Genomic DNA, 55,910 nt, shown 5'->3' with positions numbered 1-55,910 from the left:
GTTGGGGCCGTAGCTGAACAGGAACGGCGAAGAGTAGGCTACGGCGTAGTCCTCGCCGACCTGGGTGAGGAGCTCCTCGAGATCCTCGGCCCCCGCGGTCCCCGCCGCGCCGACCCACAGCGCGGTCAGCGCCATCATGGCCACGAGCGCGCCCCCACGCCTGCGGCTCGTCCCTTGCAATCGCATCATCGGACCCTCCGGGGTTTGCAATTTGGAGATTGGCGGCTGAAAGGGTATCATATCCCCCCATACGCCGATTCTAACACCAAACACGTGATTGGGGAATCGTGCAACCGGGACGGGCGCCGCCGCGCGGGTCCATCCCAGCCAGTGGCGTGCCAACCGACGGGAACCCGAGGAATGTCGGCGGAGATCAGCAGATTCATCATGTGGGACATGGCGGGAACCCTGATCCCGTTCGACACGGTCACCGGGCGCCCCCGGGGTCTGCCCGAATGCGGCGATTTCCTCCCCGAACTGGCCCGCGACTACCGGATGATCTGCACGACGGGCGATTCGACCGCGGGCGCCCGCGGCCTGCTGGCCAATTTCGAGATCCTGCCCCACCTCGAGACGGTCTTCGGCGACCTGAACCAGCCCGTGGGCAAGCCCTACGGCGAGATCCTGCGCCAGCTCGAGGGCGAGCCCCCGCGCAGCCTGGCCATCGGCGACCGCCTGCGGGCCGACATCCCGTCGGACACCCCCGAGGTGCTGACGGTGCTGATCAACCAGGACGGCCAGATCAACAGTGCCGGCATGGTTTCCTACCTGCTGCACATCCTGAACCGCCAGGACGCCGCCGACCTGCCCACCGCCTTCCGCCACCTGACGATCACCGCCGCCATCGACAAGGAGGCCGTCGGCCCCCGCGCCGGCGGGCGCGTCACCTCGGCCTGGCGGCGCAACGACGGCTTCGACTACTGCCTGTGGGTGTACGAGCACGACGCCCTCGACGGCGAGCGCCTGGTCATCCGGCTGGGCGGCTGCCTCGAAGACGACTGATTCCCCGAGGGGCGACCATGAACGACACGATCCGTCTCTTCGTCACCGGCGGCACCTTCGACAAGGAGTACGACGAGCGCAACGGCACGCTGTACTTCAAGGACACCCACCTGCGCGACATCCTCAAGCTCGGCCGCTCCCAGCTCGACGTCGAGGTGCGCACCCTGATGCTCATCGACTCCCTGGACATGGACGACGAGGACCGCGAGGTCATTCTCAGCCAGTGCCGCAAGTGCGACAACCGGCGCATCGTCATCACCCACGGCACCGACACCATGGAGCAGACGGCGCGGCTGCTGGGCGAGCACCTCGGCGACCCGGAGCTGCAGGGCAAGACCATCGTCCTGACCGGCGCCATGATCCCCTACGCCTTCGGCTCGAGCGACGGCCTGTTCAACCTGGGCAGCTCGCTGGCCTTCGCCCAGTCCCTGTCGCCGGGGGTGTACGTGGCCATGAACGGGCGCTGCTTCACCTGGGACAACGTGCGCAAGAACCGCGACGCGGGCGTGTTCGAGGAGATCGACTGATCCGGATTTCGGGGATGCGGGCCGGGGGCCCCGCGGTATATTGTGGCGCGAGGACGTCCACCCATCACCGTTTTCCCGGAGTGCCCGCGATGCTGAAGTTCCCCGCCCCCTTCCCCAACGCGATCTTCGTCTGCACCCACGTGCGCCCCGAGGGGCACCCGAAGCCCTGCTGCGGCGCCCGCGGCAGCGCCGCGCTGCGCGACGAACTGAAGGAGATGGTGCGCGGTCAGGGTCTGGACATGCAGATCCGCGTCTTCCAGAGCGGCTGCCTCGGCGGCTGCGAGCGCGGCCCCATGGCGCTGCGCTACCCGGACGGCGAACTGATGATGGGTGTCACGCGGGAAGACCTGGAGCAGATCATCGCGGACGCGAAGGGTGAGTAGGTTCGTCCCGGGCGCGGCGCTGCTGGCCGTGGCGCTGTCGGGCGCCCTGGCCGGCTGCGCCGCCTACCGCGGTCCGCAGGACGCCTCGCCCGCGTCGGGACAGGCCACCCTCGTCGACACCTACTGGAAGCTGGTCCGCATCGACGAGGCCGAGATCACCACCGCGGCCGACGCCCGCGAGGCCCACCTGATCCTGCGCCCCGACCACCGCGTCACCGGCTTCGCCGGCTGCAACACCTTCACCGGCAGCTGGCAGGACGAGGACGGCAGGATCTCCCTGGGTCCCCTCGTCTCCACCCGCATGGCCTGCGCCGACCTCGGCAGCGAGCAGCGCATGCTCGGCGCCCTCGACGGCGACATCCTCGCCGAGCTCGACGGCACGACCCTCATCGTGACCGGCGCCGACGGCACCGAACTCCTCTTCGAGGCGCGCTACGCCCGCTAGCCCTACCTGACCAGCGCCATCGCCCGCGTCCGCACCGGCCCGTCGCCGGTCCGCAGGCGCGCGAAGTAGGTGCCCGAAGCCACCGCCCGGCCCCGGTCGTCCGTGCCGTCCCACACCACCGTCCGCGCCCCGGCATCCACCCGGCCGGCCAGCAGCCGCCGCACGCGGCTGCCGCGGGCGTCGTACACGTCGAGGGTCACGGCCCCGGCCCGGTCGAGCTCGAGCGGGATCGCCACCCGCGGGTTGAACGGGTTGGGGAACGGCCGGCCCAGGCCGACACGCGCCGGGAGCTCCCCGTCGCCCGGCACCGCCGAGACCGGCGAGTAGGGCTCGAGCAGGAAGTCGGACAGGATCGTCTCGACGTTGGCGCTCAGGCCCGCCGCGTTCAGGCGGTAGGGCCGCCCGCCGACCAGGGCGAAGCGCCCGCCGTCGGCGCGGAAGGTGCCGCCGCCGGGCGGCACGGCCAGGGCGCCGCTGATCCGCGCCGGGTAGTTGAGCGCGTCCTTGTAGAGCGCGGTGGTGTTGGGGCCCACCGAAGCCAGGAAAAGGTCGACGAAGCTCTGCGTGCCCGTGATCGCGATGCTCGTCAGCTCGGGAACGAGCGCGGTGACCGACCCGATGGTGACGTTCACCTCGGCGAAGTCCACGCCGAGATAGGCGTCGAGCCCGCCGGTGAGGAAGGCCTGGCTCCACCGCGTCAGCAGCAGCACGTTCCCGCCCGCCTCGAGGTACGACTTGATGGGCGTCTCGTCCCAGCGCGCCAGGTCGCCGTTGTAGTTGTTCCCCACCCAGATCACCGTCGAGTAGTCGCCGATCACGTCGGGCGGCACCGGGCCGTGGCCGAGGGGCGCGGGCAGGGTCGAGGGGTAGCCGCCCGGATCGCCGAAGCAGTCCCAGAAGGTGATGGGCGTATCGCCCCAGAACGCCTTGTTCTCGTAGGCGGTGGTGATCTCGGTGCCGTAGGTGGCCCAGTCGACGCCGTTGACCAGCAGGACGCCCTGGTCCAGCGACGCGTTCGGCACCGTGAGCACGAGTTTGCGCAGGATCCAGCGGTCCGGATCCACGGCCACCGACTCGACCGTGCCCGGCGCGTCCACCACGAACTGCTGGCTGAGCTGGTCGTTCTCCACGGTGACGTCGTACACGCCCTGGTCGGTGGTGATGCGCAGCGGCACCGGCATGGTGAACAGCCCGCCCTGGGTCTGCACCTGGTCCAGGGTGACGGTCACCTCGCCCGCGCCGGGGCCCGCGGCCCAGCCCGCCTCGTACACCGGGTAGTACTCGCCGTAGATCCACTGCTGGAAGAACGCCGCCAGGTCGCGCCCGCTGACCGCCTCCATGGCGGCCTGCAGGTCCTCGGTCGTGGCCGAGCCGTAGAGGTGGTTCGCCCGGTAGAGGGCCAGACCGGCGAAGAAGTCGGCATCGCCCAGCACCCCGCGCAGCATGTGCACGACCCAGCTGCCCTTGTTGTAGCTCAGGTTCGAGTCGAAGATGCTCTCGGTGAGGGGGTCCTCGACGAAGATCGTGCCCGCGCCGTAGTAGCCCGCGATGGCCATGTAGTCCTGGTAGGTGGCGAAGCCGTACTGCTGCTCGGCCCAGTAGGCCTCGCTCCAGGTGGCGAAGCCCTCGTTCAGCCAGATGTGGCCGAAGTCGGCGCAGGTGACCATGTCGCCCCACCACTGGTGGCCCAGCTCGTGGCTGATGAGATCCTCGCTGGCGCCGCCCAGGCTGGTCAGCGTCTGGTGCTCCATGCCGCCGCCCCAGACGAACTCGGCGTGGCCGTACTTCTCGTCCACGAACGGGTACTCGCCGTAGGCCTGGGCGAAGGTACCGATCATGGGCACCGTCAGGGCGTACAGGGGCTGCACCGAGGCGTAGTGCTCGGGATAGACGTAGAACTGCACCTCCATGGGGTCGCCGCCGCCCAGGGGCGCGTACCAGTCCGAGTAGCGCTGATAGGGGTAGATGGCCAGCGAGACGAGGTACGTGGCGATGGGGTAGTTCGTCTTCCAGTGGAAGGTGCGCCAGGTGCCGTCGGTGGTCTCGGACACCAGCAGGCCGTTGCTCGCCGCGGTCTCGTTGTCGAGTACCGTGACGACGATGTCGGCCGAGTCGGGCTTGTCGGTGTTCAGGTCCTTGCACGGCCACCAGGCGCGCGCCCCGTAGGGCTCGCTCAGGGTCCAGGTCATGTTGCGGCCGAAGGCAGTGCTCCAGCCGAAGTACTCCCCGGCCGGATTCCCGCTGTAGCTCACCGTCACGACCACCGTCTCGTCCGTGGTGTAGGTGCGATCGAGGCTGACGGTCAGCACGTCGCCGCTGCGGCTCCAGCCCGCGGCGGCGCCTCCCGCGGTGGCGGCGGTGACGGTCATGTTGGCCTTGAGGTCGAGGTCGAGGGTCGCCAGCGAGGCGCCCGTCACCGTGGCCGTGGTCGTGACCGCGCCCAGCAGGTTGTGGGTCGACGAGTTCACCGTCAGGTCGAGGCCGTAGTGGGTCACGTCGTACAGGCCCTGGTTGGCGGTCTGGGCCGCCTTGGCCGCCAGCAGGCCGCGCGCCCAGCGCTCCTTGGACGCGGCTTCGTCGCGGCGGTGCTCCAGGAGCTCCTGGCGGCGGACGTCCGGGTCGTCGTTCACGGCCGACGGCGCGGCACCCCATGCCTGGGCGGAGCCGATGAAGAGGCAGGTCAGAAACAGGAAGCAGGCGAACGGACGCAACGGACGAGACCGCATGACGGGTTCCTCTGGTTGAAAGCGAATGCCCCGGGACGATTCCCGGCAGGTCCCCCGTCCGCCGGCGCTCCACGATTATACAGGATATCGGGGGGAGAGATCAAATCGGCCCCGAAAGACGCCGTGGCTGGCGCTTCCGGGGTCCCGGCGGGACCCTACTCCGGCCAGGTGAACGTCTCGCGCAGGCAGGCCACGGCCGCGTCGCGCACGTGGGTGTCGACCACGGCGGAGATGCTGTTCACCGACGAGGCGACCGTGTGGGGCTCGAGGCCGCCGCTGCAGAGGGCGCCGAAGACCTGGCACGCGAGGGAGGTCCGCTCGAGGAAGTGCGGCCCGTAGAGGGTGAGGATGACGACCGGCGCCGTCGCCGTCACCGTGCGCGGGTCGTAGCGCCGGCGCACCTCGTCCAGGATCAGGCGGTGCCGGGCCAGCTCGTCGGTGCGCACGCAGAACGACATGCCGGTCAGCCCGCCGGCGTCGCGCCCCACGCTCAGGTACGACAGCGCGATCCCCGCCCGCCCGAACAGCTCGAGGATGCCGCAGGGGCGCCCGGGCTTGGGCACGAAGCCCAGCACCTCGACCAGGGCGTGGTCGCCCTTCTCCACCAGCCCGCCGCACGGGATGCGCTCGCTCACGATGCCCCTCCTCCCGCGCGGGGCCACGCCGCCCGGAACACCGAGCCGACCCCCAACTGGCTCTCCACCGTCACCCGCCCGCCCATGCGCGCCATGAAGCGCCGCACGATGGCCAGGCCCAGCCCCGTGCCCAGCCGCGACGTCTCCCGAGCCGAGGCGGTGCGGTAGAACTCGTCGAAGATGCGCTCCTGCTCCGCCGGCGCGATGCCCGGCCCGCGATCGGCCACCGACACCGCCACCTCGGCGGGCCCGTCCACGACCGCCACGGTGACCGGTCCCGATCCGCCGTAGCGCAGGGCGTTGCCCACCAGGTTCGCCAGCACCTTGTCGATCATGTCGGGATCGCCCCGCACCGCGGCCGCCCCCGGGGCCGGACGCCACACGAGCTCCCGATCGGGACCGGCGTCGTCGCGCAGCCGCGCGCACACCGCCGCACCCGCGGCGTTCAGGTCGACCACCGTGTCGGCGGCCGGCGCCAGGCCCCCGCCGCGCGTCAGGTCGGCCAGCCCCTGCACGATCCGCGTCGCCTGGTCGAGCCGGGCCAGGGCCCGTTCGAGCAGACCGCGCGCCGGGTCCGCCAAATGGGCGCCTTCGGCCTCCAGCACCGCCTGCACCGCGCTCTGGGCCGTGCCCACCGGGCTCTTCACCTCGTGGGTCACGAAGCGGAAGAAGTCGAGCTTCTCGCGCGCCGCGACCTCGAGCTCCTCCTGCCGCCGCACCAGATCGTCCTTGATGGCCCGGTTGTGGGCCATGATCGAAGCCCCGAGATAGGCGCAGGTGAGCATCACGAGCCAGAAGGCGCCCAGGCCCGCCACCACGAAGGGCAGGCCGTGCCCCAGCTCGCCGGCGCCCGCCACGTGGCGGTGGGGCAGAACTCCGAGATACTCGCCCACGACCATGCCCGAGAAGAGCACGATGGCCAGGCCCGCGATGCGGAAGATGTCCCGGCCGCGGAAGAGCAGGCTCGCCAGGATGACGTGGATCGTGTAGAGGAAGAAGAAGGGGTTCTCGAGCCCGCCCGTGAAGTTCAGCAGCGCGGTGAGGATCAGCAGGTCGACCACCATCTGCACCTTGACGAAGCGCAGCTCGCTCGCGATGTCCCCGGCCGGCCGGCGCCGGTTGCGCAGCACGTACACCCCGTTCAGCACCGCGAGCAGCGCCGCCGCGCCGAAGAGCCCCCGCAGCGGCAGCGCGAGCCCCAGCCACGGCCCCGCCACCAGCGCCCCCGCGGCCACACCCCCCGCCGCACCCCAGCGCAGCCGGTTCAGCCAGTCCAGCCGTTCGCGCAACGACGCCGCCGAGACGAAGTGGGTCTTCGCCGGCGCCGGATCGACGGAAGCGGAGGCGACGGCCCGGCCGCCGCGCGACTCGTCCATGGCCCTCCTCAGATCGTCGTGGGCAGGTGCCGCCGCACCAGATCGACCAGCACCCGCGGGCTGATCGGCTTCTGCACGAACTCGTCCACGGGCAGGAAATCCGCGTCGCGGTCCGGATCGAACTCGAAACCGGTGCGGTCGGTCACCGCCGTCAGCATCAGCAGGGGAACCTCCGCCGTGCGCGGATCCTGGCGCAGGGCGTAGGCCGTATGGAAGCCCTCGTCCACCTGCCCCATCATCACGTCCAGCAGGATGAGGTCCGGCGGCGTCGCGCGGGCCAGGGCCAGGCCGCGCTCGCCGGTCTGGGCGTCGACCACCGCGAACCCCTCGCGCTCGAGCGTCATGCGGATGATCTCCACCAGATCGATGTCGTCGTCAATGACCAGGATGGTCTTCGCCTTCATGCGCCGCCACCTCCGCGCGGATGATGTCGATGACCGCCGGCACCGCCGCGGCCACCGTGTCGCTCAGGTCCTCGTTGATCGCGACCCGCTCCGGCTGCACCCCCACCACCAGCACCCGCCGCGGCAACCGCCCCAGCTGGGCGGCCAGTCCGAACGCGTCGGCCAGGCCGAAGCCGTGCAGGGAGAGATGATCGCCGCGGATCCGCAGCTCGACCTCCGACGGCCGGAACCCCATGGCCTCGCCGGGATCGAGACCCATGTCCGCCGCGTCGATCACGACGTTCGTCTCGCCGGGCGCCAGGGCGTCGACGAGGGCCAGGGCGTCCGTCTGCAGGTCGACCAGACGGGCGCCGGGGAAGGAATCACCCTCCCGGATCGCCTCCAGGACGGCCGCCCCGATCCCGTCGTCGCCGTAGAAGCTGTTGCCCACCGCGAAGATCCTCATGTGAAGCTCACGTCCAGCAGGTGCACCGAGCAGCTGATGCACGGGTCGTAGGCGCGCACGAGCATCTCGAGGGCGAGCGTGACGCCGTCCTGCCCGCGCCCGATCATCTGCGGCACGAGCGCCACCATGTCCGCGTCGATGTTGGCCAGGTTCTGCCCCGTCGGGATGATGCAGTTCGCCGCCGCGATGCGCCCGCGGGTGTCGTAGGTGTACTCGTGATAGAGGATCCCCCGCGGCACCTCGGTCGCGCCGACGCCGGTGCCGAAGCGCTTCGGCTCCTGGTCCGCCGGCTCGTCCTTCAGCCCGGCGGCCAGCAGCCGGTCGATGATGCGCAGGCTCTCCTCCGCGCACTCGGCCGCCTCGACCACCTGGGCGATGGTGTTCAGGAACGGGTTGCGGCAGTCCGGCGCGAGCCCCAGCGCCCGCGCCGCCGTGTGCGCCAGCTCGCCGAGCTTGTCGTGGTTGTTGTTCCACCGCGCGAGGGCGCCCACCATGTAGCTCGAGCGGTTCGCCCGGCAGTGCTTGCTCGTGCTGTGCGGCACCACGAACTCGTTGGTCATGCGCCGGTATTCGGCGTCCGGCACGCGGCCCGTGTCCGTCGAGCAGATGTCGCCGTCGTACAGGGCGTATTCGTCGTCGCAGCGCAGCGAGATGTACTCGGTGTCGCGCGTGAAGTCCGGGATCGCCCCGGCCAGCGCCTTCAGCGTCTCGATGGTCGCCAGCAGGTCGGGCATCATCTCCTCGGCCAGGCGACGGCGCAGTTCGCGCAGCTCCCCGGCCCCGGGCACCCGCGTGAAGCCCCCCGGGATCGGCGTGACCGGATGCACCGCCCGCCCCGACACCACGTCGCCGATGTCGTTGGCCAGCCGCTTCATGCGCAGGGCCCGCCTGACGACGTCCGGATGCGACGCCACCAGCGGGAACACCGAACCGACGCCGAGCAGGTCCGGGGCCGCCAGGAAGTAGGCGTGCAGGATGTTCGACTGCAGCGTCGCCCCGTGGATGCACAGCTTGCGCAGCAGCACCGTCTGCTCGCTCACCTCCAGGCCCAGCGCCGCCTCCGTCGCCTTCAGCGAGGTGATCTGGTGGCCCAGCGAGCAGATGCCGCAGATGCGCGAGGTGATGATGGCGGCCTCATGGAAGCTGCGCCCCTTGAGCATGGCCTCGAAGTAGCGCGGCGCCTCGACGATCTCGAGGCGGGCCCTCTCCAGCCGCCCCTCCTTCATGTCCACCACGATGTCGCCGTGCCCCTCGACCCGCGTCAGGTGGCGCACCCTGATCTCCAGGTCGCGTCCCGTGCCCGTGCGCGTGCCCATCACTTCACCCCCTGCATCTCGTTGGCGTTGTACAGCTGCAGACGCTTCCAGGCCTCGTCGGTGCTCAGGCCGTGGGCCACGAGGATCTCCCGCATCCCGGCCAGGTTCGGGTCCGGGACGAGACCCCGGCAGCCCGTGCAGTACTGGCCCACCGACGGGCAATGGGCGTCGCAGCCGGCGCGCGTGACGGGCCCGAGACAGATCATCCCGCGCTCGTACACGCACTCGTTCTCCTTCAGCTTGCACTCCACGCACACGGCGTGGTCGGGCTCGACCGGGATCTTGCCCATCACCAGCGAGGTGAAGACCTTCAGGAACTCGAGCTGCGTCATGGGGCAGCCCCGCACCCGGTAGTCGACCTTCACCACGTCCTCGACGGCGAGGGCGGGCAGGCTGGGAAAGAGGTAGCGGTCGTCGCCGTACACCTCGCCCCGCACCTCGTCGGCCGGGCGCGTGTTCTTCAGCCCGTTGATGCCGCCCTGCACCGCGCAGGCCCCGAGCGCCACGAGCACCTTCGTGCGCCGCCGGATGTCGTTGATGCGCCGGATGCAGTCCGGCGTCGAGAGCGAGCCCTCGACGAAGGCGATGTCGTACTCGGGCGCCCGCCCGTCCATGGCCTCGCGCCACTCGACGATGTCCACGTGGGCCAGGATGTCCAGAAGCTGGTCCTCGAAGTTGAGCTGGTTGAGCTCGCACCCCTCGCAGCCGGTGAAGTCGAAGATGCCCACGCGCGGCTTCGCCCGCGCGGCTCCGGTGTCGCTCATCACAGGGCCTCCTGCAGGTTCGCCAGCTCGGTGTACGGGTACACGGGGCCGTCCTGGCACACGTACGAGGCGTTGATCTGGCAGTGGCCGCACTTGCCCACGCCGCACTTCATGCGCCGCTCGAGGGACATCCAGATCTGGTCGTCCTTCAGCCCCTTCGAGCGCAGGGCGAGCAGCACGAAGCGGTACATGACGGGCGGGCCGCACACGCAGCACACGGTGCGGGCCAGGTCGAGCTCGAGACCGGGAATCAGGGTGGTGATCACGCCGGTGCGGCCCCGCCAGGCCTCGCCGCCCCGGTCGACCGTCACGTGGAACTCGATGTCCGGATCGGCCTCCCAGGCGGCGATCTCGTCGCGGAAGAGCAGGTCGGCGTCCGTGCGGCTGCCGTAGCAGATGATCAGCCGCCCGAACTCGTCCCGGCGATCGCGCACCGTGTTGATGAGCGAGCGCATGGGCACCAGGCCGATGCCCCCGGCCACGACGAGCACGTCCCGGCCGAGGAAGCGTTCGAGGTCGACGCCGCGGCCGAACGGACCGCGGATGCCCACCTTCGCCCCGGGCTGCAGCCGGGTCATGACGTCGGTGAGCATGCCGGCCTTGCGCACGCCCAGTTCGAAGGCGCCCTTCAGGGTGGGCGCCGACGAGACCGAGAACGGCGCCTCGCCCACGCCGAAGATCGACACCTCGACGAACTGGCCGGGCTGGTGGCCCAGGTCCGCGCCCCCCGGCAGCTCGAGGCGGTAGAAGACCTCGTGGGCCGTCAGCCGCCGGATGCCGGTGATCTCGGCCATCACCGGCGCGTAGAGCTCCTCCGGTTCGACGGCGGGCAGCAACTCGTTCAGGTTCATGGACGCATCCTCCCTCAGACCGGCGCCACGGTGACGTTCTGCTCGTGGTCGCTGATCAGGCGGTTGACCATGGCCACGATGCTGATCCCGGCCGGACACGCCGCCGTGCACCGGCCGCAGCCGACGCACCACGGCTGCCCGGTGGTGTCGCTGATGTACTTGAACTTGCGGAAGACGCGGTGCCGCTGGCGCGACGCGAGGGACTCCCGGAACACCTCGCCCCCGGCCACCTCGGTGAAGCGCCGCAGCATGCAGCCGTCCCAGTGCCGTTCCCGGTGCCCGTGCGTGACGGTCAGGTCGACGGCCTCCTCGACGTTGAAGCAGTAGCAGGTGGGGCAGACGAGGTTGCAGGAACCGCACCCGACGCAGCGGTCGGCCGACTCGCCCCACACCGGGTTGTCGTAGCTCGCTTCCATCACCTCGGACAGGCGCGACTGGGGCACGAAGATGTGCTGGTGGAACGGCGCCGGACGCGCATGGCCCGCCTCGTGGGGCAGCAGCGGAAAGCCCGCGACGAGCGCCTCGCCCGTCTCGGTCAGGACCTCGAGCACGTAGCCGTCGAACAGGCGGTCGAGGAAGATGTCGCAGCCCGTGCCGTCCTGGGGCCGGATGCCGACCGATCCGGAGAAGTGGTGGCGATCGGGCTCGAAGCTCACGCCGATGAAGACCGCCCCGCGCCGGCGCGTCAGGTAGTTCCGCTCCGGGCTGCCCACCGAGAAGTTGTAGTCGAGGCGTCCCACGGCGGCGACGTCGTAGCTGTGCACACCGAGGAAGATGGTGTCGCACGGCGCCACCGGCGTCAGTTCGTAGGAGTTCTCCGCCAGATCGAAGGTGAGCAGCTCCTCCCGCGGGGGCAGGAAGAACTTCCGGATCGACTGGGTCGTGCGGGCGTAGTCGAGCACCACCCGGTCCGGATCGGTCACCGGCGCGAAGGCGACCGAGCGCGCCCCGCGCTTCTGGGGCGCCACCACCGGGCGCTGCCCCATGAGATGGGAGACGAACGCCGGAATGCGTTCGTCCTCGAGATAGAACTGGACCATGGGCATCCTCCGGACCCCGGTGCAGGACCGGCCGTGCCGCGGGCCGCCTGGAGCGACCCGGCCGGCGCCGGCAAGTCCTCCAACTCTCTGTCTGACTACGCGTTGTGTCCGGGCGCCACAAAGAACACCCGTTTTCAATATGAAATGTTTTTCTTTTGTCAGAATATGTCAAGAAAATAACAATTAAAGACCGATGCGGTTTTCTCTGCGCCCGGCCTTGACGCGCGTTCAAGTGGCCCTCTATCTTGCCGACCCTACGGAAGCGGGGACGTGGTGTCCCCGGCCGATCCGCAGACCAGGAGTCTTTCCGACGTGAACGCGCACCCGCACGGCGACGGCACCCGCACGATGATGCGGAGAATGCCCATGAGCATGGCCATGGCCATGCCCGGGCCGGGCCGTTGTCCGTTCGCGAGGAAGAGAGACCGCTAGATCCCGCGAACATCCTGATGGAGGACAACCGCCCGGCCCCGCGCCCCGGCGGTTTTTTTGTCGCCCGGACGATCCGGACGGCGTCCCCTCCACAGAGGAGTTCGCATCATGTCGCGACCGATCGATCACGCCACCGCCTGCATCCGCGGTGGCTCCGCCCCTCGCGGGGACGACCCCGCCTGGGGAGCCCTGCTGCCCCCGATCTACCAGACCACCACCTTCCGCCACGCCGCCGTCGGCGAGGACCAGACCTACTCCTACAGCCGCGTCGGCAACCCGACCGTCGACGTGCTCGAGGCCCGTCTCGGCGCCCTCGAGGGGGCCGGCCCCGCCCTGGCCTTCGGCACCGGCCTGGCCGCCACGGCCACGCTGTGCCTGGGCCTGCTGCGGACCGGCGACCGCGTCGTCTGCTCGGACGTCGTGTACGGCGGCACCTTCCGCCTCCTGCGCGAGGTGCTGGCCGGCCTCGGCGTCGCGAGCGAGTTCGTCGACACCACCGACCCGGAGAACCTGGCCGCGGCGTTGAGGGCGCCGGCCCGGCTGGTGATCCTGGAGAGCCCCGCCAACCCGACTCTGAAGCTGACCGACATCGCGGCCTGCACCGCGGTGGCCCACGCCCGCGGCGCCCTGGTCGTGGTCGACAACACCTTCCTGACCCCGGTGCTGCAGCAGCCCCTCGACCTCGGCGCCGACCTCACCCTGTGCTCGACCACCAAGTACGTCGACGGCCACAACGCCACGGTCGGCGGCGCGGTCTGCACCCACGACCCGGAGCTGCGCGAGCGCCTGCGGTTGCTGCGCACGGCCCTCGGCACGATCCAGACCCCGCACAACGCGTGGCTCACCCTGCAGGGACTCAAGACCCTGCCGCTGCGCCTGGCGCGCCAGGGGGAATCGGCCCTCCGGATCGCTACGGTGCTGCGCGACGACCCCCGCGTCGAGCGCGTCCTGTACCCCGGTCTGCCCGATTTTCCCCAGCGCGACCTGGCGACCCGCCAGCAGCGCGGCGGCGGCGGTCTGGTCAGCTTCGAGGTCGCCGGCGGCGAGGCGGCCGCGGCCGCCGTGCTGCGGCGGCTGCGCCTGGTGACGCCGGCCGAGAACCTCGGCGCCGTCGAGTCGCTCGCGACCCACCCGGCCACCATGACCCACCGCTGCGTGCCCGCCGAGATCCGCGCCGCCCTCGGCGTGACCGACGGGCTCATCCGCCTCTCGGTCGGGCTCGAGGATCCCGACGCCATCATCGCCGATCTCGACCGGGCGCTCGGCGCCCTCGCGACGAACCCGACCACTCCCTGCCGCAAGGAGGCCCGTCATGCCTAGCCGCCAAGCTCCCGTCGTCGTCCTGAAGTTCGGCAGCTCGGTGCTGCGCGACGAGCTCTCCCTGCCCGCGGCCGTCGCGGAGATCTACCGCGAGGTGCGGCGCGGCCGTCGCGTCGTGGCCGTCGTGTCGGCCTTCGGCGTCACCACCGACACGCTCCTCCAGGACGCGCGCCGCCAATGCGACCGGCCGGATCCCCACGCCCTGGCCCGGCTCCTGGAGACGGGCGAAGCCCGCGCGGCCGCCCACCTCGGCCTCGCGCTGGCCGAGGTCGGACTCGACGCCGAGATCCTCGATCACCGGCGCCTGTCCCTGCGCACGGACGGGCCGGTCCTCGACGCCGAGCCCGTTGCCGTCGACCGCGCCGCCCTGCGGCGCTTCCTGGACGACCATCCCGTGGTCGTCGTGCCCGGGTTCTGCGGACTCGACGCCTCCGGCCGCACCACCCTGCTCGGCCGGGGCGGCTCCGACCTCACTGCGCTCTTCCTCGCACGCGAGGCCGGCGCCGTCGCATGCCGCCTGCTCAAGGACGTCGAGGGACTGCTGCGGGTCGACGACCACGGCCGCCTCGACCGCACGACCCGCTACGCCACGGCCCCCTACGAGGAGTGCCTGCGCGTGGGCGGTCCGCTCGTGCAGCCCAAGGCCGTCGAGTTCGCGGCGCGCCACGGACTCGAGTTCACGATCACCCGCTGCGGTAGCCCGCGGGGCACCGTCGCCGGGCGCCTCCCGACCGGCTTCGAACGCGTCCCGCCGCGGCCCCGCCGCCTCAAGGTGGCCCTCGCCGGACTGGGCAGCGTGGGACTCGGCGTGTGCCGCTGGCTGCAGCGTCTCGAGGAGGACTTCGAACTCACCGGCATCCTGGTGAGCGACGCGAAGACGCGCCGGGCCGTCGACGTGCCGCGCCACCTGCTCACCGAGCGCTGGCGCGACCTGCTGAACCCCCGCCCCGACCTGCTCGTCGAACTCATCGGCGGCACCGACACGGCCGCCGCTCTCGTGGCCGCCGCCCGCCTACGTGGCATCCCGGTCGTGACGGCGAACAAGCAACTGCTCGCCCTCGATCCCGACCTCCTGCGCGAGGCGGCTGCCGGGGACGGCCGCCTGCTGCGGGGTTCGGCCAGCGTCGGCGGCGGCTTGCCCGCCCTGGAGCTCGTGGCGCGACTGGCCGACGAGCTGCCGGTGCTGGCGGTGAGCGGCGTTCTCAACGGCACCTGCAACTTCGTGCTCGACCGGATGCAGGCCGGGGCCCGCTATGGCGACGCGATCCGCGAGGCCCGCGAGCGCGGCCTGGCCGAGGCCGACCCCTATCTGGACGTGAGCGGTCTCGATGCCGTGTACAAGCTGGCGCTGCTGGCGACGGCGGCCTTCGGCGTGCCGGTCACACCCGACGAGATCGTCTGCGAGGGGCTCGACCGGGTGTCGCAGACGCGGCTCGCCCGCGCTCGCGAGTCCGGCGGCGAGTTGAAGCTCGTGGCCGAGGCCCGGCGGCATCGGGGCGGCGTCACGGCGCGAGTGGGGGTGAGGTCGCTGCCGCCGGCCCACCCCCTGGCCGGCTGCCGGGAAGAGGGCAACCGGCTTCTCGTCGAGACGGCCGACGGCACGACCCACCGCCTCGACGGCCTCGGGGCGGGCCGCTGGCCGACCACGTGCGCGGTCGTGGCCGACCTGCTCGACCTGCGACGGACGCTCGTGGCCCCGACCGTACCGGCGGCCGCGGCGGAGCGCCGCAAGCGGGGCACCGGAACCTGATGCCCCGGGCCGAACGGGCAAAGCCGCCGCGGACCGGGTCCGCGGCGGCTGCCCCGCCTCGCGTCGGCGGGCGGCGGCTAGAAGAACGCCACCAGCCCGAGGTGCCCGCCCATGAGCAGGCCGAAGGGAGTGCCGTCGGTGAAGCCCGGCTTCAGGGTGAGGGATCCGGAAAGATCGAAGGCCAGGTTCTCGTCGAGCAGGAGCATGAAGCCGCCGTTGCCGGCGAGGCCGATCTTGGTCTCTGACTCGCGGTAGTCGAAAACGGTCTCCCGGAACCGGTGCTCCATTGCGGTCAGCCCGATCTCGAAGTACCCGACGCTGCGGAACTCCACGTTGTCGACCACGCGCCCGTGGCGGCCGAACATGACCAGGTACTCGTTCAGGGCCACCTCGATGGTGGCCGGCGGCAGATCGAAGTCGTATTCGACTTCGTAGCTGCCGAAGTCCTGCCGCCGGAAGAGGAAGCGCACGTAGTTCTGCGGGCCGACGTTGACCCGCAGGCCGAGCTGGAGGTTCATGCCGTCGTCGAGGCCCTGGAACCAGCCGCCGGTGTGGGTGGCGTACCCCAGCGCAGCGTCGACGGCATAACGGAAGAGCGGCGGGGACGCGAGGCCCGCGCGCGGCGGCGGGATGTCCGGCGCGGCTTCCCCCACCTCGGCGATGACCGGGTCACGGGGCGACGGCGCCGCGGGCACGGGGTGGTCCCGCCGACCGGCGGCGACCTCCGCGGTGATCTCACGGCCGTCGGCGGCGTAGACGCGGGCGATGCGGTCGGGCGCGAACGTCTGCACGGCCCCGTCCGCACGCATGAGCTCGACCTGCCCGCCGCCTTCGACCCACCGGATGGTGACGTCGCGGTACTCCCACCCGCCCACGTCGACGACCCGGACATGCTCCCAGCTCGGCGTGGCCGCCTCGTCCACCGCGACGGCGGTCGGTTCATCGGCCCGCACGACCGCCCCGCCGAACCACGCCAGCAGCACGACCAGCAACGCGATGGCTCTGGCACAACGCAACTCATCCTCCCCCCGGCGCCGCCGCCATGGCCGCGATCCGGCAGGGTCCATTCTGGTGGTTGGGTTTCAGGAAGGCAAGGGCCCGGACGAAGCCGGGCCGCACAGGTCGGCGAAGGAAGGAAAGAATGCTGCCGGATCCGGGGAAGGTCGCCAGGCCGGGGCTGATCGTCGGTGGCGGCCTTCACGCCGGAATCCGGCAGCATAGCGGTCTCGTTCAGGGGCCCTCCGGGCCTTCTCTTCAGGCGGTCGCCTGCATCAGTTCCTCGCGGGCCCGCAGGAGCACCGCCGTGCGCGGGTCATCCTGCAGCAGGGCGCGCAGGAGTTCCTCGGTGCCGACGCGACCCTCGTCGCCATCGGCCTTCCGGGACGAGATCTCGGCCGCCCGGAGCAGCAGCCGCTGCATGCGGAACCCGGGCGTGGCGCACTCGCCCCAGGCGACGGCGTCGCCCGTGGTGTGGTGCGGCAACTTGTTCAGGTCACGCTCGACGCTGAAGCGCAGCTTCGCGGCGTCGTGGTCCTTGCCTCCCTGACGGAGGACTTCCATGCCCGTGCGCCCTGCCAGGACCCACAGCAGATGCAGCGGGTGCACTTCCTTGTGGTTCAGGGCGTCGGCCTTGGCGCTTGCCTCGCGCAGCACCTCACCGGCATTCCTGGTCCAGATCAACATTCGTAGTCCTCCTTTCGGGCAATGCTGTGCGGGCCGGACCACCAGGGGCGTGGACGAGAACCAAGCCCCACCATGTTGTTGGCCCCGGTCGCCCCTGGAGAGAGGTCCGGCCCGCTTTCAGATGTCGCATCGTGTTGTCCGTCTCGGTCCCCCTCATTGCACCCGATGTGCCACCGGGACGATCTGGGATACAAATTGACCGATATCAGCACAAGTAGATGTTTTTGTGTGAGTTACGCGGATCGACAATTTGTCAGCGCCCCCAAAATACTGTATACAGCTAGGCCTGACGAGATGACCGGGAATCCTGCCAATCGTCCTATGTGATTGTTGGGTTAATAAATGAATAGGTATTCAGTATGGCACCTGCCAGGATGGCAGCCGGCGGCAGTCCTCCATTTGAGGACACGGTGACCCCAAAAGCAGTCAACAAAATTCGCAGATAAAGAATTAGCAGCAATGGCGGGCTTTTCCGTGACTCTTGTCACACACGATCCCGGATCCGGAAAGCCCGGTCCCCACCCGCGGCGACCGGATCGACCTGACAGATCCTCACGAAAAACGGCCCCGGATCAGATCCGGGGCCGTCGTGTGTCGCCTGGCGGAGACTCAACCCGTCGCCGCGACGCGAGCGGGGGACAGGACCAGCCCGTCGGCCGCCGCATCGAGGACCAGCGTCATCTCCGGACGGGCCTCCCCCGCGAGGATCAGGTCCGCCAGGCGGTCCTGCACTTCGCGCTGGATGACCCGCTTGACCGGCCGCGCCCCGAAGGCGGGATCGTAGCCCCAGCGGGCGAGCCGGGCCACGGCGGCGTCGGTCGCCTCGAGGGCCAGGTCCTGCTCGGCCAGGCTGGCGTTCACCTTGGCCAGTTCGAGCCGGACGATGTCGGCGATGAGCGCATCGCCCAGGGCATTGAAGCGGATGATCGCGTCGAGCCGGTTGACGAACTCGGGCCGGAAATGACCCTGCAGGCCGTTCAGCAGACGCGTCTCCGCGGCGCCGGGCCTGTCCTCGGCCCGGGGAGCGTACATCTCCTCCTGGCAGAGGTTGCTGGTCATGATCACCAGGGTGTTGGTGAAGTCGACCACGCGGCCCCTGCCGTCGGTCAGGCGCCCGTCGTCGAGCAGCTGCAGCAGCACGTTCATCACCTCGGGGTGGGCCTTCTCCACCTCGTCCAGCAGCACGACGCTGTAGGGGTGGCGCCGCACGGCCTCGGTGAGCTGGCCGCCCGCCTCGTGACCGACGTAGCCCGGGGGCGATCCGATCATGCGGCTGACGGCATGGCGCTCCATGTACTCGGACATGTCCAGCCGGATCAGGGCCGTCTCGTCGCCGAAGAGCTCGGCGGTGAGCGTCTTGGCCAGCTCCGTCTTGCCCACCCCGGTCGGACCGAGGAAGAGGAACGAACCGAGGGGCCGGTTCCGATCCGTCAGTCCCGCGCGGGACCGGCGGATGGTGCGCGCCACCTTCGCGACGGCTTCGTTCTGGCCGACCACGCGGGCCGAGAGTCGCGTCTCCAGCTCGCGCAGTTTGGCCATCTCGTCCTCGACCAACCGTTGGGCGGGGATTCCGGTCCACTTCGCCACCAGCAGGGCGATGTCGTTCTCGTCGACCTCCTCGCGCAGCAGCGGGTTCTCCCCCTGCACGCGGGCCAGTTCCGCGTAGGCGTCCCGGATCTCGGCCTCGACGAGGGACTGGCCGGAGTACTTCAGCTCGGAGGCGCGAGCCAGGTCGCCGGCACGCTGCGCCGCCTCCATCTCCAGCGCCACGTTCTCCTGCTTCGCCTGCAGGGTGCGGATGCGGTCGATGGCCTCCTTCTCCTGCTCCCAGCGGGCCTTCACCCGGTCCAGCTCGTCGCGCAGCTCGTCGCGGCGCGCCCGGATGGTTTCGCGCCGCGCCACCGCCGACTTGTCCTTCTCCTTCGCGAGAGCGAGCGCCTCCATCTCCAGCTGGTTGAGCTGGCGCTGCAGCACGTCGACCTCGGCCGGGACCGAATCGATCTCCATGCGCAGGCGGCTGGCGGCTTCGTCCATCAGGTCGATGGCCTTGTCGGGCAGCATGCGGTCGGCGATGTAGCGCTGGCTCAGCTTCACCGCGGCGACGAGGGCGCCGTCGGTGATGCGGATGCCGTGGTGCACCTCGTACTTCTCCTTCAGGCCGCGCAGGATGGCCACGGCCTGCTCCCAGGACGGTTCCTCCACGAGCACCGGCTGGAAGCGGCGCTCCAGCGCCGGATCCTTCTCGATGTGCTGGCGGAACTCGTCGATGGTCGTGGCGCCGACGCAGTGCAGCTCGCCGCGGGCGAGGGCCGGCTTGAGGATGTTGCTCGCGTCCATGGCCCCACCGGTCGCGCCGGCCCCGACGAGGGTATGCATCTCGTCGATGAAGAGCAGCACCTCGCCCTCGGCAGCGGTGACTTCCCGGATGACGTTCTTCAGACGGTCCTCGAACTCGCCGCGGTACTTGGTGCCGGCGATGAGCGCGCCCATGTCCAGGGCGAGCACGCGCTTGCCCTTCAGGCCCTCGGGCACGTCACCCTCGACCAGGCGGCGCGCGAGCCCCTCGACGACGGCGGTCTTGCCGACGCCGGGCAGGCCGATCAGCACCGGGTTGTTCTTGGTGCGGCGGCTGAGGATCTGCACGACCCGGCGGATCTCCTCGTCGCGGCCGATGATGGGATCGATCCTGCCCGCGCGGGCGGCGGCGCACAGGTCGCGGGCGTACTTCGCCAGGGCCGACTGCTCGCCGTCGGCCAGGCCGTCCTCGCTCTCGCCGTCGTAGCCGGCCTGGGCCGCGCCCATGTGCTCGAGGGCGCGTTCGATCTTCGGACGGGTGGCGTCGAAGGTCTTCAGCACGCTGCCCGCCCGACCCGAATCGGTGGCCAGGGCGAGCAGGATCTCGCGGGTGCCGATCATGCCGTCGGCCAGGTTCTCCGCTTCGAGGAAGACCTTCTGCAGCTCGCGGCTGGGCGCCGGGACGTCCTTGACGCTGGCGGTCGGCAGGCTGTCCAGCTCTCCGGCAGCGGTGCGGGCGATCAGACCGGGGTCCAGCTCCATCGAACGCAGCACGTTCGTGGCCAGTCCGGTCTCGCTCAGCAGGGCCCACAGCAGGTGCAGGGGCTCCAGCTGGGAATGGGGGTATTCGTAAGCCTTGGCCTGCGCCTTCTGCAGGATGTCCATGGCGTTCGTGGTCCAGTTTTTCATGGCGATGGCCTCCGTTTCTGTTGTTCAGGGAGGTCTTTGCACCGCGAATGCCAGCAGACTGACCGACCAGACGAAAATTTTCAACTCATTGTCAACAAACGAGGAAGGCTGGCTGAATATCGTATACAGGCACAACGGCACCGCTTGCGGCGGGCTTCCGACCAGCAGGCGTCATGACAAAACGACGCATATCGAATGCTGTGACATGACCTGGGCCGGCCAGGGCAAATTAAATTATTAACAACATTCTTGGGTTCTCGGGTCCCGCATACTTCATTTGCCCCGATCACCCGGATCGACCCGTCCGCCGCAGGAGGAACCCATGGCCGACATCCGCCCCTTCGCCGCCTTCCGGCCCCGTCCCGACGTGGCGGTGCGGGTCGCCAGCCCGCCCTACGACGTCCTGAATTCGGACGAGGCGCGCACCATGGCCGCCGGAAACCCCGAATGCTTCCTGCACGTGGTCAAGGCGGAGATCGACCTCGCGCCGGCGGACGCGGCCGACCCCGAGCGGGTCTATGCGCGTTCGGCCGGGAATCTGGCCGATCTCGTGTCCCGGGGCGTGCTCGTCCGGGACGCGAAGCCGGCCTTCTACATCTACCGCCTGACCATGGGCGACCACGTCCAGTTCGGCCTGGCCGTGGGCTGCGCCGTCGAGGAGTACGTGAGCGGCGCCATCAAGCGGCACGAGTTCACCCGGCGCGACAAGGAAGACGACCGGGCCCGCCACATGGAGGTCATCGGCGTCAACGCCGGGCCGGTCCTCTTCACCCACCGCACGAACGGAACGGTCCGCGACATCGTGCAGCGCCTGACGGCCGCCGCCGAGCCGGACACCGAGTTCACCGCCGCCGACGGCATCGGCCATGCGGTGTGGGTGGTCGACGACGACGCGGACATCCGGGCGATCCGGGCCGCCTTCGCCGGCATCGACGCCATCTACGTGGCCGACGGCCACCACCGCACGGCCTCGGCCCACCGCGTGCGCGACATCATGCGGGCGCAGAACCCCGGGGCCCGGGGCGAGCAGCCCTGGGACCACTTCCTGGCCGTGGTCTTCCAGGCGGACGAGCTCAAGCTGATGGGCTATCACCGGGTCGTGGCCGACCTGAACGGGCTGTCGGAGGACGCGTTCCTCGCCCGGGTCGGCGACATCTTCGACCTCGCCCCGACCGACGACCCCGCGCCGGAGGGGCACCGGCAATGGGGCATGCACCTGGGGGGCCGGTGGTACCGGCTCACCGCGCGCGACGGCACCTTCCCGGCCGACGACCCCGTGAAGGGGCTCGATGCGGCCATCCTCCAGGACCTGCTGCTCGGGCCGGTGCTGGGCATCGGCGACCCGCGCCAGGACCCGCGCATCGATTTCGTCGGCGGCAGCCGCGGCACGGTCGAACTGGAGCGCCGCTGCCGCGAGGACATGCGGGTGGCGTTCGCCTTCGCGCCGGCCAGCGTCGACCAGATCATGGCCGTCGCCGACGCCGGCGAGGTGATGCCGCCGAAGTCGACCTGGTTCGAACCGAAGCTGCGCTCGGGACTGCTGGTGCGCAGCCTGCGCGACTGATCACGGACACGGGAACCGACCCCACGAACGGGAGGCGCAAGCCATGCTGATTCTCATCTCGGATGCGTTCGATCCCTCGCTCGAGGACAAGCTGGCGAAGTACGGCCAGGTGACGACGGACAAGGAACGCCTGGCCGAGGCCGACGTCGTGCTCATCCGCAGCAAGACGCGCTGCGACCGCGAGTACATCGACCAGGCCCCGAACCTGAAGATGATCGTGCGCGGCGGCGTCGGCACCGACAACATCGACAAGGCCTACTGCGCCGAGAAGGGCATCGTGGTGCACAACACGCCCAAGGCGCCCAGCATCGCCGTGGCCGAGCTGGCTTTCGCCATGATGCTCTCGGTGCCGAACCACATCGTGAAGGCCAACGAGAGCATGCGCATGGGTCAGTGGCTGAAGAAGGAGCTCAAGCGCAGCGAGCTGCACGGCAAGACGCTGGGCCTGGTGGGGATCGGCAACATCGCCCAGGCCGTGGCGGTGCGGGCCAAGGCCTTCGGCATGCACGTCATCGCCTACGACAAGTTCGTCGAGAGTTCGCGCCTGGCGGTGCTGAAGAAGTCGCTCGCCGAGATGGTGGCCGAGGCGGACTACATCTCGCTGCACGTGCCCCTGACCGACGACACCTTCCACATGATCGACGCCGACGTGATCGCGAAGATGAAGGACGGCGCCATCGTGATCAACACGGGCCGGGGCCGCACCGTCGATTCGGCGGCCATGATCGCGGCGCTGGAGTCGGGGAAGGTGGCCGCCTACGCCACCGACGTGTGGCCGAAGGATCCGCCGGACTCGGACTACCCCCTGCTCAAGGCCCCCAACGTGTTCATGTCGCCGCACCTCGGGGCCTCGAGCAACGAGAACCTGCTGCGGATCGGCGACGAGGTGTGCGAGAGGATCGAGGACTTCCTCGGAGGTGACGCATGAACCGCATCTTCAACTTCAGCGCCGGGCCCTGCACCCTGCCCCTGACCGCCCTCGAGGAGGCCGCGGCCGAGTTCGTCGACTACGCCGGCAAGGGCATGTCCCTGATCGAGATGAGCCACCGCTCCGCCGAGTACGACGCCGTGCACGTGGAGGCCATGGCCCTGGTGAAGCGCCTGTACGGCTTGCCCGACAACTACAAGGTGCTCTTCCTGGGCGGCGGCGCGACGCTGCAGTTCTCGATGGTGCCCATGAACCTGATGGGCCGCGGCGGGCAGTGCGACTTCACGCTTTCGGGGGCGTGGGCGAAGAAGGCCTACGCCGACGCGGCGAAGATCGGCACCGTGAACGTGCTCTTCGACGGCAAGGAGCAGGACTACATGTCCCTGCCGGCCGCCGACTCCCTCGCGGTGAACCCCGACGCGGCCTACGTGCACCTGACGAGCAACGAGACCATCGGCGGCGTGCAGTGGCCGGATTTCCCGGACACGGGCGACGTGCCGCTGGTCTGCGACATGAGCTCGGACTTCGTGAGCCGGCCGGTGGACCTGTCGCGGTTCGGGCTCGTGTACGCGGGGGCGCAGAAGAACGCCGGACCGGCCGGGGCGACCGTCGTCATCATCCGCGACGACCTGGTCGAGCGCTCGCCGGCCGACCTGACGGCCTACCTGAGCTACGCGACCCACGCGCCCAAGGACTCGCTGTACAACACGCCGCCGGTGTTCCCGATCTACATGATCATGAAGACGCTGGCGTGGCTCGAGAAGGAGGGCGGCCTGGCCGCCGCCAAGGCGCGGGCCGACGAGCGGGCCGCCCTGGTGTACGGGGCCATCGAGGCCGGCGGCGGGTTCTACCGCTGCCCCGTGGACCCGGCCTGCCGCTCGAACATGAACATCGTGTTCCGGCTGCCGAGCGAGGACCTCGAGAAGGCGTTCATCGCGGAGGCCGCGGCCGCCGGCATGAGCGGCCTGAAGGGCCACCGCTCGGTGGGCGGCTGCCGCGCCTCGGTGTACAACGCCATGCCGCTGGCGGGGGCGCGGACCCTGGCCGACTTCATGGGGGAGTTCGCGCGCAGGAACGGCTGACCGGCCGCCGCGGTCGTTGCGAAGAGAAGGCGCCCGGGCCATCGGCCCGGGCGCCTTTCGTCATGTACGGTGCATTCGCCGGGTACTACTGCTTCAGCAGCGCCCGCCGCGCCTCGGCCTGCAGGTCGATGTACTGGTCCTTCTCGACGGTCACGGCGACGCCGAAGATGGTGCCGCCCTCGAACTCGCCGGGCGACTTGTAGAGCTCGCTCACCGCGTCGGCGCTGTCCCAGCCCACGCACAGGCCGTCGCCCGAGAGGGTGAACTTGGCCGGCTGGGTCTTCATGGGGCCCTCGGCGACGACCTTGTCGTCGACGTAGAGCTTCGTCCGGCCGAGGGACTCGCCGTGTTCGCCGGTGCTCTCGCGGGTGAACTCGACGCCGAAGGTGTACTTGCCCGGCTTCAGCGGCTCCGAGACGAAGACCTGTTCGGGCTTGATGCCGAGGAAGTTGTACACGTAGTGCACCTTCCGGTCCTTGATGAAGAGCGAGTGGCCGCCGAAGCGGGAGCCGTGGGCGAAGATCACGCCGGAGCAGTCCGCCTCGTCGATCTCGACGTTGGCCAGGATCTTGTACGAGCGGCCGCGGACGTTGACCGCCACGCCCTCGGGGACGGCCGCCGTGCCGGGGTAGTAGATGTAGCGCTCGCGGGGCGCCTCCTCGCTCGGGCGCTCGGTGCCCAGCACCTCGGCGGCACCGCGGTCGTCGAGCGGGAGCACGAGATTGGCCTCGGCCTCGTCGAACCAGACGTTGATCAGGTGCTGCAGCTTCTCCGGATGCTCGGCCGAGACGTCCTGCGACTCGGAGCGGTCCGCGTCGACGTGGTAGAGCTGCCACTTGTCCTGGTCGAACTCGCCCTTGCCCGTCAGGGGCGCGTGCAGGGCGACGGCCTTCCAGCCGTCCTCCCAGATGCCGCGCGTGCCGAGCATGGCGTAGTACTGGCGCTTCTTCTGCGTCGGGCCGTTCGGGTCGGCGTCGAAGGAGTAGGCCATGGAGACGCCCGAGAGGGGCCACTGGCGCACGCCCCGGTACACCTTGGGCATCTCGACACCGCACACCTCGAGGATGGTCGGCACGAGGTCGACCGAGTGGTGGTACTGGTGGCGGAACTCGCCCTTCGCCTTGATGCCCTTCGGCCACGAGATGACCATGGGATCGCAGGTGCCGCCCGCGAACTGCGAGTAGCGCTTGAACATCTGGAACGGGGTCGAGAAGGCCACGGCCCAGCCGGTGGGGAAGTGGTTGTAGGTGTCGGGGCCGCCGAGGGTCTCGAGGTACTTCATGTTCTCGGACAGCTCGTCGGGGTAGCCGTTGAAGAACTTGTTCTCGTTGACCGAGCCGTTGGGCGTGCCCTCGCCCGAGGCGCCGTTGTCGGCGGCGTAGAAGATGATCGTGTTGTCGCGCTGGCCGGTCTCCTCGAGGTAGTCGATGATGCGACCCACCTGGGCGTCGGTGTACTCGGAGAAGCCGGCGTAGACCTCGGCCATGCGCGCGAAGAGCTTCTTCTCGTCGGCGTTGAGGGAATCCCAGGGACGCACGGCGTCGGCGGGGTTCGCCACGTCCTCCGGCAGCGGGTTCAGCGGCGTCAGCTGCGTGCCCTCCGGCAGGGCGCCGCGGGCGATCATGCGCTCGAGCACCCAGCTGCGGTAGGCCTCGTAGCCGTCGTCGAAGGCGCCCTTGTACTTTTCGATGTACTCCTGCGGGCTGTGGTGCGGCGCGTGGTTGGCGCCGGGACAGAACCACATGAACCACGGCTTGGACGGGTTGCTGGCCTTCTGGTTGCGCAGCATCTCGATGGCGTGGTCGGCGAGGTCGCTCGACAGGTGGTAGCCGTCGATGTAGGGCTGCTCGACGAAGCGGTTGTCCTCGACCAGGTCGGGGAACCACTGGTTGGTCTCGCCGCCGAGGAAGCCGTAGAAGCGGTCGAAGCCCTTCTGCAGCGGCCACTCGCTGCGGCTGCCGCCGGGCGAGACGTCCTGCTCGGGCACGTTGTGGTTCTTGCCGAGCCAGAAGGTGCTCCAACCGGCGTCCTGCAGCACCTGGCCGATGGTGGCGCACTGAGCCGGCAGGCGGCCGTTGGCGCCGGGGAAGCCGTCGGCGGCCTCGGTGATGGCGGCCATGCCGTTCAGGTGGTGGTTGCGGCCGGTGAGGATCGTCGACCGGGTCGGCGAGCACAGGGCCGTCGTGTGCCACTGGGTGTAGGTGAGGCCCGTCTCGGCGAGGCGGTCGAGGGTGGGCATGTTGATGCGCCCGCCGTAGGGCGACCAGGCGGCCTGGCCGGTGTCGTCGTACAGCACGATCAGCACGTTGGGCGCGCCTTCGGGCGCCCGCTCCAGGGCGAACGGGGCCCAGTCGGCCTCGGAATTGCGGATGTCCAGGTCGATCTTGCCCTGGAAGTCGGCCGGAACGCCGGGTTTGGCCCAGCCATCGGCCGTAGCCTGTCCGGCCGCATCGGTCTTCTTCTCGACGCAGCCGGTCAGGGCCAGGCCGAGGATGATGAGGACGACGAACGTCGCCATGTGTCGGGACATCGGAATCTCCTTCCCCCTGTTCATTCCATTTCCCCCGGCCGGTGGAAGCCGGGCGTGAACTTCTCCGCCGCGAGATTCCACCCCGGAGCACGACAATGCAAGCGCAGACCGTCCGGACGGGAATGCCCGCGGCCGGGGAAACGGCCCGATTCCGGGCCCGGGCTTGCCCGTCGACCCCGACCGCCCGTACTTCATGGATCCCGCCGCCGCCGGAAATCGCCCCGGCCCGCGCCGCCGCGGAACCTCGCTCGGTCAGCACGATTGTAAACGGATGCCCCGACCCGTCCGTCCTCTGTCCATGAAGCGAGGAGGACCGCGATGCCCAGAGACCGGATACCGAAGCCCGACCGCAGCGACGAGCGGACCCTGGTGAAGGCCGCCACCGGCGGCGACGAGGCGGCGTGGCGCGCCATCTACGACGCGACCCATGCCCGCCTGTTCAACTTCCTGTGCTACCAGACCGGCGACCGGGAGGCCGCGCGGGATCTCCTGCAGGAGACCTACGTGACGGCGTTCACCCGGCTCGACACCTGGCGGGGCGAGGGCTCGCTGCTCGGCTGGTTGCGGGTCGTGGCGCTGCGCAAGTGCCTCGACTGGCGGCGGCAGGTCCGGTTGCGGGTGCGCAAGCTGGCCGTCCTGGCCCGCGAGACGGTTCCCGACACCTCGCAAGGAGCGGAGGAGGCGTTCCCCGGCCTCGGCGATGGATTCCAGGCGGCGTTGGATCGCCTGTCGTCGAGGCAACGGGCCGCGCTCCTCCTCCGCGAACTCGAAGACCAGCCCTTCGCTGCGGTGGCCGAGGCCATCGGCTGCAGCGAAGCCACGGCCAGGGTCCATCACTTCCGGGCGTGTCAGCGCCTGCAGTCATGGCTCTCCGCGGGAGACGGCCTCGTCGTCGGCGGCAACACGGGAGGACTGACATGAGATCCGGATTCAAGCACGATCGGCACCGTCTGAGTGATCACGAACGCGAAGCCCTGTGGTTCGACGTCCGCCGGGCCACCCTCGGTCCCGGCGCCGTCGACGGCACGCCGCGCGGCTCGTTCCTGCCGGCGCTGGCCACGACCGCGGCCGTGGCGGGGCTGGTGCTGCTCGCCGTGTGGCGGGCCGGACCGGAGCGGATCGATGCGGTGCGACGGGCGCCGGTGCAGGCGCCGGTCGTCGTCGAAGTGGCGCCGGTGGTGGCGCCGCCGCCGCGCGCGGAGGCCGGCCCGGCGCAAACGGTGGCCCGCACGGGTGACCAGGGTGCCGGAACCGCCGCACCGCCGCCGAGCCCCGCCGGCCTGCGCGGACGCGTCGTGGACAGCGAGACCGGCGAGGCCCTCGCCTGGGCCACGGTGCTCGTGCGCGGCACCGCCCTCTCGACGAGCACCGACGCGAACGGGGACTTCTTCTTTCCCGACCTGCCGCGCGAAGCCCATGTGGACCTGATGGTGCAGATGCTCGGCTACGACCCCGTCGACGTGGCGACCGATGTCCCGGCCGACGGCCGGCTGCCCGACGACGTGGCGCTCGTGTCACGCATCGTCGAGACGCTGCAGCCCTTCGATGTCGAGGGCGCCGAATACATGGTCGAGGTGAGGAACGCGGTGACCGAACACAAGGTCAGCAGCGAGACCTTCGAGAAGTACGCCATCGATTCGGTGGAAGCCGCCCTGTCGAAGAAGGCGGGAGTGGCGACCACGCCCGGACGGGCCTTCGTGCGCGGCGGGCGCTCGGGCGAGGTGAGCATGTCGATCGACGGTGCGGCCGAGCCGATGCCCCGGGGCAGTGCGGGCGCGGCCCCGGCCCCAGGCGAGTACCGGCTGCAGCGTCCGGGCGCCCCCGCGGGTTCGGTCACCGGCGGCACGCAGCCGCCCAACGGCGCGCAGGCCGAGCTCATGTACTTCGAGAGCGCCGGCGTGAACCCCTTCGTGGCCACCGAGGACGACGCCCTGTCGACCTTCGCCACCGACGTGGACGACGCGTCGTGGACCATGGCCCGCAACTACCTGGACCGGGGCCAGTTGCCGCCGCCGGAGGCGATCCGGGTCGAGGAGTTCGTGAACGCCTTCGACGCGGGCTGGCCCGTCCAGGACGAGGCGCCGTTCCGCATCCACGCCGACGGCTCGGCGTCGCCCTACGGCAAGGGGTACCGGCTGCTGCGCATCGGCCTGGTGGGGCAGCACATCCCCGACGAGGAGCGCAAGCCGGCCGATCTGGTCTTCGTGATCGACGTGTCGGGCTCCATGGCGCGGGAGGAGCGGCTCGGGACGGTCAAACGGGCCCTGCACGGCCTGGTGGCGCAGCTGCGCGAGGGCGACCGGGTCGGGATCGTGGTCTACGGATCGAACGGCCAGGTGCTGCTGCCCCTGACGGGCGCCGAAAACCGCGACCTGATCCTGGGCGTCATCGACGGCCTGGGCCCGGGCGGCAGCACGAACGCCGCCGAGGGCCTGGAGCTGGGCTACCGGATGGCGCGCGAGGCGCAGCAGCCGGGCGTCATCAGCCGCCTGATCCTGTGTTCGGACGGCGTGGCGAACAACGGCGTCAGCACCGAGGCCGGGGGCATTCTCGACGCGGTGCGGCGGGCCTCGGACGAGGGGATCACCCTGTCGACCGTGGGCTTCGGCATGGGCAACTACAACGACGTGCTCATGGAGAAGCTCGCCGACCAGGGCGACGGCAACTACTCCTACGTCGACTCGCAGGAGGAAGCCGACCGGGTGTTCCGCGAGAACCTGACCGGCCGTCTGCAGACCATCGCCCGCGAGGTGAAGGTGCAGGTCGAGTTCGATCCGGCCCGGGTGCGGCGCTGGCGCCTGCTGGGGTACGAGAACCGGGACGTGGCCGACGAGGACTTCCGCAACGACGCCGTCGACGCCGGCGAGGTCGGAGCCGACCATCAGGTCACGGCCCTGTACGAGGTGAAACTCGAAGACGCCGAAGCCCCCGAATGGGACGGCGTGGATCTGTCGGCACGGCGCGGTGGCGACGCCCGCGAACGGATCGGCACCATCAGGCTCCGCTGGGAGGCGCCGGCGCACGACACGGCCCATGCCGGCATGGTGACCGAGATCGAGCGCCCCCTCCGGCGGGGCGACGTCTCCGCCGACGCCGCGGACGGCAGCCTGGCCCTGCGGGTCCAGACGGTCGTGGCCGAGTTCGCGGAGATCCTGCGGGGAAGCTACTGGGCGAAGGGCCGCGACGCCGCGGCGCTGGTGCCCGAGGTGGACCGCCTGCTGCTCGAGGCGCGGAACGCCGGCGGCTACGACACGGAGAAGCTGGCGGACCTGCGCCGGCTGGTCAGGCAGGCGGCCGACCTGGCGGCCTCGCAACCGAAACGCTAGCCCGGGAGTCCCCCTTCCCGGTCGACCACCCGCGGCGCCGTCGACTCCGGTGCCGTGGGTGGCTCGCGTCCGGTCAGAGAGCCGAACCGACCACGACCGTCCAGGGCCGGATGCGCCAGGCGGTGACCAGCCCGGCAGCCACGTAGGGGTCCTGGCCCACGAACGCCTCGATCACGCCGGGGTCGTCGACCTCGAAGACGAAGGCCGCGCCGTCGGCCGGCTCGGCGAAGGCGCCGGCCAGGACGATCTCGCCGCGGGCGACGTGGCCCCGGACCAGTCCGAGGTGGCCGTCGCGGTGGGGGACGCGGCGGTCGAGGATGTTCTCGACGTAGTCGTAGAAGAGGATGTAGTGCATCTGCGGCTCCGCTGCGGATCGTGGTCGCCTGGTGCGGGGGAACGGCCCGATACTAGGGACCGCGCGCTTTCCCGTCGAGCCCGAATGGGGAGCGTCCCGGCCTCGAAAAATCCTGTCCGCGGGCACGCTGTTGCCGTATGTTTGGCCGACCACCACCCCGGCCCCTCAGCAGGATCGGTTTCCCGATGCCCGAAAACACGACCAGCCCCGTCACCGGGGTTCTCGAAGTGATGCAGAAAGGCGGCGGCTTCCTGCGCGACCCCGCCCGCTCGTTCGCGCCCGACCGCGACGATCCCTTCGTCCCGCAGGCGGTGATCCAGAAGTTCAACCTCTCGACCGGGGCGCTGGTGACGGGCCCCGTCGGCAAGGGCCGCAAGGGCCTGCGGCTCGAACGGGTCGACGCGGTGTGCGGCGTTTCGCCCCAGGAGTTCGCGCAGCGGCGGGCCCTGACCGACATGACGGCGCTCAACCCCGAGCGGCGCTTCGACCTCGGCAGGGACGGCAACCCGTCCATGCGCATCATCGACCTGATCGCACCCATCGCCCGGGGCACGCGCGGCCTCATCGTCTCGCCCCCCAAGGCCGGCAAGACGACCATCCTGGAGAACCTGGCCCACGCCATCCGCGAGGATTCGCCGGAGACCCGCGTCGTGGTGCTGCTGATCGACGAGCGGCCCGAAGAGGTCACCCACTTCCGGCGCGCCACCGATGCCGAGGTGCTCGCCAGCAGCGCCGACCAGAGCGTGGCCGACCACGTGCGCCTGGCGCAGATGGCCATCTCCCAGGCGGTGCGCGAAGTGGAGTGCCACCACGACGTGGTCGTGCTCGTGGACAGCATCACGCGCATGGGGCGGGCCTTCAACCAGAGCGGCAAGGGTTCGGGCCGGACCATGAGCGGCGGACTCGACTCGCGGGCGCTGGAGATCCCGCGCAAGTTCTTCGGCATGGCGCGGAACATCGAGGGCGGCGGTTCGCTGACGGTGATCGCGACCGCGCTCGTGGACACGGGCAGCCGCATGGACGACATGATCTTCGAGGAGTTCAAGGGCACCGGCAACTGCGAGATCGTGCTGAGCCGCATGCTGGCCGAGAACCGCATCTACCCCGCCATCGACGTGCGCCAGAGCGGCACCCGCCGCGACGACCTGCTCTTCGACGAGGACGCCTACCACGCCCTGACGCTGCTGCGGCGGCGCGCGGTGGCCGTCGACCCGAAGAGCGGCATGGAGGGCATGCTCAAGCTGCTCGACAAGTACCCCGACAACGCGGCACTGCTGAAGGGGATCGGCGGGGACTGACCGGACGCCGCGCGTCCCCGTTGACCGCCCCCTCCGCTTCGTCGACAATCACGCCGCCACTCCAGCCGAAAGGTCCGCCATGCGTCGTGCCGTCGCCTGCCTCGTTGTGCTCGCCGTTCTCCCCTTCGCCGGCTGCGGCGAGACGAACCCCGACGAAAGGTTCGCCCGCCGCGACGTCGCGGGCGCCGCCGAAGTGCTCGGCCTCGCCATGACCGAGGCCGAGGTCGATTCGATGAATTCCGATCTGGTCGAGCAGCGCGACAGCTACCGCCGTCTGCGGGAGGCGCTGCCCCCGAACGCGATGCGGCCGGCGCTGCGTTTCGATCCTGAACTCCTGACCGGACCGACCGCCGGGCTCGCTGACGGCCCCCCGCGGTGGTCGCCCGCGCCCGAAGTGGTCCGGCCGGCCGACCTGGACGAGCTGGCGTTCGCCTCGATCACGGAGCTCTCGGCGCTGGTCCATACCGGACAGGTGACGTGCCTGGAACTGACGAACCTGGCCCTGGCCCGGCTCGGGCGGTACGACCCGGAGCTGCACTGCGTGGTGACGCCGCTGCCCGATCGCGCCCGCGCCCAGGCCCGCGAGCTCGACGCGATGCTCGCCCGGGGCGAGGACCTCGGCCCGCTGCACGGCATCCCGTTCGGGGCGAAGGACCTGCTGGCGGTCGCCGGCGCGCCGACGACGTGGGGCGCCGAGCCGTACCGCCACCAGGAGTTCGACGAGGACGCCACGGTGGTGGCCCTGCTCGAGGAGCGCGGCGCGGTGCTCGTGGCCAAGCTCAGCCTCGGCGCCCTGGCCTGGGGCGACGTGTGGTTCGGCGGCATGACCCGCAATCCGTGGAATCCCGCACAGGGCAGCAGCGGCTCGTCGGCAGGGTCGGCGGCGGCGGTCTCGGCGGGGCTGGTGCCCTTCGCCATCGGGTCGGAGACGTGGGGCTCGATCGTCTCGCCGAGCACGCGCTGCGGCGTGACCGGCCTGCGCCCCACGTTCGGCCGGGTGAGTCGCCACGGCGCCATGGCCCTGAGCTGGTCCATGGACAAGCTCGGGCCCATCGCCCGCTCGGTGGAGGACTGCGCCCTGGTCTTCGACGCCATCCACGGGCGCGACCTGCTCGATCCCACGACCGTCGACCGGCCGTTCGCTTTCGACGCCCGGCGCGGGCTCGCCGGACTGCGGATCGGCTACGTGGCGAGCGCCTTCGCCGAGGAGTACGCGGGGGCCGACCTCGATTCCGCCGCCCTCGACGTGCTGCGGCGCGCCGGCGCCGATCTCGTGCCCATCGAACTGCCGGTGGACGAGCTCGGCTTCGACCTCTACGACCTCGGCTTCGTGCTCTCGGCCGAGGCCGCCGCCGCGTTCCAGGAACTCACCCTGTCCGGCCGGGACGACGAGCTCGCGCGCCAGGTGCGCAACGCCTGGCCGAACGTGTTCCGTGCGGCCCAGTTCATTCCGGCGGTCGAGTACATCCAGGCCAACCGGCACCGCGTGGCGCTGATGGAGATGATGGCGCGGGTGTTCCGGGAGGTCGACGTGTACGTGACGCCCAGCTTCGCGGGCCCCAACCTGCTGCTGACGAACCTGACGGGGCACCCGCAGGTGGTGGTGCCGGCCGGCTTCCGGGAGGAGAACGCACCCCACTCGATCGGCTTCGTGGGGCGTCTGTACGACGAGGCCACCGTCATGGCGGTGGCCCGGGCGTACGAGCAGGCGACGGAGTGGCACCGGCGGCATCCGCCGGGATTCGGCGGTGCCGGCTAGTCGATGACCATGCCCGTCAATTCACCCCGCATCTCGGCGACGAGGGCTTCGGCCGACTCGTTCTCCTTCTGCTCGGCGGCACGCAGCAGCTCGCGCGACAGGTTCACCATGATCTCCGCGCACACGTTCAGGGCGCCGCCCTCGATGGCGCGCGCCTCGTGGACGACGGCCTCGAAGGCGTAGTTGCACAGGGCGTCGGCGATGCGGGTCAGGCGTGCCGCGGTGTCCTCGCGGAACACGCCGAGGATCTCGGCGGCCAGATCGGTGTCGCCGTTCATCTGGCTGATGAGCTTGACGGGCGTGAACGGGGCACCGCGGCTGTCCTCGACACCGCCGAAGGTCGAGAGCTGGTCGATGGCCTCGTCGATGCGCTCGCTGCTGATGGGCTTGGCCACGTAGCCGTTCATGCCCGCCTCGATGCAGGCCTGCCGGTCGCGGCGGGTGGCGTGTCCGGTCATGGCCACGATGGGGATGTCCCGGTAGCGCTCGCCCGCCTCCCCGGCGCGGATGCGGCGCGTCGTCTCGAGGCCGCCCAGCTCGGGCATCTGCAGATCCATGAACACGACGTCGTAGTCGCCCGAGGCGAGGGCCATGAGGGCGTGACGGCCGTCGTCGACGGCGGTTCCCTCGTGCCCGAGCTTGCGCATCATGCCCAGGGCGACGGTCTGGTTCACCTTGTTGTCCTCGGCGAGGAGGATGCGCAGGTTGCGGGGCTTGTCGGCGAAGGCGCTGGCCGCGAACTCCTCGACGGCGCGGTCGCGCAGCTGCGCCACGCCGGGCTGCGGAACGGCGGGCTCCACGGTGGCCGGCAGCTCGAGGGAGAAGGTGAAGGTCGAACCCCAGCCTTCCCGGCTGGTCACCTCGAGTTGCCCCCCCATGCGCGCGACGAGATCGCGGCTGATGGCCAGGCCGAGGCCCGTGCCGCCCGAAGGCGACTTCCCGCCCTCGCTGCCTTCGAAGATCCGGCCCAGATCGGCGTCGGCAATGCCGCAGCCGGTGTCCGTGACCGAGATGCGGACGCGATCGTCCACGGGCACGGCCTCGATGGTCACCGTCCCGCCGGACGTGCCCCGCAGGGCGTTGCCGAGCAGGTTCACCATGACCTGGCGCAGCCGTCCGCCGTCGCCGAGGAGCCACGGCGCCAGTTCGCGGTCGAGCTGCAGCTCGCAGCGCACCTCCTGATCGACGGCCTGGGCGGCGAAGGTCCCGAGCACGCCGCGCAGCAGGTCCTCGAGATGGAAGGGACTGCGGCGCAGCGGCGCCTTGCCCGCCTCGACGCGGGCGAAGTCGAGCACGTCGTTGACCAGGTCGAGCAGGGACTGGGCGCTGGCCGCGACGTTGTCGGCGGTGCGCCGCGCCTCGCCCTCGAGGTCCATCTCCGACAGCAGCGCCGACATGCCGATCAGGCCATTCAGGGGCGTGCGCAGTTCGTGGGTGAGCTGGGTCACGAAGCGGGCCTTGCCCTCGACCGCCCGTCGCGCCTCGTCCGCGTGGCGATTCGCGGTCTCGATGGCCTTGCGCAGCTCTTCCTGCAGGCGCACCTGGTCCTCGTCGGAGCGGGCGTCGTCCGGCCGGGCGAAGATGGCGAGATAGGCGAGGTCGTCCTGGACCACGACGCTGGTGGCCAGGCGCACGGGAACCTCGGCGCCCGTGGGGGTCAGCAGGCGGCAGCCGTAGCCACAGACGCCGTCTTCGTCCCAGAGGTCTTCCAGGGTGTCCTTCACGGGAGGGCGCAGGTCGGCGGGGAAGAGGTCGACCACGAATTTCCCGATGAGGTCCTCGCGCCGGACCCCCATCAGCTCGGCGGCCCGCACGTTGCTGTCGATGACGACGCCGTGCTCGCCCTCGACCACGAAGATGGCCACCTTCGCGCTCTTGAACAGGTTGCGGTACAGGCCCTGGTGGGAGGTCTTGAGCATGCCGATCCGCTCTCGTCGGAGGAGGGGCGCCGGCGGACGGCGGACGCCCGTTTCGGTTTCCTCCCAGATCGGCAGATCGCGCCGGAACTGTAGGTTTTCGAGGCCTCAGGCCCGGGGCGGGCGGGTGGAGGCGGCGTCCGGGGCGGCTCCGGACCCGGCTGCCGACCCGTCGGGCAGGGCGCCGAGTTCGATCCACTCCCGCGGAACGGCGCGGCAGGCCGTGGGCGGGGCCATCTCCTCGCCGCGGGCGATGCGGTCGAGGGCCTCGGGGTCGTTGCTGAGGGGGCAGTCGCCGGATGTGGCGCACGACGAGCAGCCGCCGGTCTTGCGCACCGAGCGCACGCCCGCACGCACGGCCCAGGCCACGGTGCCGGCCACGACCACGCCGATGACGATGTTCTCGACGGTGAAGACCATCACGCCACCCCCCAGCCCAGCAGCAGGCCGCCCTGGTAGACGAGGAAGGTCATGATCCAGGCGAGGGTGGTCAGACCGATGGTCTGGGCCAGGGCCCATTTCACCGAGCCCGCCTCCTGGCGCGTGATGGCGAAGGTGGCGATGCACGGGGTCGAGATCAGCGCGAAGAGCATGATGCAGAAGCCCACCAGCTGCGAGTAGCGGTCGCGCAGGCGCTGGCGCAGGTGGTCGCTCGTCTCGTCGGCCTCGCCCACGGCGAAGACGATGCCCATCTGGGCGACGAAGACCTCCTTGGCCGCGGTGGCCCCCACCAGCGCGGTGCCGATGCGCCAGTCGAACCCGATGGGTTTGATGAGCGGCTCGAGCACGCGGCCGACCCGGCCCGCGATGCTGTAGGAGAGCTCGGCGGCCTGGATCTCGTCGGCGTCCGTGAGCTGGCCGAAGGTCGTGCCGGCCGCCACCTCGGCGCGGTCGAAGTCGCTCGGCGGCACGTAGTCGGCGGGCGGCTTGGGGAAGTAGGTCAGGAACCAGAGGATGACCGCGGCGCCGAGGATCACCGTGCCGGCCTTCTTCACGTACAGCCAGGCGCGCGTCCACATCTGCACCAGGAGGCTCGCGGCGGTCGGCATGCGGTAGGGCGGCAGTTCCATCAGGAACGGTGTCGTCTCGCCGCGGAACATCGTCGAGCGCAGCAGCATGGCGCCGCCCATGGCCAGCAGGATGCCCGTGACGTAGATGATCCAGAGCACCGGCCCCTGCCACTTCGGCGCGAAGAAGGCGGGGATCATCAGGGCGTAGATGGGCAGGCGCGCGCCGCAGCTCATCAGCGGCAGCACCATCATGGTGATGATGCGGTCGCGGCGGGTCTCGAGGGTGCGGGTGGCCATGATCGCCGGCACCGTGCAGCCGAAGCCGATGAGCAGGGGAATGAAGCTCTTGCCGTGCAGGCCGACCTTGGACATGAAGCGGTCCATGACGAAGGCCGCCCGCGCCATGTAGCCGGTGCCCTCGAGGACGGCGATGGCCAGGAACAGCAGCACGATGTTGGGCAGGAACACGATGACGCCGCCCACGCCGCCGATGACGCCGTCGACCACGAGCGACTGCAGGTGCTCGGCCTGGCCCGCGGGCCACACGCGCAGCAGGGTGTCGGCGAGCCAGCCGAAGCCCTGGTCGATGAGGTCCATGAACGGGGTGCCGACGGTGAAGGTCAGGGTGAAGACGATGTACATGGTCGCCAGGAAGATGGGCACGCCCCACACCGGATGCATGACCACGCGGTCGATCCGGTCGCTGCGCGTGACGCGGCGCTCGCCGGGCTGGCGGCAGACGGCGGCGCATACGGCGCCGAGATGCTCGTAGCGCCGGCGGGCCATCATGATGTCGGGCTCGTCGGTCAGGTCGGCCTGGAACTCGGCGACCAGGCCGAGCACGGCCTCGCGGGCCCCGGGCTCGATGAGGGAGCCGAGCACCTGCGGGTCGGACTCGATGAGCTTCAGGGCCTGCCAGCGCTGGTGCGGGCTGGGGGGCAGATAGGGTGTGATGCGTTCGACGAGGCCCTCGACGACGGGGCCGAAATCGACCCTTGCCCGGCGTTCGCCCGCCTGGGCCGACGCGAACGAGGCCGGGCCGGGCCCGGCGTCGCGGCACTGCTCGGCCGGGCCGGGCAACGAGGCCGTGCTCGCCATGACGCGGCTGACGGCCTCGATGATGTCGTCCATGCCCTCGCCGCGGTTGCCCACCGCCGGCACCACCGGCACGCCGAGCCGCTCGGAGAGGCCGGCGATGTCGATCTGGAAGCCGCGGTCGCGGGCCACGTCGGCCATGTTCAGCACGACGATGACCGGGCAGCCGATCTCGAGGAGTTCCGTGGTGAGGAAGAGGTTGCGCTCGAGGTTCGAGGCGTCGACGACGTCGACCACCACGTCGGGGGTGCGGTTCAGGAGATAGTCGCGGGCGACCAGCTCCTCTTCGGAGTACGCGGTCAGGCTGTAGGTGCCGGGCAGATCGACGAGCTTGAGGGCCAGGTCGCCGCGCCTGCAGGAACCCTCCTTCCACTCGACCGTGACGCCGGGATAGTTGCCGACGCGCTGCCTGGCTCCCGTCAGGTTGTTGAAGATCGTCGTCTTGCCGGCGTTGGGATTGCCGGCGACGGCGACGGTGAAGACCTGCTCCGCGGTTTTTGTCACGACAAAATCTCCGGATCCGCAAAAGCCGGTCGCAGGGACCGGCTTCGCGCGGGAATCAGTGTTCGACGGCGATGCGCGAGGCCATGCCCCGCCCGATGACGATGCGGCTGCCCCGCACCGCGACCACGAACGGACCGTGGCCGGAGTTCTGGACGACCTCCAGCTCGGTGCCGGGCATGAGACCGAGGGCCGCCAGGCGGCTGCGCAACTGGCGTCCGCCCTCGATCGACCGGAGCACGGCCGTGGTGCCCTCGTGAACCATCGTCAACGGCATGATCATTCCTCCGCCGACCCGTCCGAAGCGTTCTTCAGGCGGGTCAGTTCCTCGATGTCCAGGGGGTGGCCGCACACGTCGCGGCCGCAGTTGTGTCCGCCCTTGTCGTCGTCGCTCTTGCCGCAGAAGAAGCCCACTTCGTCGTCCCAGCGCACGTCGTTCAGGGGGCACTTGTCGAAGTACTCCACGAACTTGACCAGGCGCTCCATGATCAGGGGATTGACGGCGTGCTCCATCAGGCAGGCGCCCTCGTCGGCATCGGTGTCCGGCAGACCGAGCACCTTATGCAGGAACGCGGACAGCGTCGTGTGCCGCTTCACCACGTCCAGCGCGATGCGCTCGCCGCGGTCGGTGAGGGTGATGACGTCGTAGGGGGCGTAGTTGATGAGTTCCTTCTCGGACAGGGACCGCAGGGCCTGGGTGACCGACGAGTTGTGCACGCCGAGCCGCATGACGATGTCCTTGGCCCGCGCGGCGCCCTTGGCCTCCACCGTATGGTAGATGGCTTCGAGGTAGTCCTCGAGGCTGGCGCTGACCTTCAGGTTCGCGGGCATGTCCGGTGTGTCCTCGTCGGGTTGGGGCCTGCTTGTGTCTTCGGCCGAAAAGTTTTTGTTTGAACAAAAGTAATCCAATTCCCATTGAAAGCAAACGGTAAAGGTTAAAAAATTATCAGGTATTGATCGATGATATTCTTTCTCGTTAAACGGCTGGGGGGCAGGGGTGTACACATTTTCCGCGCCACGACGCAACCCTTCGCGGCCGGAGCGTGTCATAGGGGTGTTCGATCATGCATGACCGGACCCGGGCGACGGCCCGGGCGAACGCGGAAGACGGGGCCTTGGACGATCGCGAACTGATCGGGCGGATCCTCGCGGGGGACGCCGCCGCCGAGCGGGAGCTGTACGACCGGCACGTGGAGCGCGTGTTCCGGCTGGCCTACCGCATGAGCGGCGACGCCACCCAGGCCGAGGACCTGACCCAGGACACGTTCATCCGGGCCTTCGACCGGCTGGCCGACTTCCGGGGCGACGGCCCCTTCGGGGGCTGGCTCCACCGGGTGGCGACCTCGGTGATCCTGTCGGCGCTGCAGCAGCGCAAGCGGCGCCAGGGCGTCGAGTCGCTGCGGGACGAGCTGCCCGAGCGGCCGGCGGCGGGCGGCGAGCGGGATCCGGACCTGCGGCGGCGGCTGCACCGGGCCATCGACGGCCTCGACGACAACCACCGGCTGGTCTTCGTCATGCACGACATGGAAGGCTACACCCACCACGAGATCGCGTCGGCCATGGGCACCCCCGTGGGCACGGCCAAGGCGCGGCTGTCGCGGGCGCGGGAGAAACTGCGCGCGCTGCTGACCGGACCGGATCTCCAACTGGAAGCGGAATGACACCATGAGCACCCGAGACGACTGGGAAGACCTGGTGAGCGACGTGAACGCCCCCCCGCCGGTGCCGCGGGACCGCATGTGGGCGCGCATCGACGCGGCCCGGCAGGAACGGCGCGGACAGGCGGTTGTCGACGACGGCGATCGCCGCACGATCGCGCGGCCCGATTTCGCGGGCGACCGGGGCGGCGCCTCGCGGTGGTGGCGCCTCGGCGGCGCCGTGGCGGCCGTGCTCGTGTTCGGCATCGCCATCGGGCGCATGACCGCGCCCACGACGCCGGGTCCCGAACTGGCGGGCAACACCCCGCCGGCGACCACCGCGGCGACCCCGACGGCCCCCGGGCGCGACCGCACCGCCGAGCTCTACCAGTTGGCCGCGGCCGACCTCTTCGGCCGGGCCGATGCGCGCCTGACCGACTTCCGCGTGCGGAACTGCGGCGCGTCCGACATGCAGGACGCCCCGTCGTGGGCCGCCGGCATGCTGCTGCAGACCCGCCTGCTCCTGGACACGCCCGTGGCGCAGGACCCGACCCTGCGTCCCCTCCTCGACGAACTCGAACTCGTGCTGGCCCAGATCGTCGGCCTCTCGCGCGAGAACTGCGACCGCGACCGGGCCTTCATCAACGACGGCCTGAAGGAACGCGCGACCCTGGACCGCCTGCGGCTGGCCGCCGCTGAGGGCGCCCGGCGTCCGCTCTAGAAAGGGAACACCATGGAACTGCGGAACCACAACATCGTCCGGATCGTCGCCATCGGGTTCGTCGTGCTCGCCCTGGCCTGCGCCGGCTACGCCCTGGGCCAGACCGAGCCCACGCGGGCCGAGCGCGAGGCGCAGGAGCGGCATCTCGCCGAGCGGCGCGCCGAGCTCGACCGCAAGATGCAGGAGGCGCGGGCCGCCCTGAACCGGGCCAGGTACGAGCAGGCGGCCGAGCTGATGCACGAGGTGTCGCGGGCGAGCCACGAGGCCGAGCTGGCGGGCAACGCCCTGTACTGGGAAGCCTTCGCCCGCTACCGCATGCAGCGCATGGACGAGAACCGGCGCGCGGTGGAGCTGCTGAAGCGCCAGCTGGCCGAGTTCCCCGAAGCCGAGACCGCCCGCGACGGCGAGGCCCTGTTGGCCCGCCTCTACGCCGAGATGGCCGAACGCGGCGAGATCGAGGCCATCACCGAGATCGAGAAGATGAGCGAGGAGGACCGCATCCGGGAGGAGACGCGCATCCAGGCCCTGCACGCCCTCATGCAGATGAACCCGGATCGCGCCCTGCCCCTGCTCGAGGACATCGTGCGCGGCAACACCGACGATTCGCTGGAGATCCGCCGCAACGCCCTGTTCGTGCTGTGCCGCATGGACGACGCGCGCAGCACCGACCTGCTGATCGAGATGATGCGCACCACCGAGGAGCCGGAGATGCTCACGGAGATCGTCATGTGCCTGTCGCAGCAGGACTCCGAGCGGGCCCTCGACGCCCTGGTCGAGCTCTTCGAGAAGAGCCAGGACCGGCAGGTGGACGAGGCGGCCATGTTCGCCATCGGACGGCACGGCGGCGACCGCGCCTTCGAGCTGCTGGCGAGCATCGCGCGCAACCCGCAGAAGGATCCGGACATCCGGGCCCAGGCCCTGTTCGGCCTCGCCCACAGCAATCGCGACGAGGAGACGGCCAAGCTGGCGGCCGAGCTGCTCCGCTCGTCGGACGAACGCGAGGTGATGGAGGCGGCGCTGTTCGCCCTGTCGCGCCTGGACGGCGAGCTGCCCGCCACGGTGCTGCGCGACCTGGTCAACAACCCCGCGGCCGACGACGAGCTGCGCGGCCAGGCCCTGCACTTCATGGCGCGCCGCCAGGACATGCCCCTGTCGACCCTGGTCGAGATGTACCGGGGCACCGAGAGCCACGACATGAAGCTGCAGATCTGCCACGTGATCTCGCGGCAGGACAGCGACGAGGCCCTCGACGCCCTGATCGCCATCGCGCGGCAGGAGAAGGATCCGGAGATCCGGCAGAACGTGCTGTTCTGGATCGGGCGCTACGACAACGACAAGGCGGCGGAGTTTCTCGTGGAGGTCATCCGGGAAGGGTAAGGACGGACAACCAGCACCGACCCGGATGACGAATGCCGCGGCCTTTGGGGGCCGCGGCGTATTTTTCTGGAACGGGCCGGCCACCTCAGTCCCGCGCGAACCACCCCTCGGTGCGCAGGCAGATGCGCACGAGCATGAGCATCACCGGCACCTCGATCAGCACGCCCACGACGGTGGCCAGGGCCGCGCCGGAGCTGAGCCCGAAGAGCATGGTGGCCGTGGCGATGGCCACCTCGAAGTGGTTCGAGGCGCCGATCATGGCCGTGGGCGCGGCGTCGGCGTAGCCGAGGCCCAGCTTCTGCGCCACGAAGTAGCCGAGGGCGAAGATGACCACGGTCTGGATGAACAGCGGCACCGCGATCCAGACGATGGTGAGCGGGTTGGCCAGGATGACCTCCCCCTTGAAGCTGAACAGCAGCACCAGGGTGGCCAGCAGGGCGATGATGGTGATGGGCGTCAGGATGTGGAGGAACTTCTGCTCGAACCACGCCTGGCCCTTCGTGGCGAGAATGGCTTTGCGCGAGACGAATCCGGCCACGAGCGGCAGCGCCACGTAGACGCCGATCGACAGCAGCAACGCCTGCCAGGGCACGGGCAGGCGCCCCACGCCGAGCAGGAAGCCGCCCAGGGGACCGAAGACGAAGAGCATGGTGAGGGAGTTGATGGCCACCATGACGAGGGTGTGGCCGTCGTTGCCGCGGGCGAGGTACCCCCAGACCAGCACCATGGCCGTGCAGGGCGCGATGCCGAGCAGGATGCAGCCGGCCAGGTAGCTGCGCCACAGCGGGACTTCCAGCATCTTCACCCCGTCGTGCAGGACGACCGTGCCCACGCCGTGGACCGCGCCCACGGGCAGGTCGAGGCCGAAGGGCATCTTCACGAGATCCACGGCGTCCGGGCCGATCAGGCCCTTGAAGACCGAGCCCAGGCAGAACGCCGCGATGGCCACCATGGTGAAGGGCTTGATCAGCCAGTTGATCACCAGCGTGAGGGTGACCGGCCTGGCGCTCTTGCCGGCCTGGACCACCTCGCCGAAGTCGATCTTCTCCATGATGGGGTACATCATGAAGAAGAGGCAGACGGCGATGGGGATCGAGACGACGGGGGCGCCGCCGGCGTCGATCGTCAGGCCGTCGAGGGTGCGCGCGAGCTGGGGCGCGACCTTGCCCAGCACGATGCCCGCCGCGATGCACAGCAGCACCCAGGCGGTGAGGTACTTCTCGAAGACGGACAGCCCCTGGGGCTTCTTGGTGATGCAGGCCTTGTCCATGGCGGCTTCCCGGAGCGGGGTGGTCGGTGGCGTCGCGGGGCAGTCTAGCAACTCGCGGCCGGATGCGCCATGGGGGTGGACGGGCGGATCGTTGGTGGTAGTCTGAGGCGGCCCCGCAACCCGGACGGAGATCGCCGATGCCCCCCACCTCACCCGCCCTGCGCCGCCTCGTGCTCGGTGCCATGGCCGTCGCGCCCGCGGTGGTCGTGGTCGCCCTCGAGGGACTGCGCAGCGTGTGGTGGACCTTCGCCCTGTACCAGGTGGGGATCTGCCTCGTGCTCCCTCTGGCGACGTCGCTGGCCGGCGGGCGCGGCTTGCGGGAACACGCCCGGCTCGTGGGCCTGGCGGTGCCGCCGGACGCTCCGCGGTGGGGCGGGCGCACGGCGGCGGTGATCCTCGGCCTGGGCACCGCAGTCGCGACAGCGGGCTTCCTGCTGGCGACGCAGGGCGCGTTCCTCGACGCGGGCCGGCTGGCCGAGGTGGTCGCCGGCTGGGGCGTGCGGGCCGACCAGCTGGGGGCCCTGCTGGCCTTCATGGCCGTGGTCAACGCGGCCTCCGAGGAGCTCTTCTGGCGGGGCTGGGCGCCCGGCGTGTTCGCCGCGGCCCGGCCCGACGGGAGGCCGCCCGTCCTCCTCGGCGTCGTCGTGCCCGCGCTGCTGTACGCCAGCTACCACGTGCTGACCCTGGCCCGCCTGACCGGCGAGCCCGGCGCCGTGGTGCTCATGGCGGGCGGCATCCTGGCCGCCGGACTGGCCTGGGGCGAGGTGCGGCGCCGCACCGGGCACGCCTGGCTGCCGCTGGCGAGCCACGGCGGGGCGGTCGTCGGCTACATGGCGGAGTACGTGGCGTTGACGGCGAAGTAGGGCGCGCGGGAGGCTACGGCGCTTCGTCGAGGCGGGCGAGCAGGCTGCGCGCCGACCGGGCCTGGTCGGGGAACTCCGCCGCCCGCTCCAGATGGGCGCGGGCCTCGGCGCGGCGGTCGCGTTCGTAGGCGCAGTACCCGCGCATGAGGTGGCCCCGTCCGAAGGCGTCGTCGAGGGCGAGGGCGGCGGCGTAGGCGGCATCGGCCGCGTCGTAGTCTCCGGCCCGGTATTCGAGATCCCCCTTCAACGCCCACAGCTTCGGCGTGGGCCGCGCCGTGAGGGCGCGGTCGAGGGTGGCGCGCGCCGCTTCGGACTCGTGGGCCGCGAGCCACGCCGACGCCAGCTTGCGGTAGGCTTCGGGCGCCGGTTCGGCGCCGGCGGCGAAGGCCCGTTCGTAGGCCCGGGCCGCTTCGAGCGGTACGCCGATCACCGCGTACAGATCGCCGAGCTGCTCGAGCTCGTCGCGCGAGAGGTCGCGCAGGCGTCCGGCCACGGCCAGGTGCACCGCCGCCTGCTCGTAGTCGGCCTGGCCGGCGTGGAAGCGGTAGGCGAGGTCCCACACGGCCGGATCGTTCGGGTGGGCGCGGATGAGATCGGCGAGGGCCTTCTCGGCGCGCGCCGGCTGGTCGGCATCGACGGCGGCCGCGATGAGGGCCTGGTACCAGGCGAACTCGGGCCGGTCGGGATGGGATGCGACGAGGCGCGCGAGGGTGTCGGTGGCGTCGGCGGCGCGGCCGGCGGCCAGCAGGCTCGCCCCCGCGTAGTAGAGCAGCTCGGGCTCGCGGCCGGGGCTCAGGTCGTAGGCCTGCGCGAAGGCTTCGCCGGCGCGGGCGAAGTTCCCCGTGGCGTAGTCCGCTTCGCCTAGGCGCAGCCAGGCCCGCCCGTAGCGCGGCGCCAGGGCCACGGCGCGCTCGAGATTCGCCGCCGCGTCGGCGGGGCGGTCGAGGGCGAGCTGGCTCACCGCGAGGGTGAAGCGCAGCAGATGGTGGTCGCGGCCGGGATCGCCCGCGAGCCACTCCTCGAGGGCGGCGGCGGCTTCGCCGTGATTGCCGTCGTCCTGCCGGGTGCGGGCCTGGAAGAGCACGCGCTGGGCCCGGCTGCTCAGGCCGTCGCCCGACTCGAGCGCCTGCTGCTCGGCGCGCAGGGCGGCGGTGTCGTCGGGTGGGGCGGCGCGAGCGATCGGGGCGCCGGGACCGGCGGCCAAAACTCCGGCCAGGAGCAGCAGCGCGGCGATCCGTCCGGCACGCACCATCTCAACCCCCCAGCCTGAACTCGACCGCGGTGACGACCCACGACGGCACCGCCTGGCCGTCGAGCACCCCCGGCCGGAAGCGCCAGTTGGGGATGGTCTTCATGACGGCGTCGTCGAAGAGCCCCTGGGGGTCGGAGCTGATGATGGAGATGTTGCTGATGCTGCCGTCGGCCCCCACGAGGAAGCGCACCTCGACGACACCCTCGATGTTGCGCTGCCGGGCCTTGTAGGGGTAGACCGGGTTCGAGCGCACGACCGCGCGGGGCGGCGTGTCCAGGTCGGACGCGTTGAAGACGAAGCCGCCGGTGGCGGGGCCGCCCTGCAGCAGGGACGGATCGAGCTCGACGCGGATGGCCGTCGGGTCGGGGGCGTCGAGGCTGGGTCGGGCCAGTTCCGGCGTGAAGTCGGGTTTCAGCTTGGGCTTGGGCCGGGGCGGCGGCGTCTCGCGCTTCTCGGGCGGGCGGGGCGGCGTGGCCGGCTTGAGGGTGACGAGGTTCACGCCCACGGGCTCGGTGAGGTCGGTGACGACGGGGCGCTCCCGCGCGAGCAGCGCCGCCGAGGCCAGCAGCGCGGCGTTGAGCACCAGCGCCGCGACGACGGCGGGCACCAGGCGTTGCGGAGAGCGCCAGAAGTGCACGGCTCAGCCCTCCTCGACCCGCTTGGCGGCGAGGCTCACGCTGCGGGCGCCCGCCAGCCGGCACTGGTCCATGGCCTCGACCACGGCGCCGGTGTTGGAGTCCTTGTCCGCGACCACGACCACGCCCGCCTCGGGGTCCTCGGCCAGGGCCCGCTCGACCAGGGCGCGCACGCTGCGCACGTCGATGCGCTTGCCCTCGAAGTAGATCTCGCCGTCGGCGTTCACGCCGAGCAGGATGTTGCCGCGCTCCTTCACCTCGGCGGTGGCCGCAGTGGAGCGCTGCACGTCGATGCCCGTCTCCTTGACGAAGCTGGTGGTGACGACGAAGAAGATCAGCAGCAGGAACACCATGTCCACCAGCGGGCCCATGTTGATGTCCACGTTGCCGTTGCCGCCGCGCAGGGACTTGCGCACGTCGATCATGCCGTCTTCTCCTTCGGGGCGAGACACCGCTCCAGGGCGGCGTGGGTCTCCTCGAGTCCGGTGTGGAGCTGCTCGGCGGCGCGGCCGAGGCGGTTGCTCATGAGCAGCCCCGGGATGGCCACGAGCAGGCCGGTCTGGGTGGTGATCAGCGCCACCGAGATGCCGCTGGCGAGGGCCCGGCTGTTGCCGGTGCCGAAGAGGGCGATGACGTCGAAGGTCTCGATCATGCCCAGGACGGTGCCCAGCAGGCCGAGCAGCGGCGCCACGGCCGCCAGCACGGCGATGGTGGCGCGGTGCTCGTCGAGTTCGCGACCGAGGCGCAGGGCGCAGTGGCCGAGGATGTCGCGGTCGAGGTCGCGGTCGCCGGTGCGCTCGGCGAGGAACTCGCGGACGAGGGTGGCGCGGAGGCCGGCGGGGTGCGAGGGGATGTTCGCGGCGGCGTGTTGCCCGCGGGACTCGGGCGGGGCGCCCGGAAGGCTGGCGTCGACGGCCCCGGGGCCGTGTTCATGCTGCCCGGGCAACACATCGCCGGACCGGGACAACTCACGCTCGAGCTGCGACAACGCCCCCACCTTGTCGATATCCCGCCGCAGCGCCGCATAGGACCGCAGCCGATCGACGATCAGCGCCCACATGACCACCGACACCGCCACCAGCGGCACCATGATGAAGCCGCCGTGGCGCAGGTAGTCGAGGGTCTGCCAGTACAGGTCGGTCATGGCTGTCCGGCCAGCTTCCGCTTGCGGATGATGTTCGTGAGCTGGACGGCCTTCTCCTCCATGTCGCCGATGAGGTGGTCGCTGCGGCGCGAGAGCCACGTGTGGCACAGCATGATGGGGATGGCCACGGCCAGGCCCAGTTCGGTGGTCACCAGCGCCTCGGAGATGCCGCCGGACATGAGCTTCGGGTCGCTGGTGCCGAAGAGGGTGATGACGCGGAAGGTGTCGATCATGCCCGTGACCGTGCCGAGCAGGCCGAGCAGCGGCGCCACGGCGCCGAGCACGGCGAGCATGGCGATCCCGCGCTGCACGCCGGGCAGCTCGTGCAGGATGGCTTCCTGCAGGGTGCTTTCGAGGGTCTCGCGGTCGTCGTCGCGGGCCGCGAGTCCGGCCCTGATGACACGGCCCACGGCGCCGGAGCGGCCGGCGTCATCGGCCACGAGCTTCTCGCAGGCGGACCAGTCGCCGGCGGCGGCCAGGCGGTTCACCTCGCCCATGAGGCGGTCGGTGTTGCCGTGCAGGCGGCTCATGAAGACGGCCTTGAACAGGATGAGCGCCAGGGCAAGCACGCCGATGACCAGGATCGGCCACACGACCGGCCCGCCGGCCCGGATCTGCTCGACGAGGTTCGTGCCCTGGCCAAGCTGGCGCAGGGCCGCGCCACCGCTCATGTCGACGGGCACCGCGTCGGCGCCGCCGTCGAGGTAGCGGTCCAGGGCCCGGGCGACGCCGCGCGGCGGCAGGTCGGCCAGGGCGAAGAGGCGGCGGCCGTCGGGGCTCCAGGTGAGGAAGCCGGTCTCGTCCGGGGTGCGGTAGACGGTGGTGAACTTGCCGGTCTGGAAGATCTCGCCGCTGGTCTCGCGGCCGTCGCGGCCGACGAACGCCCCGGAGCGGCGGGTGACCTGGCCGCTGCGGCGCATCTCGTCCATGAAGACGTCGGCCATGCCGGTGATGTCGTCGATGTCGGGGAAGTAGCCCGTGTCCAGGAGCGGGCGGACGCGTTCGAGGCGGCCTTCGGCGCCCGCGTCGAGAGGCGAGGCCTTGAGCAGCGATTCGAGGTCGCGGGCGGCCACGCGCACGTTGCCACTGATCTCCCGGAAGCCGAGCTCGCGGCGCGACCACTGGTCGGCCATGTCGGCCCGGCGGATCTCGAGCTCATCCTGGCGGCGGCGCAGGACGGCGATCTCGTCCTCGAGGGCCTTCTGTTCGGCCTCGAGGCGCGCGACCTCGGCGGTGAGCCGGTCGCGGTCGGCCACGATGGCGGCCTCGGCGCGGGCGGCTTCCTCGGCGGCGGCGTTGCGGTCGGCTTCGGCGGCGCGGGCGGCCTCGCGGATGTCCTGAGCGGCGGCCGGCAGGGCGACCCCCAACGTGGCGGCCGACAACACGGCGAGAACGGCGCCGGTCAGCAGGCGGGTCTTCATGGCGCGACCCTCCCGAGCGGCAGTTCCACGAGTTCGACCGGGCGGCGGCGCGTGGCCATGTCGACGGCCAGGCCGAGGTTGCGCTTGTGGGCGCCGGAGAGCTCGGTCCAGGCGGCGGCGCCCGGGTCCCAGGTGCCGACGCGGTCGCCGTCGGGGGTGCGCCAGAAGAGGGCGACCCGGCCGAGGCGCAGGATGTCGGCGAAGATCTCCTCGCCGCCGACGGTGATGCGGTCCTGGTACACCTCGACGGTGGCGCCGTAGCCGGTCTCGACCTGCAGGGCCTCGAGCAGGCGGCGCAGCTTCTCGCCGGCCGCGGTGTCGGGCTGGACGAGCTCGCGCGAGAGGCTCTCGAGGCGGCCCTGGCGCTCGGCCGGCAGGAAGGGCAGGCTGCGGTCGACGTCCGCGGCGAGACGGTCGAAGATCACCAGCAGGGTGTCCTGCAGGCTGGCCTCTAGACGCTCGGCCTCGTCGAGACGGCGCGCCAACTCGGCGACCCGCGCCTCGGCGGCGGCCACGCGGGCCTGCTCCTCGTCGCGCCGGTCCTGCAGCCAGGCCACGCCGGCCTTCGCGCTGCGGAAGCGGGCCGCGAGGGCGTCCTGCTCGTCCTGCCAGGCATCCTGTCGCTGCTGGGTGGCCTGGCGCGTGTCGACGGCGCCGGCCGTGGCTTCGCGGGCCCGGTCGGCGGCCGCGGCGTCGGCCGGATCCTGGGCGCGGAGCGCGGAGGCCCCCGCGCCCGCCAGCAGCAGGAGCGCCCCGACGGCCACGGCGAGACGCGGCAGCCGGAGAGCGCGGAAGGGGGAAGGCAAACGGGTCATGCGATGGATCCTCGTCGGTGGGGTTCCGGGGCGAAGCGATGCCCCCAGTATAGCGGCGGTCGGGCCGATCCGGAATGCCGGCGGGCCGCTATTCCGTGTAGGGCACGAATTCGTTGAAGAAGGTCTGGAACTCGGGGTTGTCCCACAGGTCGCCCCGGGCGCTCCACCCGCTCAGGATGTAGATGTCGTGGTAGACGAGCAGGCCCCGCACCCAGAACTGGCCACTGCCGTCGGCGGCCGTGCCGAACACCTCGAGGCCCTCGACCTTGAGCCCGTCGGGGTACTCCTTCTTGATGGCCTGCTGGCGGACCAGCTTGACGCCGGCCGCCTCGAGCACCTTCCGCACCCGGGACACGACGTGGGCCGGTCCGGCCGGGCGGCCCTGGCGGTCGCGCACGTCGAGGGACGCCGTGACCGAACAGCCCTCGCCCTCGACGCCGTACTGGTCGCACGAGACATGCTGCACGAGGACGATCTCGGCCTCCTCGCCCTCGGCGAAGGGGTCGGCGTCGTTGGCCCGGATCTTCAGTTCACCGCACCCGCTGGGCCAGGTGACCTGGAACTGCCCCTCTTCCGAAGCATAGCGGTAGGGCGTCGAACGGATCTCGCCGTCGCCCACGTCGGGGTTCGTCTTGCGCAGCTGGGCGTCGGCCGGGCCGGCCGCGAGGGCCGTCAGGGCCGCGACGAGCGCGATGGCCGCGAGGACGCGGCGGCGCGGCCACGAGGGGGTGCTGGTCATGCGGTGTCGTCCTTCGGTTCGTCTAGCCGAGCAGTTCCTCGACCTGATCGATCAGGGAGGCGAAGAGCGCGATCACGTCGGCCATGGGCCGGCTGGTGGTCATGTCCACGCCGCCGAGCATGATGGTGTCGACGGGGTAGCGGCTGCATCCCGAACGCAGGATGTCGAGGTATTGTTCCCGGTCGGCTTCGCCCCCGCCGAGCACCTTGCGCGACAGGGCCACGGCCGCCGAATACGCCGTGGCGTACTGGTAGACGTAGAAGTTGTAGAAGAAGTGCGGGATGCGCGTCCAGGTGAGCGGACTGCGCACGGGGTCGAAGGCGGCCTCGGGGCCCCAGTACTTGTGCAGCAGCTCCTGGTAGAGGGCACCGAGGGAGTCGGCGGTCAGGGTGTCGCCCTCCTCGCCCAGCACGTGGATGCGGTGCTCGAACTCGGCGAACATGGTCTGCCGGAAGACGGTGTTGTTGATCTGCGAGAGGTGGTAGTCGAGCAGGTAGAGCTTGCGGCGCGGATCGTCGCTCGTCTTCAGGAGGTGGTCCATGACCAGCAGTTCGTTGAAGGTCGACGCCACCTCGGCGGTGAAGATGGGGTAGTCGCCGTACACGTAGGGCTGGTTGCGGGTGGCCAGCCAGGTGTGCATGGAGTGGCCCAGCTCGTGGGCCAGGGTGAAGGTGTCGCCCAGCTGGTCGGCCCAGTTGAGCAGGATGTAGGGCGGCGTGTCGTAGACGCCGTTGCTGTAGCCGCCGCTGCGTTTGCCCACGTTCTCGTGCACGTCGATCCAGCCGGTCTCGATGCCCTCCTTCACCGTCGCCACGTAGTCCGGGCCGAGGGGGGCGAAGGCGTCGAGCAGCATGGTGCAGGCATCGTCGTAGTCGAACTTGAACTCGCCGTCGGAAAAGAGGGGCACCGAGAGGTCGAACTCGCGCAGGGGGTCGAGGCCGAGCACCTTCTTCTTCAGCTCGGTGTAGCGATGCACGGTGGTGATGTGGTCGCCGACGGTCTCGATGAGCGAGTGGAAGACCTCGGGCGGCACGCCGTCCGGGTGCAGGGCCGCCTCGAGGGTGCCCGGATGGCGGCGCGCCCGCGCGAAGAAGACGTGGTTCTTCACGTTGGCGTCCATGTTCGCCGCGAGGGTGTTCTTCAGGGCGCCGTAGGCGTCGAGGAAGTTCTCGAACGAGGCCTGCCGGACGCCGCGGTCGCGGGACTTGATGAACTTGTAGTAGCGGGCCTTGGTCAGGGCCACCTGGTCGCCGTGCTCGTCGGTGATCGGGTCGAACTCGAGGTCGGCGTTGTCGAAGGCGTTGAAGACCTGGCCCGCCCCCCGCGCCATGAGCCCGGCCCCGGCCAGGAGGGCCTCCTGGTCGGCGGTGAGGGTGTGGGCGCGGCTGCGGTGGATGTTGTGGAAGAAGTGGTCGTAGAGGCGCAGGCCGTCGTCTTCGGCCACGAGTTCAGCCAGGCGCTCGGGCGCGATCTCGAGCACCTCGGACTCGAACCACGACACCGCCTCGGAGAACTTCACGGCCAGGCTCGACACGCGTCCCTTGCGCGCCGTGTTCTCGCCGATGCGCGTGTCCTCGTCGCTCTTCATGCTGGCGAAGACGAGGGCCTGCTCGAGCCGGCGCTGGCAGGCGTGGATGGCCTCGATGGTGCCGAGCAGGGCGGCGCCCGACGCGGCGAGCGTGCCCTGGCACGCGGCCAGGTCCGGCAGGGCGGCCTCGACTTCGGCGCAGCACGCGTCCCAGGCGGTCCAGTCGGGAAAGATCCGGTCCAGGCGCCACTTGTAGCGGTCGTCGATCTCGGAGCGTTCGACCGGGGCCCCGGCCGCCGCCTCGGGCGCGAAGCGGGGTCCGGAAACGATGAAGGGGTCGCGGTAGACGGAACTCTCCATGTCGTCCTCACTTGCGGGCGCGGTGCGGGGGTCTGGGCAGTAGGATAAGACAAGAAAAGCCCCTTGCCAACACCCGGCGCAAGGGGAAACGCCGGGGCGGCAAGGGGCTCGCTGGGCTCGGGCTCAACCGGCGGCGGGCGCCAGGTCGAGGCAGGCCGTCACGTCCTCGCGGAACGAGGCGGCATTGATGGGCTTGGCCACGAAGCGCGTCGCCCCGATGTCGAGCAGATCGGCGATCTCGTGCACGCCGACCACGCCCGACGTGATCAGGATCGGGATCTGGGCCATGGACTTGTCGGCACGGATGGTGGCGATGAGCTGCCGGCCGTCGACCACCGGCATGCTGATGTCGGTGATCAGCAGATCGAAGCCGGGATTGCAACGCAGGGCGTCGAGGGCGTGGATGCCGTCGCTGCTGAAGTGCAATGACAGGCCCAGGGGCTCGAGAGCCTTGCGGATCACCAGGCGCATGGCGTTCTCGTCGTCGACGATCAGGACTTTGGGCGGCACGGGTTCTCCCCCTCGCTCAGGTTCGTTTCACGTAGACCGCGGGCATGACGTAGTCCCACGGGGTTTCACCTCGGGCGAGGGTCTCGGAATGGCCGATGAACAGGAAGCCGCCGGGCGCCGTGTGCTGGAAGTACTTGCCCACCAGGTTGTTGCGGGTCTCCCGGTCGAAGTAGATCATCACGTTGCGGCAGAAGACGGCGTCGAACGGGTTCTTGAAGGGGAAGCGGTCGTCCATCAGGTTGTGGCGGCGGTAGACGATGTTCCGGCGCACGTCGTCGGTGACGCGCAGCAGCCCTTCGGGCGTCTTGGCGAAGTACTTGTTGCGCAGTCCGGCCGGCAGCTGGGACACGCGGTCCTGATCGTACTCGCCGGCCATGGCGGTGCGCAGGGCCGTGGCCGAGATGTCGGTCGCCAGCAGGCGCGGCTGCCACTGGCTGAAGCTGCGGCCGAAGAACTCCATCATGAGCATCATCAGGGTGTAGGGCTCCTCGCCCGACGAGCAGCCGGCGCACCAGATGCGGAGCGACTTGTCGCCCGTGGCCTCGTGGCGCTTGACGGCGCCGGGCAGCAGCGTGTTCACGAAGAACTCGAAGTGGGCCTTCTCGCGGTAGAAGAAGGTGTGGTTGGTCGAGATCCGGTTGGCCAGCTCGTCGAGACCCTCGCCCGACTGGTCGGTGGTGACCCACTCGTAGTACTCGGCGAAGGTCGCGAACCCCCGCTGGCGGAGCACCTTCTGCAGCCGCCCGACGACCAGGGTCTTCTTCTGGTCGGTCAGGTTGATGCCGAAGCGGTCGTAGACCAGCTTGCGGATCGCCTGGAAGTCGCGGTCGGAGATGCGTTCGGCGGCCGGCTGCTCCGGCGGACTGTAGACGGGACCCATGCTCGCTCCTCGCTCAGGTCTGCTGCGGTACCTTGATGCCGAGATCCTCGAGGACGGCCAGGAACTTGACCTTCTCGATGGGCTTGACCACGTAGCCGTCGGCCGACGACGAGAAGGCCTGACGGATGTTGGAGTGGTCCTCGAGGGCCGTCGTCATGACGACCTTCGCGCCCTGCCCGACGGGCATGTCGTGGGTGTCCTCGAGTTCGCGGATCCGCGTCAGGGCCTCCTGCCCGCTCATGCCCGGCATCATGATGTCCAGGCAGATCAGGTCGTAGGGGGTCTTGGCGTGCAGCGCCGCGTGGACGGCGTCGACGGCCTCGGCCCCGTTGATGGCCACATCGCAGTCGCCGAAGGGCTCCAGGTAGCGGCAAAGCAGCCGGCGGCTGATGAAGTCGTCTTCCACCACGAGAATGTTCATGTCCTACCACCCCGTCACTGTCCCCGCTGGGAGGGGAACTCCTGGTCATGAGCCTGCGTATGCAGGCTGGATCGCGCCCCTCATTCATCGGCGATCCTTATCGGGCCTTGAATAATTCTTTAGTCTGCACGGTAGAGTTGGTCCGAGCCGCCCCCGGGTTTATCATGGGGCGGCGACAACGACTTCCGACCTCAGAGGGACTTCATGGGACTGCTCGGGACACTCATCGGTGGCGGGCTCGGCTTCGTGCTGGGCGGCCCCCTCGGCGCGATCATCGGCGGCGCGCTGGGCTCGAACGTGAACATCGGCGGGGAAACCTGGACCCATCCGGGCGAGCGCCGGGCCGGCGAGGGCCCCCGGCCGGGTTTCGGGCGGCCCGGCTACAACCCCCTGCACGCCCAGCAGACCTTCATGATCGCCCTGATCAGCCTGGCGGCGAAGGTGGCCAAGGCCGACGGCACCGTGACCGACGCCGAGGTGCGCCGCTTCGACGACTTCCTGAAGGACCAGCTGAACATGTCGGCCGACGAGCGGCGCGTGGCGGCCCGCATCTGGAACGAGGCCAAGGATTCGGCCGTCCCGGTGGAGGAGTTCGCCGCCCAGATCCGCCAGCTGCTGCTGGGCCAGACGGCCCGCATGCGCGACCTGGTGTCGCTGCTGATGAGCATCGCCCTGGCCGACGGGCACCTGCATCCGGCCGAAGAGAAGATGATCCGGTCGATCGCCGCGACCTTCGGGCTCGGCGCGCGCGACTACGAGGAAGCCGTGAGCATGTTCGGCCGCAAGACCGACGTGAACAGCTCCTACGCCGTACTCGGCCTGGCGCCCGGGGCCACGCCCGAAGAGGTGAAGAAGGCCTACCGCAAGCTCGCCCGCGAGTACCATCCGGACGTGGTGGCCAACAAGGGCATGGGCGAGGAATTCCAGAAGTTCGCCGCCGAGAAGATGCGCGCCGTGAACGCGGCGTACGACCGGATCAAGGACGCCCAGGGGTTCTGATCTCCCCCTTCCACCGACGCGAGGACGCCACGCCGCCATGCCCGAACTGCCCGAAGTCGAGAACGTCGGCCGCGCCCTGAAGCAGAACCTGCAGGGCCAGACCCTCGAGCGCCTGCAGGTGAACTACGCCGGGGTGCTGGGCCAGAGCGCCCGCGCCACCCGCAAGGCCCTGGTGGGCAAGACGTTGACGGACGTACACCGGCACGGAAAGTACCTGGTGCTGGCCTTCGGCGCCGGGATCGACGCCGCCTACCTGATGGTGCACCTGCGCATGACGGGCCAGTTCTTCATCCTCGAGGACTACGAGCCCGACCAGCACGTGCACCTGGTGTTCGAGTTCCCCGACGCGCCGCCGGTGCACTACCGCGACGTGCGCAAGTTCGGCCGGCTGACGCTGGTCGAGGACTTCCGCCACCCTGCCGCCATCGCCCACATCGGGCCGGACATGATGACGGTGCGCTTCCGCGAATGGCTGCCGCGCATCGCGGGCCGCCGCGCGCCCATCAAGTCGCTGCTGCTCGACCAGGGCATCGCCGCCGGCCTGGGGAACATCTACGTGGACGAGTCGCTCTTCCTGGCCGGGGTGCACCCGCTGACGCGGCCGTGCGACCTGGACGAGGAGGTGCTGCGCGACGTGCTGCGCCGGGGCAAGCAGGTGATGCGCACGGCCATCGACCACGGCGGCACCACCTTCCTCAACTTCACCAACTTCTACGGCAAGCCCGGCAACTTCCGGCGCAAGCTGCGGGTGTACGGGCGGGGCGGCCAGCCGTGCCGGGTGTGCGCAACGACGCTGGAGCGGATCGTGATCGGGGGGCGGTCGTCGGTGTTCTGTCCGGAGTGCCAACCGGGCGGGTGACGCACGGAGCTACGGGTTCTCGCCCGGGTAGCGCACCCCCCATTCCCCGCGCAACGCGTCCATCACCCTGAGCACCGCCAGGCTGTGGTCCCACGGCATCACCGGCGACTCGACCTTCCCGTTCCGGATCAGCGCCATGAACGCCTCGGCCTCGTGGGTGTAGCCACCGCCGCGGTGGGGCAGGTCGTGGGTGTGGACCGCGCCGGCGGCGTCGGTGTGGACGAGCCGCGTCCCCGCCCACCACGGATGGGCCAGGGTGAGGCGGCCCCCGGTGCCCAGCAGGTGCGCCTCGCGCGGCGTGTCGACGGTGAGAGCGGCCGTGAGCACGGAGAGCTCGCCGCGGGCGTGGCGCAGGATGAAGGCGTCCTCGACGTCGACGCCGGTGGCGCCGCGGTTGGCGCTCGAGACGATCTCCACGGGCGCGCCCGCCAGCATCACGGCCAGGTTCACCGGGTAGATGCCCAGGTCGAGCAGGGCGCCGCCGCCCCGGGCGGGGTCGAAGAGGCGGCTGTGGGGATCGAAGGCGGCGCGGAAGCCGAAGTCGGCCTGGATCATCCGCAGCTCACCGATGGCGCCGGCCTCGACCAGCGCGCGGGCCTTCGCGACGGAGGGCAGGAAGCGGGTCCAGACGGCCTCCATGAGGGCGAGGCCGCGCTCGCGGGCGGCGGCGATCATGGCCTCGCCCTGGGCGGCGCCGAGGGCCAGCGGCTTCTCGCAGAGGACGTGCTTGCCGTGGGCGAGGCAGAGCAAGGTGTGGGCGCAATGGCCGTCGTGGGGGCTGCCGATGTAGACGGCGTCGACGTCGGGGTCGG

General features: G+C 70.4%; 53 protein-coding genes (1 of these 53 running past the window's edge). 20 read left to right on the top strand and 33 right to left on the bottom strand.

Annotation, left to right across the window (positions count from 1 at the left end):
* Positions 1-189, bottom strand: the 5' end (the start) of a protein-coding gene (locus tag KDM41_03205) for a hypothetical protein (protein ID MCB1182415.1). The gene continues 798 nt to the left of window position 1, outside the view; only the first 189 of its 987 coding nucleotides appear in the window; its start codon is at positions 187-189; its stop codon lies beyond the left edge, outside the window.
* Between the two features lie 171 nt (positions 190-360).
* On the opposite strand from KDM41_03205, the gene KDM41_03200 reads away from it, so the two are divergent.
* From KDM41_03200 to KDM41_03185, 4 genes are all read left to right on the top strand, one after another.
* Positions 361-1,002, top strand: coding sequence for an HAD family hydrolase (locus KDM41_03200; protein MCB1182414.1), 642 nt, complete (start codon positions 361-363; stop codon positions 1,000-1,002).
* Positions 1,003-1,019: 17 nt separating this feature from the next.
* Positions 1,020-1,529 carry an asparaginase gene (locus tag KDM41_03195; protein MCB1182413.1) on the top strand — a complete coding sequence of 170 codons (510 nt, stop codon included), beginning with the start codon at positions 1,020-1,022 and terminating at the stop codon, positions 1,527-1,529.
* Positions 1,530-1,618: 89 nt separating this feature from the next.
* Positions 1,619-1,912, top strand: a complete 294-nt coding sequence (locus KDM41_03190) for a (2Fe-2S) ferredoxin domain-containing protein (GenBank protein ID MCB1182412.1) — start codon at positions 1,619-1,621, stop codon at positions 1,910-1,912.
* Complete coding sequence (locus tag KDM41_03185; protein MCB1182411.1) at positions 1,905-2,357, top strand: META domain-containing protein; 453 nt, start codon at positions 1,905-1,907, stop codon at positions 2,355-2,357. The genes KDM41_03190 and KDM41_03185 overlap by 8 nt, the downstream gene beginning before the upstream one ends.
* 2 nt (positions 2,358-2,359) lie before the next feature.
* Here the strand turns inward: KDM41_03185 and KDM41_03180 are convergent, their stop codons facing one another.
* The 9 genes from KDM41_03180 to KDM41_03140 all read right to left on the bottom strand — a co-directional run bounded on the left by KDM41_03180 (position 2,360) and on the right by KDM41_03140 (position 11,914).
* Positions 2,360-5,083 (bottom strand): hypothetical protein, encoded by a 2,724-nt coding sequence (locus KDM41_03180; protein MCB1182410.1) that lies wholly within the window; start codon positions 5,081-5,083, stop codon positions 2,360-2,362.
* 155 nt (positions 5,084-5,238) lie between these two features.
* Positions 5,239-5,718, bottom strand: coding sequence for a hypothetical protein (locus tag KDM41_03175; protein ID MCB1182409.1), 480 nt, complete (start codon positions 5,716-5,718; stop codon positions 5,239-5,241).
* Positions 5,715-7,094 (bottom strand): HAMP domain-containing histidine kinase, encoded by a 1,380-nt coding sequence (locus tag KDM41_03170; protein ID MCB1182408.1) that lies wholly within the window; start codon positions 7,092-7,094, stop codon positions 5,715-5,717. The genes KDM41_03175 and KDM41_03170 overlap by 4 nt, the downstream gene beginning before the upstream one ends.
* A gap of 8 nt (positions 7,095-7,102) precedes the next feature.
* The gene (locus tag KDM41_03165; protein MCB1182407.1) at positions 7,103-7,498 is read right to left on the bottom strand and encodes a response regulator; all 396 of its coding nucleotides are present in this window, start codon (positions 7,496-7,498) and stop codon (positions 7,103-7,105) included.
* Positions 7,470-7,943, bottom strand: a complete 474-nt coding sequence (locus tag KDM41_03160) for a hydrogenase maturation protease (protein ID MCB1182406.1) — start codon at positions 7,941-7,943, stop codon at positions 7,470-7,472. The genes KDM41_03165 and KDM41_03160 overlap by 29 nt, the downstream gene beginning before the upstream one ends.
* Positions 7,940-9,259, bottom strand: a complete 1,320-nt coding sequence (locus tag KDM41_03155; protein MCB1182405.1) for a Ni/Fe hydrogenase subunit alpha — start codon at positions 9,257-9,259, stop codon at positions 7,940-7,942. The genes KDM41_03160 and KDM41_03155 overlap by 4 nt, the downstream gene beginning before the upstream one ends.
* On the bottom strand, positions 9,259-10,023 hold the full coding sequence (locus KDM41_03150) for an NADH:ubiquinone oxidoreductase (GenBank protein MCB1182404.1): 765 nt from the start codon (positions 10,021-10,023) through the stop codon (positions 9,259-9,261). Before KDM41_03150 ends, KDM41_03155 begins: the two co-directional genes overlap by 1 nt.
* Positions 10,023-10,874 (bottom strand): FAD/NAD(P)-binding protein, encoded by an 852-nt coding sequence (locus tag KDM41_03145; protein ID MCB1182403.1) that lies wholly within the window; start codon positions 10,872-10,874, stop codon positions 10,023-10,025. Before KDM41_03145 ends, KDM41_03150 begins: the two co-directional genes overlap by 1 nt.
* Positions 10,875-10,888: 14 nt before the next feature.
* Positions 10,889-11,914, bottom strand: coding sequence for a 4Fe-4S dicluster domain-containing protein (locus KDM41_03140; protein MCB1182402.1), 1,026 nt, complete (start codon positions 11,912-11,914; stop codon positions 10,889-10,891).
* A 540-nt stretch (positions 11,915-12,454) separates the two neighbouring features.
* Here KDM41_03140 and KDM41_03135 point away from each other — a divergent pair.
* Positions 12,455-13,666: an aminotransferase class I/II-fold pyridoxal phosphate-dependent enzyme gene (locus KDM41_03135; GenBank protein ID MCB1182401.1), complete on the top strand. Its 1,212-nt coding sequence runs from the start codon at positions 12,455-12,457 to the stop codon at positions 13,664-13,666.
* Positions 13,659-15,416 carry a homoserine dehydrogenase gene (locus KDM41_03130; protein ID MCB1182400.1) on the top strand — a complete coding sequence of 586 codons (1,758 nt, stop codon included), beginning with the start codon at positions 13,659-13,661 and terminating at the stop codon, positions 15,414-15,416. The genes KDM41_03135 and KDM41_03130 overlap by 8 nt, the downstream gene beginning before the upstream one ends.
* A 77-nt stretch (positions 15,417-15,493) precedes the next feature.
* Here the strand turns inward: KDM41_03130 and KDM41_03125 are convergent, their stop codons facing one another.
* The 3 genes from KDM41_03125 to KDM41_03115 form a co-directional block, all read right to left on the bottom strand.
* A complete protein-coding gene (locus tag KDM41_03125; GenBank protein MCB1182399.1) occupies positions 15,494-16,432 on the bottom strand; it encodes a hypothetical protein in 939 nt (312 codons plus the stop codon).
* Positions 16,433-16,670: 238 nt separating this feature from the next.
* On the bottom strand, positions 16,671-17,099 hold the full coding sequence (locus tag KDM41_03120; protein ID MCB1182398.1) for a hypothetical protein: 429 nt from the start codon (positions 17,097-17,099) through the stop codon (positions 16,671-16,673).
* Between the two features lie 609 nt (positions 17,100-17,708).
* Positions 17,709-20,303 (bottom strand): AAA family ATPase, encoded by a 2,595-nt coding sequence (locus KDM41_03115; protein MCB1182397.1) that lies wholly within the window; start codon positions 20,301-20,303, stop codon positions 17,709-17,711.
* On the opposite strand from KDM41_03115, the gene KDM41_03110 reads away from it, so the two are divergent.
* From KDM41_03110 to serC, 4 genes are all read left to right on the top strand, one after another.
* The gene (locus KDM41_03110) at positions 20,278-20,544 is read left to right on the top strand and encodes a hypothetical protein (protein MCB1182396.1); all 267 of its coding nucleotides are present in this window, start codon (positions 20,278-20,280) and stop codon (positions 20,542-20,544) included. The genes KDM41_03115 and KDM41_03110 overlap by 26 nt on opposite strands.
* An 81-nt stretch (positions 20,545-20,625) precedes the next feature.
* A complete protein-coding gene (locus KDM41_03105) occupies positions 20,626-21,867 on the top strand; it encodes a DUF1015 domain-containing protein (GenBank protein ID MCB1182395.1) in 1,242 nt (413 codons plus the stop codon).
* A 43-nt stretch (positions 21,868-21,910) separates the two neighbouring features.
* Positions 21,911-22,795 (top strand): hydroxyacid dehydrogenase, encoded by an 885-nt coding sequence (locus KDM41_03100; protein MCB1182394.1) that lies wholly within the window; start codon positions 21,911-21,913, stop codon positions 22,793-22,795.
* Entirely contained in the window at positions 22,792-23,877 is a 1,086-nt protein-coding gene (gene serC, locus KDM41_03095; GenBank protein MCB1182393.1) for a 3-phosphoserine/phosphohydroxythreonine transaminase, read from the top strand. The genes KDM41_03100 and serC overlap by 4 nt, the downstream gene beginning before the upstream one ends.
* A gap of 85 nt (positions 23,878-23,962) precedes the next feature.
* On the opposite strand, the gene KDM41_03090 is transcribed toward serC, so the two are convergent.
* Positions 23,963-26,431, bottom strand: a complete 2,469-nt coding sequence (locus KDM41_03090) for an arylsulfatase (GenBank protein ID MCB1182392.1) — start codon at positions 26,429-26,431, stop codon at positions 23,963-23,965.
* A 294-nt stretch (positions 26,432-26,725) separates the two neighbouring features.
* On the opposite strand from KDM41_03090, the gene KDM41_03085 reads away from it, so the two are divergent.
* Together KDM41_03085 and KDM41_03080 are read left to right on the top strand one after the other, a co-directional pair.
* The gene (locus KDM41_03085) at positions 26,726-27,328 is read left to right on the top strand and encodes an RNA polymerase sigma factor (GenBank protein ID MCB1182391.1); all 603 of its coding nucleotides are present in this window, start codon (positions 26,726-26,728) and stop codon (positions 27,326-27,328) included.
* The gene (locus KDM41_03080) at positions 27,325-29,733 is read left to right on the top strand and encodes a von Willebrand factor type A domain-containing protein (protein MCB1182390.1); all 2,409 of its coding nucleotides are present in this window, start codon (positions 27,325-27,327) and stop codon (positions 29,731-29,733) included. The genes KDM41_03085 and KDM41_03080 overlap by 4 nt, the downstream gene beginning before the upstream one ends.
* 73 nt (positions 29,734-29,806) lie before the next feature.
* On the opposite strand, the gene KDM41_03075 is transcribed toward KDM41_03080, so the two are convergent.
* Positions 29,807-30,088, bottom strand: coding sequence for a hypothetical protein (locus tag KDM41_03075; protein ID MCB1182389.1), 282 nt, complete (start codon positions 30,086-30,088; stop codon positions 29,807-29,809).
* 185 nt (positions 30,089-30,273) lie between these two features.
* Here KDM41_03075 and rho point away from each other — a divergent pair, with 185 nt between their 5' ends.
* Both rho and KDM41_03065 read left to right on the top strand, forming a co-directional pair.
* The gene (rho, locus tag KDM41_03070) at positions 30,274-31,386 is read left to right on the top strand and encodes a transcription termination factor Rho (protein ID MCB1182388.1); all 1,113 of its coding nucleotides are present in this window, start codon (positions 30,274-30,276) and stop codon (positions 31,384-31,386) included.
* Positions 31,387-31,465: 79 nt separating this feature from the next.
* Complete coding sequence (locus KDM41_03065; GenBank protein MCB1182387.1) at positions 31,466-33,145, top strand: amidase; 1,680 nt, start codon at positions 31,466-31,468, stop codon at positions 33,143-33,145.
* Here KDM41_03065 and KDM41_03060 read toward each other — a convergent pair.
* The 5 genes from KDM41_03060 to KDM41_03040 form a co-directional block, all read right to left on the bottom strand.
* A complete protein-coding gene (locus KDM41_03060) occupies positions 33,142-35,064 on the bottom strand; it encodes a response regulator (protein ID MCB1182386.1) in 1,923 nt (640 codons plus the stop codon). The two genes, KDM41_03065 and KDM41_03060, sit on opposite strands and share 4 nt — an antisense overlap.
* Positions 35,065-35,169: 105 nt before the next feature.
* Positions 35,170-35,481, bottom strand: a complete 312-nt coding sequence (locus KDM41_03055) for a FeoB-associated Cys-rich membrane protein (protein ID MCB1182385.1) — start codon at positions 35,479-35,481, stop codon at positions 35,170-35,172.
* The gene (feoB, locus tag KDM41_03050; GenBank protein MCB1182384.1) at positions 35,481-37,670 is read right to left on the bottom strand and encodes a ferrous iron transport protein B; all 2,190 of its coding nucleotides are present in this window, start codon (positions 37,668-37,670) and stop codon (positions 35,481-35,483) included. The genes KDM41_03055 and feoB overlap by 1 nt, the downstream gene beginning before the upstream one ends.
* A gap of 55 nt (positions 37,671-37,725) precedes the next feature.
* Positions 37,726-37,947 (bottom strand): ferrous iron transport protein A, encoded by a 222-nt coding sequence (locus KDM41_03045; GenBank protein MCB1182383.1) that lies wholly within the window; start codon positions 37,945-37,947, stop codon positions 37,726-37,728.
* Positions 37,947-38,498, bottom strand: a complete 552-nt coding sequence (locus KDM41_03040) for a metal-dependent transcriptional regulator (GenBank protein MCB1182382.1) — start codon at positions 38,496-38,498, stop codon at positions 37,947-37,949. Before KDM41_03040 ends, KDM41_03045 begins: the two co-directional genes overlap by 1 nt.
* 284 nt (positions 38,499-38,782) lie before the next feature.
* Between KDM41_03040 and KDM41_03035 the strand changes: the two genes are divergently transcribed.
* From KDM41_03035 to KDM41_03025, 3 genes are read left to right on the top strand one after another with little or no spacing between them, the layout of a single operon-like run.
* A complete protein-coding gene (locus KDM41_03035; protein MCB1182381.1) occupies positions 38,783-39,328 on the top strand; it encodes an RNA polymerase sigma factor in 546 nt (181 codons plus the stop codon).
* 4 nt (positions 39,329-39,332) lie between these two features.
* Positions 39,333-40,025, top strand: a complete 693-nt coding sequence (locus tag KDM41_03030; protein ID MCB1182380.1) for a hypothetical protein — start codon at positions 39,333-39,335, stop codon at positions 40,023-40,025.
* Positions 40,026-40,037: 12 nt separating this feature from the next.
* Positions 40,038-41,402 carry a HEAT repeat domain-containing protein gene (locus KDM41_03025; protein ID MCB1182379.1) on the top strand — a complete coding sequence of 455 codons (1,365 nt, stop codon included), beginning with the start codon at positions 40,038-40,040 and terminating at the stop codon, positions 41,400-41,402.
* Between the two features lie 85 nt (positions 41,403-41,487).
* Here KDM41_03025 and arsB read toward each other — a convergent pair whose 3' ends face one another.
* On the bottom strand, positions 41,488-42,672 hold the full coding sequence (gene arsB / locus KDM41_03020) for an ACR3 family arsenite efflux transporter (GenBank protein MCB1182378.1): 1,185 nt from the start codon (positions 42,670-42,672) through the stop codon (positions 41,488-41,490).
* 137 nt (positions 42,673-42,809) lie between these two features.
* Between arsB and KDM41_03015 the strand changes: the two genes are divergently transcribed.
* Positions 42,810-43,535: a CPBP family intramembrane metalloprotease gene (locus KDM41_03015; GenBank protein ID MCB1182377.1), complete on the top strand. Its 726-nt coding sequence runs from the start codon at positions 42,810-42,812 to the stop codon at positions 43,533-43,535.
* A gap of 13 nt (positions 43,536-43,548) precedes the next feature.
* Here the strand turns inward: KDM41_03015 and KDM41_03010 are convergent, their stop codons facing one another.
* From KDM41_03010 to KDM41_02960, 11 genes are all read right to left on the bottom strand, one after another.
* Positions 43,549-44,787: a tetratricopeptide repeat protein gene (locus KDM41_03010; GenBank protein MCB1182376.1), complete on the bottom strand. Its 1,239-nt coding sequence runs from the start codon at positions 44,785-44,787 to the stop codon at positions 43,549-43,551.
* 1 nt (position 44,788) lies between these two features.
* Complete coding sequence (locus tag KDM41_03005) at positions 44,789-45,424, bottom strand: TonB family protein (protein ID MCB1182375.1); 636 nt, start codon at positions 45,422-45,424, stop codon at positions 44,789-44,791.
* A gap of 3 nt (positions 45,425-45,427) precedes the next feature.
* Complete coding sequence (locus KDM41_03000) at positions 45,428-45,847, bottom strand: biopolymer transporter ExbD (protein MCB1182374.1); 420 nt, start codon at positions 45,845-45,847, stop codon at positions 45,428-45,430.
* Complete coding sequence (locus KDM41_02995) at positions 45,844-46,482, bottom strand: MotA/TolQ/ExbB proton channel family protein (GenBank protein ID MCB1182373.1); 639 nt, start codon at positions 46,480-46,482, stop codon at positions 45,844-45,846. The genes KDM41_03000 and KDM41_02995 overlap by 4 nt, the downstream gene beginning before the upstream one ends.
* 80 nt (positions 46,483-46,562) lie before the next feature.
* Entirely contained in the window at positions 46,563-47,987 is a 1,425-nt protein-coding gene (locus tag KDM41_02990) for a DUF3450 family protein (protein MCB1182372.1), read from the bottom strand.
* On the bottom strand, positions 47,984-48,802 hold the full coding sequence (locus KDM41_02985) for a DUF3450 domain-containing protein (protein MCB1182371.1): 819 nt from the start codon (positions 48,800-48,802) through the stop codon (positions 47,984-47,986). Before KDM41_02985 ends, KDM41_02990 begins: the two co-directional genes overlap by 4 nt.
* An 88-nt stretch (positions 48,803-48,890) precedes the next feature.
* Entirely contained in the window at positions 48,891-49,541 is a 651-nt protein-coding gene (locus tag KDM41_02980) for a hypothetical protein (GenBank protein ID MCB1182370.1), read from the bottom strand.
* Between the two features lie 22 nt (positions 49,542-49,563).
* Positions 49,564-51,429 carry an oligoendopeptidase F gene (gene pepF, locus KDM41_02975; GenBank protein MCB1182369.1) on the bottom strand — a complete coding sequence of 622 codons (1,866 nt, stop codon included), beginning with the start codon at positions 51,427-51,429 and terminating at the stop codon, positions 49,564-49,566.
* 123 nt (positions 51,430-51,552) lie between these two features.
* Positions 51,553-51,939, bottom strand: a complete 387-nt coding sequence (locus KDM41_02970) for a response regulator (protein ID MCB1182368.1) — start codon at positions 51,937-51,939, stop codon at positions 51,553-51,555.
* Between the two features lie 16 nt (positions 51,940-51,955).
* Positions 51,956-52,819, bottom strand: a complete 864-nt coding sequence (locus KDM41_02965; GenBank protein MCB1182367.1) for a protein-glutamate O-methyltransferase CheR — start codon at positions 52,817-52,819, stop codon at positions 51,956-51,958.
* Between the two features lie 13 nt (positions 52,820-52,832).
* Positions 52,833-53,240: a response regulator gene (locus tag KDM41_02960; protein MCB1182366.1), complete on the bottom strand. Its 408-nt coding sequence runs from the start codon at positions 53,238-53,240 to the stop codon at positions 52,833-52,835.
* Positions 53,241-53,444: 204 nt separating this feature from the next.
* Between KDM41_02960 and KDM41_02955 the strand changes: the two genes are divergently transcribed.
* Positions 53,445-54,239 (top strand): TerB family tellurite resistance protein, encoded by a 795-nt coding sequence (locus KDM41_02955; protein ID MCB1182365.1) that lies wholly within the window; start codon positions 53,445-53,447, stop codon positions 54,237-54,239.
* 37 nt (positions 54,240-54,276) lie between these two features.
* A complete protein-coding gene (mutM, locus tag KDM41_02950) occupies positions 54,277-55,098 on the top strand; it encodes a bifunctional DNA-formamidopyrimidine glycosylase/DNA-(apurinic or apyrimidinic site) lyase (GenBank protein MCB1182364.1) in 822 nt (273 codons plus the stop codon).
* Positions 55,099-55,107: 9 nt separating this feature from the next.
* Here mutM and KDM41_02945 read toward each other — a convergent pair.
* The coding region (locus KDM41_02945; GenBank protein MCB1182363.1) for a Gfo/Idh/MocA family oxidoreductase at positions 55,108-55,910 on the bottom strand (803 nt) is incomplete at its 5' end.

This window comes from bacterium (assembly GCA_020440705.1).
Taxonomy (GTDB): domain Bacteria; phylum Krumholzibacteriota; class Krumholzibacteriia; order LZORAL124-64-63; family LZORAL124-64-63; genus JAGRNP01.
Note: the sequence above shows the minus strand (reverse complement) of the source record. Positions and strands in the feature narration are given on the sequence as shown.

Bases quoted from the DNA above. Each gene is read 5' to 3' on its own strand.
- KDM41_03135 (MCB1182401.1), top strand. From the start codon at position 12,455: ATGTCGCGACCGATCGATCACGCCACCGCCTGCATCCGCGGTGGCTCC.
- KDM41_03090 (MCB1182392.1), bottom strand. From the start codon at position 26,431: ATGAACAGGGGGAAGGAGATTCCGATGTCCCGACACATGGCGACGTTC.
- rho (MCB1182388.1), top strand. From the start codon at position 30,274: ATGCCCGAAAACACGACCAGCCCCGTCACCGGGGTTCTCGAAGTGATG.
- KDM41_03155 (MCB1182405.1), bottom strand. From the start codon at position 9,259: ATGGGCACGCGCACGGGCACGGGACGCGACCTGGAGATCAGGGTGCGC.
- KDM41_03065 (MCB1182387.1), top strand. From the start codon at position 31,466: ATGCGTCGTGCCGTCGCCTGCCTCGTTGTGCTCGCCGTTCTCCCCTTC.
- mutM (MCB1182364.1), top strand. From the start codon at position 54,277: ATGCCCGAACTGCCCGAAGTCGAGAACGTCGGCCGCGCCCTGAAGCAG.
- KDM41_03160 (MCB1182406.1), bottom strand. From the start codon at position 7,943: ATGAGGATCTTCGCGGTGGGCAACAGCTTCTACGGCGACGACGGGATC.
- KDM41_03130 (MCB1182400.1), top strand. From the start codon at position 13,659: ATGCCTAGCCGCCAAGCTCCCGTCGTCGTCCTGAAGTTCGGCAGCTCG.
- KDM41_03040 (MCB1182382.1), bottom strand. From the start codon at position 38,498: ATGCCCGCGAACCTGAAGGTCAGCGCCAGCCTCGAGGACTACCTCGAA.
- KDM41_03060 (MCB1182386.1), bottom strand. From the start codon at position 35,064: ATGCTCAAGACCTCCCACCAGGGCCTGTACCGCAACCTGTTCAAGAGC.
- KDM41_03115 (MCB1182397.1), bottom strand. From the start codon at position 20,303: ATGAAAAACTGGACCACGAACGCCATGGACATCCTGCAGAAGGCGCAG.
- KDM41_03145 (MCB1182403.1), bottom strand. From the start codon at position 10,874: ATGAACCTGAACGAGTTGCTGCCCGCCGTCGAACCGGAGGAGCTCTAC.
- KDM41_03110 (MCB1182396.1), top strand. From the start codon at position 20,278: ATGGCGTTCGTGGTCCAGTTTTTCATGGCGATGGCCTCCGTTTCTGTT.
- arsB (MCB1182378.1), bottom strand. From the start codon at position 42,672: ATGGACAAGGCCTGCATCACCAAGAAGCCCCAGGGGCTGTCCGTCTTC.
- KDM41_03015 (MCB1182377.1), top strand. From the start codon at position 42,810: ATGCCCCCCACCTCACCCGCCCTGCGCCGCCTCGTGCTCGGTGCCATG.
- KDM41_03055 (MCB1182385.1), bottom strand. From the start codon at position 35,481: ATGGTCTTCACCGTCGAGAACATCGTCATCGGCGTGGTCGTGGCCGGC.
- KDM41_02980 (MCB1182370.1), bottom strand. From the start codon at position 49,541: ATGACCAGCACCCCCTCGTGGCCGCGCCGCCGCGTCCTCGCGGCCATC.
- KDM41_02955 (MCB1182365.1), top strand. From the start codon at position 53,445: ATGGGACTGCTCGGGACACTCATCGGTGGCGGGCTCGGCTTCGTGCTG.
- KDM41_03200 (MCB1182414.1), top strand. From the start codon at position 361: ATGTCGGCGGAGATCAGCAGATTCATCATGTGGGACATGGCGGGAACC.
- KDM41_02965 (MCB1182367.1), bottom strand. From the start codon at position 52,819: ATGGGTCCCGTCTACAGTCCGCCGGAGCAGCCGGCCGCCGAACGCATC.
- KDM41_03100 (MCB1182394.1), top strand. From the start codon at position 21,911: ATGCTGATTCTCATCTCGGATGCGTTCGATCCCTCGCTCGAGGACAAG.
- serC (MCB1182393.1), top strand. From the start codon at position 22,792: ATGAACCGCATCTTCAACTTCAGCGCCGGGCCCTGCACCCTGCCCCTG.
- KDM41_03085 (MCB1182391.1), top strand. From the start codon at position 26,726: ATGCCCAGAGACCGGATACCGAAGCCCGACCGCAGCGACGAGCGGACC.
- KDM41_02995 (MCB1182373.1), bottom strand. From the start codon at position 46,482: ATGTGGGCGCTGATCGTCGATCGGCTGCGGTCCTATGCGGCGCTGCGG.
- KDM41_03000 (MCB1182374.1), bottom strand. From the start codon at position 45,847: ATGATCGACGTGCGCAAGTCCCTGCGCGGCGGCAACGGCAACGTGGAC.
- KDM41_03170 (MCB1182408.1), bottom strand. From the start codon at position 7,094: ATGGACGAGTCGCGCGGCGGCCGGGCCGTCGCCTCCGCTTCCGTCGAT.
- KDM41_03080 (MCB1182390.1), top strand. From the start codon at position 27,325: ATGAGATCCGGATTCAAGCACGATCGGCACCGTCTGAGTGATCACGAA.
- KDM41_03025 (MCB1182379.1), top strand. From the start codon at position 40,038: ATGGAACTGCGGAACCACAACATCGTCCGGATCGTCGCCATCGGGTTC.
- KDM41_03150 (MCB1182404.1), bottom strand. From the start codon at position 10,023: ATGAGCGACACCGGAGCCGCGCGGGCGAAGCCGCGCGTGGGCATCTTC.
- KDM41_03010 (MCB1182376.1), bottom strand. From the start codon at position 44,787: ATGGTGCGTGCCGGACGGATCGCCGCGCTGCTGCTCCTGGCCGGAGTT.
- KDM41_02960 (MCB1182366.1), bottom strand. From the start codon at position 53,240: ATGAACATTCTCGTGGTGGAAGACGACTTCATCAGCCGCCGGCTGCTT.
- KDM41_03030 (MCB1182380.1), top strand. From the start codon at position 39,333: ATGAGCACCCGAGACGACTGGGAAGACCTGGTGAGCGACGTGAACGCC.
- KDM41_03120 (MCB1182398.1), bottom strand. From the start codon at position 17,099: ATGTTGATCTGGACCAGGAATGCCGGTGAGGTGCTGCGCGAGGCAAGC.
- KDM41_02990 (MCB1182372.1), bottom strand. From the start codon at position 47,987: ATGAAGACCCGCCTGCTGACCGGCGCCGTTCTCGCCGTGTTGTCGGCC.
- KDM41_03105 (MCB1182395.1), top strand. From the start codon at position 20,626: ATGGCCGACATCCGCCCCTTCGCCGCCTTCCGGCCCCGTCCCGACGTG.
- KDM41_03140 (MCB1182402.1), bottom strand. From the start codon at position 11,914: ATGGTCCAGTTCTATCTCGAGGACGAACGCATTCCGGCGTTCGTCTCC.
- KDM41_03190 (MCB1182412.1), top strand. From the start codon at position 1,619: ATGCTGAAGTTCCCCGCCCCCTTCCCCAACGCGATCTTCGTCTGCACC.
- KDM41_03075 (MCB1182389.1), bottom strand. From the start codon at position 30,088: ATGCACTACATCCTCTTCTACGACTACGTCGAGAACATCCTCGACCGC.
- KDM41_03180 (MCB1182410.1), bottom strand. From the start codon at position 5,083: ATGCGGTCTCGTCCGTTGCGTCCGTTCGCCTGCTTCCTGTTTCTGACC.
- KDM41_03195 (MCB1182413.1), top strand. From the start codon at position 1,020: ATGAACGACACGATCCGTCTCTTCGTCACCGGCGGCACCTTCGACAAG.
- KDM41_02985 (MCB1182371.1), bottom strand. From the start codon at position 48,802: ATGACCCGTTTGCCTTCCCCCTTCCGCGCTCTCCGGCTGCCGCGTCTC.
- pepF (MCB1182369.1), bottom strand. From the start codon at position 51,429: ATGGAGAGTTCCGTCTACCGCGACCCCTTCATCGTTTCCGGACCCCGC.
- KDM41_03165 (MCB1182407.1), bottom strand. From the start codon at position 7,498: ATGAAGGCGAAGACCATCCTGGTCATTGACGACGACATCGATCTGGTG.